Raw genomic sequence first — 56,010 nt, forward strand, 5'->3', positions numbered from 1 at the left:
TGCGGTCTATTTTCAGGCCATCGAACGGGAAGGTGCGCAGATAGCTCAGCGAAGAATAGCCCGTTCCAAAATCGTCCATGGAGATGCGCACGCCGAGGCGTTTGAGCGTATGCATTATCTCAAGCGCGCCTTCGGCATCTTCGAGCATGACGTTTTCGGTAATTTCCAACTCTACCCGGGCAGGATCGATTCCGGAGTCAAACAGTATTTTCTGAAGGCGCTCCACCAAATTGCCTCGCTTGAATTCGATGGGCGAAAGGTTAACGGAGACGAACAGGCTATCCGGCCACCGCGCGGCGTACCTGCAAGCGGTATCGATTACCCAGTTACTCAAGGAAAGAATCAGCCCGCTTTCTTCGGCAATGGGGATAAATGTGTCGGGTGATATCAAACCACGCTCAGGATGTTGCCACCGTACCAACGCCTCGGCACCGACCATCTGACCGTCAGCGATGCGATAGCGCGGCTGGAAATGCAGCCTCAGCTCTCCGTGTTTGATCGCGAAACGCAGGTCACTTTCCAGACGGCGGCGCTCAATGATCTTCTCGTTCATGTCGCCCGCGTAAAAGCGCCATGTATTGCGACCTCCGGCCTTGGCTTCGTACAACGCGATATCCGCATAGCGAAGCAGCTCGGTGGCCTCGCGAGCGTCATTGGGCGCCATTGCGATGCCGATACTGGCGCTGACGAACACTTCCTGCTCATCGATCTCTATAGGCCGCTCGATGGACTCGATCAGGCGTCGACATAGCGCCTCGACTTCTTCCTGGGAGCTCACATCGGTGAGGATCAGTACAAACTCATCACCGCCGACCCGCGCGACAAGGTCCCCGTGGCGCACACAGTCAGCCAAGCGGCTCGACACTTCGTTAAGTACCCGATCACCTGCCGCATGCCCCAACAGGTCATTCACCGGTTTGAATCGATCCAGGTCCAGACTGAGCATGACCAGAGGATGTTTTACCGTTGGCAAAGCCTTGAGTTTGCCGTCAAGAAACTCCTGAAGCCGAGTCCTGTTCGGCAACCCGGTCAGCGCGTCATGCTGTGAGAGGAATTCGATTCTTCGACGAGCCTCGACTTCCTCCGTGACGTCAGTTGCAGTTCCCCGGAACCCTCCACACGTCATTTCTCGCGCCGAAAGACGAGTGATTCGCTCCTGGCCTTTAGTGTCGACGTAGCGGCACTGAACACTGATAGCCGGGAGACGGTTCGGAATGCTGAGCCACTGAGATAACGAGCCTAGTTCGGTGCTCAGAAGATCATCCATCGCCGCACCAATCCAGGCGTCCCTGGAGAGCCCTGTGACATCCTCAAACCGCTCGGACAGATAGGTGAAACGCCAATCAGCGTCTATTTCCCATACCCAGTCCGAGCTGGCTTCAACGACATCGCGAAAGCGCGCTTCGCTGGTGGCGAGGGCAGCCCGACCGCTTTGCAGCGATGTGTAGCTGGCGTCAAGCGCCTGTGCCCCAGCGGTTGCGCGACGCAAGATGACCCAGGTCATCAGGCACACCAATAGCGCGGCGACACCGATCAATGGCAATCCCAGCGCCAATAACCGCAGACCTGGCCTGGACGGACTCCAGTGCAAACTGCCGGCAATACCATTCTCGCCCAATGGCAAGATAGAGGTTGTGCCCATATCACCCGAAGTGGCGACGCGCAGGCCATCCACCCCATAATTCCGGCCTATGGCCTCGAGTTTGGCGCTGTCCAGAATGTCGACGAACATCAACACCGACGGCGACCTGTCATCAGACACCACTGTCGGGTCGGTTCCCGGCGTAATCGCCGCTGCGGCGACCAACGCGGGTATGCCTCCAACGACAATGAAGGCGGTTGTCGGCGTTTCTGTTTCCACGCCTTCACGAGCCTTGACGAGAATCGCGTCAATGGATTGCTCGAGCCACTTCTCGGCTTCAACCGATTTCAACTCGCCCTTGAGCACAGCGTAAACGGTGCGATTAACGTCGTTGACGACAAACACGCCCCGAAAACCAAAATCCGTGTAAAGCGTTGTGCCGACGTTTTGCCGCACGTACGCCCAGTCAGGGTCCATTTCAACATGCAGATGTTTGTAAGCATCGCCCCAAAATGCGTAATCCTTCACGGTCGAGCGCATCGATTTTTCCAGCGATTGCATGGCCTTCTTCGTGTAGAAAGCACTTTGGACCTCCTCCGTTCGGTCTAAATCATGTGCAAGGTAAACAAGTGAATAGCTGGCAAGGAAAAAAACACCCGCCAACAGGCCCACAAACTTGAACAGAGAGGCACGTGCCAGCGCCACGCTTGAACGATCGATCGGGGAACGGGCGATAGAGGGTAGATTGTTTGACATAGATTCCGCTGGGCGTTGAGGCAATTCGGCTGCATATCGAGTTATCGGCCGATGTTACCGAAGGGTGAATGCCACCCAAATGCGCTAAACCTGCTAAACCGCCCCAAGGGAAGGCGCAATGGGTCCTCTCCTCCCTGCTCGCCATCAACCTGGCGCTGACAGCGGGATGTGCAGGCAAAACGTCCACGGCTCGCTATTCAGCCTCAAGCGTAGGCTCGAACTGCTATGCAAAAGCACTACCCACTGCCGGCGAGGGCGAGCTGGCTTGGGGCGATACCTTGAACATGGCTCGCAAAACATCCCTGAATAATTGCATCCGTTATGCCGGCCGATCCGGTGGCACGCCAGATACCTGCCAAGTGGTGTTGGCGCAGTGCAAAAATTAATAGAGCGGCAACGAAGCGGGCCGTACGGTTCAGGTTAACGCCCAAGAGCCTCTTCGATCGCAGCGATGTCGATCTTGCCCATTGTCATCATGGCGTCGAACGCGCGCTTGGCCGCCGCTTGATCGGGATTGGTTATCGCGGCTGTCAGAATGCGTGGCGAGATCTGCCACGACACTCCCCACTTGTCCTTGCACCAGCCACAAACGTTTTCCTGGCCACCGTTATCGACAATCGCGTTCCACAAGCGGTCTGTTTCGGCCTGGTCGTCGGTCGCCACCTGGAACGAGAAAGCCTCGGCATGTTTGAACGATGACCCCGCGTTCAGCCCCAGACAAGGGATGCCCATCACCGTGAATTCAACCGTCAAGACATCGCCCTGCTTGCCCGCCGGATAGTCGCCAGGCGCGTGATGGACTGCGTCCACCGTGCTGTTCGGGAACGTCTTGGCGTAGAACGTCGCAGCGTCCAGTGCAGTGCCGTCGAAGCAGAGACAAATCGTGTTTTTGCTGACCATTTGGGTTCTCCAGAATCTGGACTGACACGAGCAGTCTAGCAGCGCAGAGAATCGGACTGATTCGGCAAACGTGGTGGGCGGTTGATCGATCAGCACTTATCCTATCCTTTAGGCAACCAACAACTCCGGACACCCATATGCCCGCCTCCGAATCCACCCTCCTCCAAAGCTGGCACCACAACGCCCGGTCCTGGATTGAAGCCGTCCGCAGCGGTGCCATCCAGAGCCGCCTCAAGGTCACCGATCAGGCAATCCTGCTGGCGGTGCTAAGCCGCCAACCCGAGCGCGTGCTCGACCTGGGCTGCGGCGAGGGCTGGCTGTTGCGTGCGCTGGCGGAGCGGGCCATCGAGGCGGTCGGTGTGGATGGCGATGCGACGCTAGTCGCGGCGGCGCGGGCGGCGGGTTCTTCGCGGGTGCATTTGGCGAGTTATGAAGCGTTGGTGGAGGCGAAGGTGGACGTCGGCCGCGACTACGACCTGATCTGCGCCAACTTCGCCCTGCTGCATCAGGACATCATCCCGTTGCTCGTCGCCATGAACGCCCTGCTCGCCCCTGGCGGCGCGCTGGTGATTCAGACGTTGCATCCGTGGGCTGCATCGGCGGGCGACTATCAGGATGGTTGGCGGGAAGAGACCTTCGCCGGGTTCAAGGGGCAGTGGCAACCCATGCCGTGGTATTTGCGAACCTTGTCCAGTTGGTTCAATGCGCTGGACATGGCCGGTTTTCGACTGACCGGCCTGCAGGAGCCGCAGCACCCGCAAAGTCCTTTGCCGCAGTCGCTGCTGTTGGTGGCCGAGCAGCGGGGGTGAGTCCAATCGATGAGCCCGGGCAACACCATGACTTCACGGCCTGGTCTTCACGGCGACGAACCCTTCTGATCAGTGTTTACACATCAAGCGGAATCCTTGCAAATTCATCAACCAGCAAGCGGGAGCCTGCTGAGCGCCAGGCGGTTTGCGAGGATCTCGCCATGGCTTCGATGACGCTAAGATGACGGCCGATGCCCTTCCCTGCCCATGGCCGGACCCTTGTTCTGCGCCGGTTCGACGGTGTTCAACCCGCTTGTGGAATTCGACGTCAAGCCCACCGACCTCGACTGGCCGGCCATGCTCGGAACCTCGCGCGGCAAGGGCCGCCTGCATTTTGTTGGCGTAGTGCCCGGCGCTATTCCAGTGCACGTGTTCGACCTGATTCCCCAGCAAAAGAGCTTGTCCGCCTCACCGGTCGGCTCGCCCGGCACCACGGCGACCATGCTGGAATTTTGTGCATGTCATCAGATCCTGCCGCAGGTCGAGCACTTCCCCATGAGCCGGGTCAACGAAGCCGTCGATCACCTGCGCAGTGGCAAGGCGCGTTACCGCGTCGTGCTGGATGCCAGCAATTGCAGCTCTTTGTCTCGCGGACCACACAATTGCGTCACACCGGAAAAGTCCGTTGCAATGCGGGTAAACGCGCCCAACTGTTCCTCCAGCAACACTTGTTTGACAAAAAGCCCGTTTAACACAACACCCCTAAGCCGAAGCACTATTGAAACCGCCATCAAACGGTTAATCCATAATGGGTATGGCTCTTACTCTGACTTTTTACGTGTCCATGTTTGCCTGAACGTTTAACTCAAAAAACGCGTCAATCGCGCCTTCGGCCAACTGCCCCGCTCTCAACAAGGGCTTGCCGGTGCGCCGGAATAGCCAGCGTTGTGATCGTTATTGCCTGAAATGTCCGGGCAGAAAGTCGTGGACCTAGGCTGTGGTTATGGCTGGTTTTGTCGATGGGCGGCCGAACAAGACGCCCAGAGCGTGCTGGGACTGGATGTCTCGGGAAAAATGCTGGAGCGCGCTGTCGCCAGCACAAACGACTCGCGCGTCATTTATAACCGGGCCGACCTGGAGCGGCTTGAACTGGCCACGTGAACGAACGGGGCCCTACCGAGCAGGATCTGGCAGCCCGCCCTGCACTTTCAGACGAAATCGAGCGGCCAATGACGCTGATCCTGGCGGCCAGTCGCTGAGTTTTTTCCATGAGCCTTACAGCGATTGCCGCAAGGGTTCAATTGTGCGGGCGCAGCGCCGAAGCTCCAGCGGTGTGCGTCCAACGACCCGCATGAAGCTTTGATGCATGCGGCCAGCGGTGATGAATCCGTTCAGGCGCGCGATCTCCTCGAACGTCTGCCGCCCATCCTCCACCAGTGGTCGCGCCGCCTCCACGCGCAGACGTTCGACCGCACGCGCCGGTGTCACTCCGGTCGACGAGGCGAACGCCCGTCCGAACTGCCGAACGCTCAGGTTCGAGATCCGGGCCAGACGCTCGACCGAGAGATTTTCGCGCAGATGTTCGCGAGCGAAGCTTAACGCGGTTCGAATGCGATCCGATCCCGGGTCGAAATCCACCAGCGAAGAGAACTGGTATTGACCGCCCGGTCGTCGGCAGTAGACCACCAACATGCGCGCAACCGATCGTGCGATGTCCTTGCCCAGGTCCTGCTCGATCATGGCCAGGCTCATGTCGATCCCGGCCGACATGCCCGCCGAGGTCCACATCCCGTCGTCCTCGGTCCACATGTGGTCGCCATCTACGCACAACGCCGGGAACCGCTGCTGCAACTGCTGCGCGTAAAACCAATGGGTAGTTGCGGAGCGACCGTCGAGCAAGCCGCTGGCGGCCAGCAGAAAGGCCCCCGTGCACACGCTTGCGGTTCTTCGTGAGCGCTGGGAGATATCGCGAATGGTCGCTAAGAGCTCAGCCACCCACTCGCCCTCCGGCGGTTCGGGCGGGGCTATCACGATGAACGTATCGAAGGGCCGGGGCCGCAATGCCTCGGTGACGACTGTGAGCCCGCACGCACTGCAGACCAATCCGCCGTCCAGCGACGTGACAGTGAGCCGGTATTGGCAGGATGACAGTTGGCTGGCAATCAAGAAGGCCTCGAGCGGCCCGCTCAAATCCAGCAGCACAAAACCTGGGTGGACCAGAAAACCGACATGACGGGTCATGGCCGAAATCCAACGATCTATGTCCTTGGCAGCATTAGGCTCCCGCCCTAACTTGGCAGTCAACGCGTTTTACGAAGGTGTATCAGGCAGGAGACACAGTCATGAAAATTGTCGTCATCGGTGGCACAGGCTTGATCGGAACGCAGCTCTGCGACCTCTTGCGAGCGGGTGGACATGACGTCGTCGCAGCCTCACCGAACACCGGGGTCAACACCATTACCGGCGAAGGGCTGCAAGCGGCACTTCAGGGTGCCGATGCCGTCGTCGACGTCGCCAACTCACCCTCGTTCGAAGATGCCGCCGTGCTGGAATTCTTCGAGACATCCGGGCGCAACCTCTTCGCCGCCGAGAAGGCGGCCGGGGTCAAACACCACGTCGCGCTGTCGGTCGTGGGCACCGAACGGATGCTCGACAGCGGTTACTTCCGGGCCAAGATGGCCCAAGAGGAGTTGATCAAGAAATCAGGGGTTCCCTACTCCATCCTCCGGGCCACGCAGTTTTTCGAGTTCGTCGGCGCCATTGCGCAATCCGGCGCACAGGACAACACCGTTCGACTGACCTCGGCCGCCCTGCAGCCGGTCGCCTCCGCCGATGTCGCGGCGGCACTGGCAAAGATTGCCGTGGGAGCACCCACTGGCCAGACCGCTGAGGTTGCCGGCCCTGACCGGCAGCCGCTGGTCTCGTTCGCCAAGACCTATCTGCAGCACAACCAGGACCCGCGCGAAGTGATTACGGACGATAAAGCTACCTACTTTGGCGCACCGATCAACGACCAGTCGCTGACTCCGGGTGCCCATCCAATCATCGGCGCAACCCACTTCGATGCATGGCTCAAGAGCGGTTCCACCCAGCGCTGACGGCTTCGGTCACTGCATTGCGCCAGAACCATTCCACGATCAGGAGTGCCTCATGCGAACCCATTTACTTCTGGCCCTGCTTCCCCTGCTGTCTACCGGGGTCGTGATGGCGGCCCAAAATCCGACCGCTACAGCGCCGCCGCCTATCGTCAATACAGTGATGGTCCAGACGCTACCCGACTATCCCGGCAAGGAAGTGCTGATGATCACCGTCGAGTACCCACCCGGCGGTGCAGACCCGGTCCATCGACATGACGCGCATGGATTCATCTATGTGCTTGAGGGCACGATTGTCATGGGGGTGGCTGGCGGCAAGGAAGTCACATTGACCCCCGGGCAAAGCTTCCACGAAGGCCCCAAGGACTTGCACACAGTGGGGCGCAATGCCAGTCAGGACAAGAGCGCCAAGTTCCTGGTTTTCCTATTGAAGTACCAGAACAAACCTGCGGTCATTCCTGTCGATTGACCGCTTTTTTGTCGGTGCTCCATTCATGCGAAATCTGTCATCAGTGTTTGTCCAGTGGGCCGCTATTTGAGGGCGGGATAAACCCCTAGCATCGTCTCTACCCAGTGAGCAAACGGAGTCAGTAGCCAAGAGCTGGCAAGGTAAAAACCCGGACATTCGATGTGAACTTAACGGTCATCTCGAACGCTGAGTGAACCCTTAACGATACGGTGAACATCATGAACATTTTAAAAGTTGCGGTTTTTCTTGCACTTGGCGGTATAGGTGCACAGGCATTGGCAGAAGATAGCCACTCAACGGCCCCGACCAGTCAGATACCGGTTGAGCGGTACACTTACGCAACGAAACTCGACATCAAAAAAGTCATCGCAGTTTCGGAAATTGCAGACGTGTGCGGTGCGGTGCCGGCCCAAATGACCTATGAAGACTCTCACGGTCAACAACGTATCCTGCAGTATCAAGTGATGGGCACAGGATGTTCAAACGGTTGAATAACGTGCGGACGATGGAGGGTCGACACTCCATGGCTGCAGCGTTTGCGAACTCAAGCGTAGTCAATTTTTTTTGATGAGCAGACAATTTCCTCATCGGCTGCCAACACGCCTGGAATAGAGTTCTTAAGAAACTCCCGCAGACAGCGCTGCAGCAGGCGCTTGGGGTTTTCTGGAACACCGGATATTCCGGCGCTTCGCTGGACAGCATCGCCACCGCGGCCGGCATGAATCGCCCCAGCCTCTATGCGGCCTTCGGTGACAAACACGCGCTCTATATCAAAGCGCTTGAGCAGTATTGGGCGTTTGCCGATGCGGCCATGCACGAGGCGCTGAAGGACACCGAGCTGACGTTGAGTCAGGCGTTGATGCGCTTCTATGAGGGCCAGTTGTCGATCTATTTCTCGGGTGACGGCCAACCGCGTGGCTGTTTTGCGATTGGCACGGCGACGACCGAAGCCGTCGCGGATTCTGAAATACGCGAGGATCTTTCGGAGCGGCTCAGCAGGCTCGATGCCGATCTTGAAACGCGTCTGCAAGTGGCAATAAACGCCGGCGAGTTGAAAAGCGATGCCGACCCGGCGGCCCTTGCGGTGCTCGCATCGTCCCTGCTGCATAGCATTTCGATACGTGCGCGAGCGGGCAAATCCCGCGCTGAATTGACTGAACTTGCACGTAATGCAGTCAACGTCATTTGCGGATGAGGGAATTTCAGGGTGGGTGAACGACTCGAAGACATTCTTGCCGAGCGACTCGATGTGATCTTCTGTGGCATTAATCCGGGAATGAAGGCCGCCGCCCAAGGGCATCATTTTGCGGGCCGAAGCAATCGTTTCTGGCGCACACTGCATCTCGCCGGTTTTACGCTGGCAGAGGTACGGCCGGAGAACGATCGGACAATCTTGCAGTATCAGTGTGGATTAACGGCAGTGGTTGAACGGCCTACGGCGCGAGCGGATCAGTTGTCTGTGCATGAGTTCATCGCTGGCGCTGCGGATTTTGAACAGAAGATCGTGCGCTATGCGCCGCGCTTTGTGGCGTTTCTAGGCAAAGCGGCGTACGGCGCGTTATCCGGCCAACGAGAAGTGACGTGGGGGCTTCAGTCAAAAACCTTTGGTAATGCCTCGGTATGGGTTCTGCCCAACCCCAGCGGGCGAAATCGTGCGTTCACGCTTGATCAACTGGTAGACGCGTACCGCCAACTCTATTTGGCAACCGGCGAGCCGGTTCCTCTGGTCCCGACTTGGTGTTAAATAGAACGTTCAGGCGGTAAGTCCAGACCCTGTCGCGTAAAGCAGTGCAACGAGAACCGATATGAAAAGCCAATTTGAGTTAAATGATGTCCTTGAGCCCAAGATTCAGCGTGATGGAAACACTCACTACCTCCCCCATCAGCCGCCGGTGGTAACAGCATGATCGAGGTCACCGAGGTTTCCATCGCCGAACTGCGTGCTGCGCTCGAATCTGGCCAGACCACTGCGGTCGAGCTTGTCCAGGCCTATCTCGCCCGGATCGAAGCCTACGACGCACCCGACACGCCCACCGCCCTCAACGCGGTGGTGGTTCGAAACCCCGATGCGCTCAACGAGGCGCTGGCCTCCGATGCCCGTCGGGTGAAGGGCGAGACCCTTGGCCCGCTCGATGGCATCCCTTACACGGCCAAGGACAGTTACCTGGTGAAGGGGCTCACCGCTGCCTCTGGAAGTCCCGCCTTCGCCAACCTGATTGCTTATCGCGATGCCTTCACCATCGAACGGCTTCGCGCCGCCGGGGCGATCTGCCTGGGCAAGACCAACATGCCACCCATGGCGAACGGCGGCATGCAGCGCGGGGTCTATGGCCGCGCGGAGAGCCCGTACAACGGTGACTATCTCACCGCCCCCTTCGCATCTGGCTCATCGAACGGCGCAGGAACTGCCACCGCCGCCAGTTTCGCGGCATTCGGCCTGGCTGAAGAAACCTGGTCGAGCGGACGGGGTCCCGCATCGAACAATGGTCTGTGTGCCTATACGCCATCGCGCGGGGTGATCTCGGTGCGCGGGAACTGGCCGCTGACGCCGACGATGGACGTTGTCGTGCCGTATGCCAGAACCATGGCGGACCTCCTCGAAGTGCTCGACGTGGTGGTGGCGGAGGATCGCGACACACGGGGCGATCTGTGGCGCATGCAGCCCTGGGTGCCGATTCCGAGCGTCGCCTCGGTTCGTCCCGCTTCCTATGCCGATCTTGCCGCTAAAACCGATGCACTCGCTGGAAAGCGCTTCGGCGTTCCACGCATGTACATCAACGCCGATCCCGAAGCAGGCACGTCTAAAGCACCGGGCATCGGTGGTCCGACGGGGCAGCGAATCAATACCCGTGCCTCAGTGATCGAGCTCTGGGAAAAAGCGCGCCAGGCACTCGAAGCGGCTGGGGCGCAAGTGGTCGAAGTCGATTTCCCGCTGGTCTCCAATTGCGAGGGTGATCGTCCCGGTGCGCCGACGGTGTTCACTCGCGGCCTGGTGTCCAAAGAGTTTCTGCATCATGAATTGTGGGACTTGTCAGCGTGGGCGTTCGATGATTTTCTGCGGGCCAATGGCGATCCGAAATTGAACCGCCTCGCCGACGTCGACGGACCGCTGATTTTCCCGCATGACCCGGGAACACTCCCCAACCGGGAGGACGACCTTGCCGCTGGCATGGACGAATACGTGAAGATGGCCGAGCGCGGCATAACGCCGTGGGACAAAATCACCACGCTGCCCGACGGACTGCGGGGACTTGAACAGACGCGTCGAATCGATCTCGAACACTGGATGGATCGACTGGGTCTTGATGCGGTAATTTTCCCGACGGTCGCCGACGTTGGGCCGGCGAATGCCGATGTCGATATGAAGTCTGCGGATATCGCGTGGAGCAACGGCGTATGGGTCGCCAACGGCAACCTCGCCATCCGGCACCACGGTGTGCCTACAGTCACTGTGCCGATGGGAATAATGTCGGACATCGGCATGCCCGTCGGGCTGACATTTGCCGGTCGCGCCTATGACGATTCGTCGTTGCTTCGCTTGGCTTCAGCGTTTGAGTCGACGGGGACGAAACGCTTGATCCCTCCTCGAACCCCAGCATTGGCGGCTGGCAAAAAATAGTAACAGCGGGATTGGGGCTGTGCTTGCTCCAATCCCGCCCGGTAACGGCATGCAAAACCCTACTCTGCCAGGCGCAACCGTAACCGGCTTTGCCGCGACAGACCTGCCTGCAAGGCAAACGCCAAGACGACGGTCGAGGGTGCGGAAAAGCTGCTCAAGCTGTCACCGAAAAACATCAGTGCGAGTCCCAGCGCTGTGGCGCCAAACCAGGCTGTCAAGCCCACCGAATTGAATGCCGACACCCGTTCGAGCGCGGCCACCTCACAGCGCCCGTAGAGAATCTGCGCCAGCGCTACACCGACCCAGGCCACCACGAAAATACCTTGATAAGCCAACGCTTTGAGCAGGTAGGCAAACACATCCGCAAGCATCAAGCCGTAAACGATCACCCCAACCGCCAACGCCCACATCAAGTACGAACCGCGAAGGCCAAAACGACCAAAGAACGCCTGCATGTTCAGCGTCGCCAGGTAATAGTTGGCGGTGTTGATTCGGGTTTGCGTGGCCCAGACAAACAACAATCCCCACAAGCCCATCAACTGCAAAATCGCCATCACCACCGACACTTCGGTCAGTGCACCTTCATGAGGGATGCTGCTGACCAGATAGATGCCAGCCGCGCCGTTGAGCAGAAACGTCACCGCGTAGAACGGCATGCCGAAGTTCCAGCGACCGTGATAGCCAGCGTCTTCAGACTTGCCAAAACGTGCGTAATCGAAGGTAAACAGCATCAGCACCCAGACGCCCATATAGGCGACAAAGCAATCCCACCAGCCAAATGCACTGGGTGTTGCCGGGCCAAAATCCAGCCATTGCGGCTGGTAGCCATAGCGGCTGATCGACAGCCCCACCGCCACCAACAAACCACCCAGGTACACCGGCAGCAACACGCCATTGAGCTTGTCCAGCCAGTGCTGCACGCTGCCCAGAATCATCGGCACGCTGTACAGCACCACCGCCAGTGCGGCCAGCGGATAGACCAGTTCCGGGTACAGGTGATTGAGCGCGACGGCGATCACCGAACCTTCGAACACCGCGTAATAGATCGCCGTGGAAAAGAAGATCAACGTCGCCAGACAGGCACCGGTACTGCCGAACAACAACCGTGAAAACAACGCCACCGACAACCCGCTGCGGATCGCGAAGCGGCTGAGCACACTGTTGACCAGTCCGTAACTGATCACCGACAACACCATCCCGATCAGGGCGTTGCGGGCGCCGTAAGACAGGGCCAGCGAAGCGCCCACCACGATGTAAAACATCGCGCTGCACACCGCCCACCAGGCCATGGTCAGCGACAACCGGCCCATGCGTGCTTCGGGCGGAACGGGATGATTGGCCGGGTCTTGCCCGGTTTGACTCGATTGCGATAAAACAGCCATATGCGTGAACTCCAGAACCAATCAAAGGTTGAAGCGCGGGTAGCCGCCACCGCACCGAAGTGCGGCGTTGGCTGACCGTTTGGCATGACCCGCGCGATGCGGCGGGCAGAATCAGGAAGGGAACAGCTTGCTCAGGCAGCTGAGTTTTTTCTTATAGGAACGTCGCGCTTCCAGCGCCTCTTCCAGGGTGACCGCCACAAAGCGGGCCTTCTGGTTGGGTTGCATCTGGCCGATCAAGTCGAGGTCGGCGCTGATCACCGTGCCGATCATGGCGTAGCCACCACCCGACACAGCATCGCGGTGCAGCACGATAGGTTCGAGCCCCGCCGGGACCTGGATCGAGCCGATCGGGTAGCAACTGTCGACGATGTTCGACGGATCGGAGCCAGCACCGAACGGCTGTTCACGTGGCTGAAAACCCAGCGCGCTACCACCCTTGAAGCGATAACCGATGCGGTCCGCTTCGGAGCCGACCGTCCACGGTTCGGCGAAAAAACTCTTCGCCGCCGATGGGGTCAAGCGGTCGTAGTACAGCCCCGGCACCACGCGCAGGGTGATTTCGCCACCCAATGATTGGCGCAAGGCCATCGGCAAACTGGCCCCGGTGCGGCTTTTACCACTGGCAATACCGACCGGTAGTTCATCACCGGCTACCAGCCTGCGCCCCTGAAAACCACCGAGTGCGCCCAATGCATAGGTGGACCGACTGCCCAGCACCACCGGCACATCAATGCCACCCGCTACCGCCAAATAAGCGCGAGCGCCGGCCTTGGGGAAGTCGAAGCGCAGCACTTGTCCGGCCTTCACCGAGAACGCGGTGTCGTGGTGCATTTCTACGCCATCGACACGCGGCGTCATGTGCGCACCGCACACCGCCACCAGCGCATCCTGCTGAAACTCCAGCTCTGGCCCCAGCAACGTGCACTCCAGCGCCGCCGAACCTGCCGGGTTGCCGAGCAGTTGATTGGCGGCACTCAGAGCGTATTGGTCCAGCGCGCCGGAAGGTGGGATGCCCAGGTGGTAATACCCTTCGCGGCCCAAGTCCTGTACCGACGTGGCAAGACCGGGTTTGAGTACCTTGATCATGCCAGCACCTCCTGCAGCGACTTGGGATAGCCGACGGGATCGGCCAGAAACGCGTCCAGCGAAAACTCCACGGGACGAATCCGCAGATCGAAGCGCCCGGCTTCCACTTCGGCCACCGCGAGGTCGTAGGCCTCGCGGTCCAGGGGTTTGAACTGCACGATGTCGCCTGGGCGGAAGAACACCATGTGCTCTTTCAGGTACGCCAGGTTCTGCTGCGGGTCGTAGATCGGTGCCGGCGTGACGCCAAACATCTGATAACCACCGGCACCGCGAACCGAGTAGATGCAGCCAAAGCAACCGCCGTGACCCAAAGTCAATTTCGGCGTATCGGTGCGTGGCCGCAGATACTTGGGCACCTGCAACTGACGCTCGCGCTCGACCATCTGGAACATGAACGGCAGCCCTGCGACAAAGCCAACCATCGAGACAAACCACGGCGCACCACTGTGGGCAGCAATGAACGCATCGACATCCGCCAGGCCATTGATTCGCGCGGCGTATTCCAGATCCGTAGCGCTCGGGTCCTGATGACGGTCGCGAAAACGCATCAGGGTTTCGTGGGTCCAGGGATCGTTGTAGAGCACCGGGATCTCGATGATCCGCGTGTGCAGGGTGCGTTCAGCGACCGCCTCGGCCTCAGCGATTTTCACCGCTTCAAGCAGGTCGAAAGGGGCGATGCGATCCGGGTCGAAACGGATCTGGAACGAAGCATTGGCCAGGCACACATCGAGTACACCGTCGAGCGCCAGACGTTCGACGGCGCGGGTTACGGCCATGCCTTTGAAGAACGCTTCAAGGGACATGCTCTCGCTGACCTCGGCGAACAAATGCTCATCGGCGCCAAAACTGTAGCGGATTGGAGTGCTCATGCTTCACCTCCGCTGCGGCGCTCGGCCAGCCAGGTTTCCAGGGTACCGGTGTGGAAGTCGGCGCTGTGCAGCCACGGTTGTTCCAGCAGTTCGCCGTGCAACGACAGGGTGCTGGCCATGCCGGTGAGCGTGGTCTGCCCCACCGCCATGCGCGCGCGAGCCAGCGCCTCGGCACGGTCGCGACCGTGAACGATCAGCTTGGCCAACAGCGAGTCATAGTACGGCGGCACGCGGTAGCCTTGATAGAGATGAGTGTCGACACGAACACCCTCCCCTTGCGGCCAGACCAACGCTTCGACCAAACCCGGGCTCGGGAAGAAATCGCGCGCCGGATCTTCCGCGTTCAGGCGCATCTGCAACGCAGCGCCGTTGAGCTGGATGTCACTTTGCTTGAATCCCAGCGGCTCGCCGCCAGCGATGCGCAACATCGCCTGCACCAGATCGATACCGGTGATCAGCTCGCTGACCGGGTGCTCAACCTGAATCCGTGTGTTCATTTCGATAAAGAAGAACTCGCCGGTCGCATCGTCATACAGATACTCCAACGTCCCGGCGCCCTTGTAACCAAGGGATTCGGTCAGGCGCACGGCACTGGCGCAGAGCGTCTCGCGTTGTTGCTGAGTGAGTGCAGGTGACGGCGCTTCTTCAAAGATCTTCTGACGCCGACGTTGCAGCGAGCATTCGCGCTCGAACAAGTGCACGGCATGCTGACCATCGCCCAACACCTGCACTTCGATGTGCCGGGCCTTGCTGATAAAGCGCTCCAGGTACACCGCGCCATTACCAAACGCCGCTTGGGCTTCGCGCTGGGAACGGGGAAACTCTTCTGTCAGTTGTTGAGCGTTTTCCGCCAGTCGGATACCCCGCCCGCCACCACCGGCCGAGGCTTTGATCAACAATGGAAAGCCGACCGATTCAGAAGCCTTGAGCGCCGACTCCACATCAAACAGTTCACCAGGCGAACCCGGCACCACCGGGACACCGGCAGCTTGCGCGGTGCGTCGTGCTTCGGCTTTATCGCCCATGCGCCGGATCGTCTCAGGGCTTGGCCCGACGAAAATTGCGCCGGCGGCGAGTACCGCTTCGGCAAAATCGGCGTTCTCGGAAAGAAAGCCATAACCGGGATGTACCGCATCGGCGCCAGTGGCTTTCAAAGCGGCGAGCAACGCCTCGACGTTCAGGTAACTTTTATCGGCGCGGGCCGGGCCGAGTATGTGCACCTCGTCGGCCATGCGTGCCGCCTGGGAGTCGACGTCCGCTTCGCTACACGCAGCAACGGTCGGGATCCCCAGTTCTTTGGCGGCGCGGATAATCCGCACGGCAATCTCGCCACGGTTGGCGATCAGTAATTTACGAATGCCTTGAGTCATGATCGCGCCCTCACTCGTCGTCGAGTGTTGCGACGGCCTGACCCGGCTCCACCGGATCGCCGTCTTCCACCAGGAATGCGCCAAGGCGACCGGCCGTCCCGGCGGTCAGTTCGGAAAACTGCTTCATCACCTCGATCAGGCCAATCACCGTGTCGGCACTGACCTGCGCGCCCTCCTCGACGAAGTTCGCCGATTCAGGGGTGGCTTTGCGATAGAAGGTCCCGGGCAACGGGGTGATTACAGTGTGTTCGGCCATGTCTGTTCCTCTTGGAATAGTTGTAGAAAGGCAGGCAAAAAAAATCGGTGTGCAAACCCAGGCATCTATGTGCCTGGTATTTCGTCCTGGCTCAGCGCGGTGCGCGAACCTTGATCCCGGCGCTATCGAGCGCATTGCGCGTGGCTTCGACCAACGCCAGCGCACCCGGCGTATCGCTGTGCAAACAGATGGAATCGAATTCGATCGCCAGGTCCTGGCCCTCGACCGTGCGCACCACGCCTTCCTGACAGGCACGCAGCACACGCGCCGCCACTTGGGTCGGGTCGTAAGCGCGCACATTGCGGGTGAAGACGATGGAGCCGGTGAGGTCGTACTCGCGGTCGGCGTAGAACTCGCGGATGACCGGTTGACCGAGTTCTTTGGCGACGCGCCAGATCACTGAGCCGGGCATGCAATACAGCAGCAGCTCGGGCTCCAGACGCTGGAGGTTTTCCACCAGCAAACGGGCGGCCTCTTCGTCCCGGGCCAGGTGCATGTAGAGCGCGCCGTGGGGTTTGATGTGTTGCAGCGCTACGCCTTGAACACGTGCGAGTTCGCGCAGGGCACCCAACTGGTAGAGCATGTCGTCCACCAGCTCCTGAGCCGGTGCATTGATGTGCCGGCGACCGAAACCGACCAGGTCGCGAAACCCTGGATGGGCGCCGATCGCGACACCTAGTTGCCTGGCCCGCTCGACGGTGCGGCGCATGGTGCCGGGGTCACCGGCATGAAAACCGGTGGCGATATTGGCCGAACTGATGAAGCCCATCAGTTCATTGTCGACGCCATCGCCGATGGTCCATGGGCCGAAGCCTTCGCCCATGTCCGAGTTGAAATCTACTGCCTGCATGACGCTTGCTCCTGACGCTTGTGACTTCATGCAGACCACGTTAGATTCCTCCTTACCCCTTGGGAAGATCTATTAACAGATAGGCCATCTTCTGAAAAACAGATAGCCTCTGAAAAACAGATACCTCGTCGCCCGGAGTATTCATGTCACTGACCCTGCGCCAGATCCGCTATTTCGTCGCCACTGCCGAGATCGGACAAATCTCCCAAGCGGCGATTCATCTGAACATTTCGCAGTCGGCGGTGACCACGGCGATCAAGGAACTGGAAGGCATACTCGGCACGCTTTTGTTCCAGCGCTCGGCCCAGGGCATGAGCCTGACTGATGCGGGAAGGCACTTTCTCAATCGGGCTTACGTGATTTTGCGCAGCGTCGACGACGCGCTGAACAGCCCGTTGCCCGACATTCGCGCCAGTGGGCTTTTGCGCCTGGCCGCCAGCTACACAGTGATCGGCTACTTCCTGCCACACCACCTGCAACGGCTTGAACACTGGCATCCCGACGTGGCCATTGAAGTCCACGAACAAGAACGGCAAGCCATCGAGCAAGGGTTGCTGGAAGGCCGATTCGACATGGCGGTGGTGCTGACCGCGAACCTCACCCACCCGGACATCGTCTCGGAAATCCTCTTCAATTCCGAACGCCGGCTATGGCTGCCCAGCCATCATCCCCTGTGCGACCGGTCGGCCGTCAGTCTCGCCGATGTCGCCAAGGAACCTTACATCCTGTTGACCGTCGACGAAGCCGAACAAAGCGCCATGCGCTATTGGGAACACGCGCACCAGCAGCCGAACGTCAGGGTGCGCACCAGTTCAGTGGAAGCGGTGCGCAGCATGGTTGCCAATGGCAGCGGCGTGGCGATCCTCTCGGACCTGGTGCACCGCCCCTGGTCGCTGGAAGGCAAACGCATCGAAACACTGACGGTCACCGACAAGGTCACCCCCATGAGTGTCGGCCTGGCATGGCATCGCGAGCGCGATTTCAGCCCGGCGATGCAGGCGTTTCGTAACTATTTCCACGATGCGTTTCTGGCTCCGCAACAGCTCTCTGCGCGACGTTGAGAGGTTTAGCCAACGTTGGGAGCGTTCATCAATCACCCCAGACGTCTGCGACCGAATGCAGCGGATTGTGCAGGATATGGCAATCTCGCCACCCCACTATCGACTGCGGCTCTGGTGACGGCTGCGGACACTTCGGTGATCAGTCGAGCATCCATTGGCTTAGGCAGAATGTAGTCGCGTCCGTACGAAAACTGCACGGACCAAGGTCTCCAAGGCCGAATATCGCAGTGCCGTTGCTGATCACTGCCACCAAATTGCCCTCCGCGACACCCGGGCTGTACGCCAATGCTAAATCCTGGGCTGTGGCTGTCGGCTTGGTGAGCTCTACGCTGAGTTTTCCGCGGCGTGGATGGGCGTGATAATGCAATGCAGCAGTTTTCAGGTCTGTCATTTCATAGGCTCCAGTCAGTAAAGAGTGGTTCAGACCAGTCCGCGGCTGCCGGCGTAGGCCACGACCACTTGATTCAGAGCGTCGGTGAGGGCACCGTTGCTGCCAGTGCGCAGCGCCGTCTCAAGACTGTCCATGTAGCCCAGCAACTGGGCCTGCACCTTTTGTGCGAATTGCGGGCTGACTTCCTGGTCTTCATAAAACAATACGTAGGCTCGGCAGAATTCGCCGATCACAAAGCACATCGCCGCCTGCTCGGGCACCGTGCGAATGATCTGTTCGCAGTGGACGCGAACCTGTTTGAACGCATCGGTGCCGGGCAAGGCGTTACGGAACTCCTGCACCACAGTTGAAAAGCTCATGACTGACTCCTTAAAACGATGAATGAATAGAGTTAACGATCAAACAAAAGACGCTGCCCCTGGATACCAGGGATGATGTCGCGCCCGTTCCATACCCGCTGTCCATTGACAAAGGTGCTGGCAATGCTTGAGGAGAACGTGACGCCTTCGAACGGACTCCAGGCGCATTTGGACAGCACCTGCGAACGCTCAACGGTGTGGGATCGCATCGGATCGACCAACACGAGATCGGCGGCATAGCCCTCACGCAGAAACCCGCGGCGTGCCACATCGAACAGCATCGCCGGGGCATGACTGACCGCTTCAACCACTCGCTCCAGACTCAATTCGCCGGCGAAGGTACGCTCCAGAGCTGCCTGCAATGCGAACTGCACCAGCGGCAAGCCCGAAGGTGCCTTTTGGTAAAGGTGGTGTTTTTCTTCGAGCAGGTGCGGCGCATGATCAGTGGCCAGAACGTCGATTCGGCCTTGAGCCAGCGCCCGAACAATTGCCAGACGATCGGTTTCGGTTTTAACCGCCGGGTTGCATTTCAATAGCGAGCCCAGGTGCTCGTAATCACCGTCGTTGAAGTGCAGGAAATGCACGCAGGTTTCGGCCGTGATTTGCTTGTCCATCAGCGGCCCGGGCTCAAACAGCTCAAGTTCCTCGGCGGTGGAGATGTGCAGCACATGCAGGCGAGTGCCATGTTTGCGTGCGAGGTCGATGGCCAATCGCGTGGACTTGATGCAGGCCTCTCGGGAGCGAATCAGCGGGTGCATGCGCGCCGGAATGTCCTCACCGAACCTGAGCAAGGCTTGTTGCAGGTTGTCATCAATCATTGGCGAGTCTTCGCAATGCGTGATGATCATCACCGGCGTATCACGGAATATCCCGTTCAGCACCTCAGGGTCGTCCACCAACATGTTGCCGGTGGAAGCGCCCATGAACACTTTGACCCCTGGCGTACTCTTGGGATCAATGGCCCGGATCGCATCGAGATTGTCGTTGCTGGCACCCAGGTAGAAGGCATAGTTCACCACGGAAGATTGCGCGGCGATGCTGTACTTGGCTTCCAGAGACGCCTGATCCAGGGCCGGCGGACGGGTATTGGGCATCTCCATGAAGCTGGTGATGCCGCCCGCCGCACAGGCTCGCGACTCACTGGCAATATCTGCCTTGTGGGTCATGCCCGGCTCGCGAAAATGGACCTGGTCGTCGATCATGCCCGGCAGCAGCCAGAGGCCGTTGGCGTCGATCACTTCATCGTCCGGTTGCGCATGTATGGCCGGCGCGATCCGTACGATGACACCCTCCCGTACCTGCAAATCACTTTGGAATCGCCGGCCTTCGTTGACCAACGTCGCGTTTTTTATCAACCATGAATTGCGTGGGAGTGTCATACGGTCATCTCCTGGGTTGCGTGATAAAGCACCTCCGTCGCCTCAATAAAGTCGTCCAGTTCCATGGCCTCGTGAGGGTTATGGGAGCCATGCTGATTACGGATGAAGAGCATGGCGCTGGGGATTCCGGCGTTGGCGAAAACCGCAGCGTCATGCCCTGCACCACTCGGTGTCAGGACGCCTTCCCAGCCGTGCTCACGGGTCACTCGCACGAACGAATCGATCCAGGGCCCGTGCATTGCCGCGGGCTGTGTGTCGATGCGTTTGTCGAATTGGAACCGCACCTGACGGTGTTCCTCGATCTGCCGGATTTCGGCGTGAATCAAGGTGTAGAAGGCTTCCAGCGTTTGTTGGTGCAGGCTGCGGATTTCCAGGCTGAAGGTCACTTCACCGGGAATCCGCGAGACTGCATGATGGGCAGCGTTTGTGCCCAGAGTGCCAACGGTCACGACAAGGTCTTTGCCGTCGTTCAGCCAGTCACTCCAGAGTTGATCAATGCGCGCGACCAGTTCACTTACGGCGAACACCGAGTCGTGCCGGTCTTCGCGGGACACGGCACCGGAGTGGCCGTCTTCACCCAGACAGCACACTTGGTTATGCCGCAGGTTGCCGCGGATGCCGGGCACGATACCGATGGCCTGGCCCATTTTTTCCAGCGACTCGGCCTGCTCGATATGGACTTCCAGGTAACCAGCGAACTGTTCACGATCAATCAGCCATTGCTGACTGCGAATGGCATCAAGGTCGGCGCCGACCGCTTGCATGGCCTCACCCAGGGTCTTCTTGCTGAAGCGATTGACGAGCTCCAGATCACTGGACGTCAGCCCCCCCATCAACGCTCGCGAGCCCATGTAAGATTTGCCAAACCAGGCGCTCTCCTCGCCGCGCAGTCCTAATACCCGCAATGGACGCGCGGTACGAACCTGCTGCTGGTCCAGTCGGCACAGGCACAACAGCCCTGCCACTACGCCAGCCAGACCATCGTAGTTGCCGCCCTGAGGTACGGAATCCAGATGCGAACCGATCCAGATGGCGGGATGCCCGTTGTCATCTGAACGTTGAAAAATCACATTGCCTGCCCGGTCGTTTACAACCTCCAGCCCGTTGTCGCGAGCGAACCGGGAGAGGTAATCAATGGCGGCGTTTTCACCTTCGCCATAACTTTCGCGGGTGATACCGGTTTCGTAATCGCGAGACAGCTCGGCGATGTCTTGAAAGATGCGCTCGGCCTGCGGTTTCCAGAGAGTGCTCATGGCATGGCTCCAAACGGTGCGGCGGGAGACTCATCGAGGCCACCGATCAAAGAACTCAGCTGCGTGATCCCTTTGCGTCGGCAGAACATTTCCAGCTCATCAACCATCAAGTTCATGGTTTTTGGATGAATGAACGTGGCGGTCCCGACCTGCACCGCACTGGCGCCGGCGTAAATGAATTCCAGCGCGTCGTCCGCCGTGGAAATGCCGCCGCAACCGATCACGGGAATTTGCAAAGCCTTCGCGCATTGATATGTCAGGCGGACCATCAGCGGTTTGATCATGGCGCCGGATATGCCGCCCATGAAATTACCCAGACGGGCACGGCCTTTTTCGATATCGATGGACAGTCCGAGCAACGTGTTGCCAACGACCACCGCATCAGCGCCTTCATTTTGCGCTGACAGGGCTATGTCGACGATCTCGCCGGCATTCGGGGTCAGCTTGACCCACAGTGGTAACCCCGTAGAGGCGCGTATGAGCTTGACCACCTGGCGCGTGCTGTCGGCATGCATGCCGAAGGATTCACCGTGTGCTTCAAGGTTCGGGCAGGAAATGTTCGCTTCGATTCCTGCGATCCCTGGCACATCACTCAACCTTGCTGCCAGTTCGGCAAAGCCTTGGGCGGTAGGCGCCGAAATGCTGACAATGAGCGGTGAATCGAAGTGACGATAGAACGGCACGACCTTGTCGATGAACACATCGACGCCCTTACTGGGAATACCAATGGCATTCATCATTCCGTCCGCCAGTTCGCATACCCGCGGCATCGGGTTCCCAGTGCGTTTTTCACTGGTAATGGTTTTAGTGACCAGGGCGCCCAGTCCATTGAAGTCCAGCAGATGGGTCAGCTCTTCGGCGAAGGTTCCGGACGCCGGCATCACCGGATTTTTCAGGCGCAGGCCGCCAATGTTTACGCTTAAATCAATCATTCCAGCACCTCCGCCAGATCAAAGACCGGGCCTTCCAGACAGACGCGTTTGCCAATTTTCAAACCGTCGACTTCAAACACATCGACACAGCACTGGCACATTCCAAGTCCGCAAACCATTTGTTGTTCCAGCGCGACCTGCCCTGCCAACCCGCGCTCGCTCGACAGACGCTTGAGCAGGCGAGTCAGTCGCTTGGAACCACAGGTGAACAGCGCGTTGCTACCTTCGCGAGCAATAATGTCGCGCAGCAATCGCTCGATATTTTCCAGTGAACTGCTGCCGTCCTCATCAAGCACACTGACGACTTCGGCGCCCAGGGAAGCGAAGCGCTCACGGGACAAAAGGCTCTTTTCGCTACGAGCACTGAGCACGGCAGTCAGCTTGATACCCAACGCGTGAGCCGCCTCGGCCAAGGGTGCGAGCGTCGCCAGACCGACACCGCGTGCGACGATCGTCATGTGTTGCCAGTCCGGGTCCAGGTCAAAACCCTTGCCCAATGGGCCAAGGATTTCCAGCGTCTGATGGGCGCCGAGCGTCTCCAGCCCGAAAGTGCCCTTGCCTGTGACCTTGTAGAGAAACTCCACCTGACCCGTCAGCGGATCGGCCTTGTAAGTGCTCATTGGCCGGCGGAAAAACGGCTTGTGTTCCCCTTCACTGGGGCAGAGCAGGTTGAAGAACTGACCTGGCTGTGAATGGCAGGCCGCGCCATCGGCTTGAAGGACAAGACGCTTGTACTCGTCGTTAACCCATTCGTTGGACAGAACCACTGCCAGCGTGTCATTGGGTGGCGTGACGGCGATAGCTTGGCAGCAGCTGGAAATCACGGTCATTTGAAGGCCCTCGGCTTTGTCTAATTTTTGATACTGATTTTGTTGCGTCTTTTTTACCAATGCATCAACGCATCGCCGGATGCTTATTTTGAGGGTTGTGCCGCGCTTGTCTCCAAGCGGGCTTCACCACTGTCACCCTGGCTGCGTGGCAGTAAAAACAACGTTGCCGCCATGGCCAACAGGTAGATGGAGGCCAGCAACATGATCGCGGCCGAGAAGGAGTACGCCAACGCAATCGCACCCACTGCCAGCGGGCCAAAACCGCCAACACCGCGCCCGACATTGAACAGCACGTTCTGGGCGGTGGCCCGCACCTGAGACGGGTACAAGTCGGAGATCAGTGCGCCATAACCACCGATCATTCCGTTGACAAAAATGCCCATTACTACACCAGCAAACAGCATCGTTATCGGATCGGTCAGGTTGGCGTAAATGAGCACCATCCCCGCAGCGCTGGCCTGGTACAGCAGGAAGATCTTCCAGCGCCCGAAGCGATCGGCCAGTTGCCCGAACAACCAGATCCCGAACGCCATGCCCACCACCGTTGCAGCCGTCCAGGTACCCGAGGCGGTCAGCGAGAAACCAAATTGCCGGGACAAATAGCTCGGCATCCAGATCATGATTCCGTAGTAACCAAAGTTCTGTACCGAGGTCAGCACCATCACTCCGATACTGGCCTTGGCGGTCGGTGCGTCCTTGAACAGCTCGGTAAACCGCCGGGTGAAAGAGATCGGGTTGGCGGTGGCCTTCACGAACTCTTCCGGCTCACCCATGGTGTGGCGAATGACGAAAGACAGCAGCGCCGGAACCAGCCCGACCAGAAACATTCCGCGCCAGCCAATGTGCGGCAGCAGCAACGGCGTCAGCAAGGCTGCCGCTAACACCCCCGCCTGCCATCCCATACCGACATAGGAAGACGCACGGTTACGCTTGTTCGCCGGCCAGGTTTCGGCAATCAGTGCCATACCGATACCGAACTCGCCGCCCAAACCAAATCCAGCGAGAGTGCGGTACGTCAGCAAGTCCCAATAGCCTTGGGCCAATGAACACAAACCGGTAAACACTGAGAACACCAAAATGCACACGCTGAGCATCTTGACCCGACCATAGCGGTCACTCAGTTGCCCGAAAATCAGGCCGCCGGCCACTGCGCCCAGCAACGTCCAGGTCACCAGCGAACCAGCCTCGGAACTGGTCAGGCCCAACCCCAGCGTGATCGCTGGAAGCATGAAGCCCAGAATCAATAGATCAAAGCCATCCATGGCGTAGCCAGTCACGCTGGCGATCAAGGCCTTGCGTGGAGACGCATCTGCCTGTGCGGTGTTTGAGCCGTTGTGAGTCTTCACAATCGTTTCCTCTTATTTTTATCTAATTTTTTAGACGGTCGACCCAAAAAAATAGTGAGCCAACCGCCTGGCCGATCCTTGTAAAACGCCCCGTTCTCCCTTGAATCGCCGGAAGCGATATTCACGAGTTTACGGATAAATTAGACGTATTGTCTAATTTTTGATACTAGCAAATGCAAAAAAATACCCATCAGCTTTCAAAGGTGCCACTCCACGTTGATGGACAGTGCATTGGTGTCAACTCCCTTCCCTCCGTCATTGCCGAACTTATTGCGCCAGTATTCGAAGCCAGGACCTATCCACAGTACGTTTTTCTCGCCCCAGCCCAGTTGCCCGACATCCAGCATCAACGAAGTGCGCATCAATTGTTCGACGCCTGTGGGCCTGTTTTGGTAGTCATCGCCTTTCTTGCCACTCAGGGTGTAATAGCCTTGAAACTTGAGTGGCAACGCTCCTGCCGTAAAAGGAACACCCCACGTGAGGTTGAATTGATAGAACGGATCGAAGGCGAGATCGGTGTGATTGCCCGGTTTGCTGCAGACGGCCAGACCACAATGATTCCACTCACGCGCATACAGCACGCTGGCATCAAGAAAGCCCGAGGGCAGCGCAAACTTGATGGTGGGTCCGACCACCAGCAGGCGCTTATTGGGGCCGAACTCGTTGTTCTTGGTGTTGTAGTCAAATCCGGCCGTCAAGGCCACGTCCTTCACCGGGCCAAAAGCCAGCGGCTTATCGAATATTTTGCCGTACTGGAACTGGTTGCGGTACGTCACATAGGCCTCGGTCGCACCCGTGCCGCCACCTTTGGCGGGGTCACTGTGATCAGACTTGAACACATCCAGATTGATGAAATTTTGCCCCAGCTTGTACCCACTGACATGGGTCACCTGCAGGATGTTCTTTGCGACATCGTTGGGCTTGCCTGGCTCGGTGTAGTGAGCGCTGTATCGATAGCCGATCAGCGTATCGCTGAAGGTCGGGCCGGCGAAGGCACTGGGCGCAAACGTTACCAGTGAGATCGAGATGAGCGAAGGCACAGCGATTAAATAACGCATGGGATGGGCTCCGTATTTTTATAGGTTTTCGGGCACAACGGGGCACGTAATCAGATCAATCTGTTCACGGCGTCAAGGTTGGTTTTGATGAGCTGTATGTAGAGTCTGTTTAAGGTGCGTTCATTCCTCCTTATGGGTTTCACCAGGCGAACCGGGTCTTTCCATTGCAGTGAATGGGTAGACCTGATCAGGGGTTAAACGTCTGTGTGGTAGCCCGAACCCGGGCCTGCCATCCATACCGATACCGGAAGACGAAAGGGAGTTGCGTAGGGATAGTCGTAGACATGGCCGCACCATTTTTGTATTTTTTAGACGACTTGCTATACTTTGTCTAAATATTGATACAGTCAAGCCTTCTCGAGGTCAAGAAAATTTGCAGGCAAACTCCAAATGTCCGAGTGCCGCAACCTGCGAGAACGTGGAAGATGACAATCATGGACACCTGACTTTCGGAGCTGCAGTGAGCCAAATCGACTATCAAGCCATCGGTGAACGCCTCAGGGCTTACCGCATCGGTCGCCAAATGAATGCCGATCAAGTGGCCGAAAAACTCGATATTTCCCGAGCCGCCGTTTATCGATTGGAACTCGGTAAAATCGTCAAGCTTGAGACGCTGGACCGGCTGGCACAATTGCTCAAGGTATCCCTCACCAGTCTGCTGGGCTCGGACACCGAGTATTTCGACAACGCCTTGGGTTACTTCGAACGAATGCGCCAGCTTGAAGCGCGGTCTGTCAGCATCCAATCGTATTTCGATCCGTTTTCCTATCTGTTGACGTCACCGGAATACTCCGAGCTTTTCAAGACCATGCTCGACGAAGCCCGGCCCAACGATTTCGATGCAAACCAGGACGCAATGCAGACGCAAATCCTCGACATTCTGAATGAACGTAAAGCGACGTTTTCGAAACAGAAATTCGAGGTCCAGTCGATCATCAGCCTGCGCCAGATTGAACGTTACCTGCACATCGGCCTGGTCGGCCGACTTGACTTGCCACCCAGCGTGAGGATGGAAAGAGCCCTGCTAGCTCGTCGTGAAGTCGAGAATCTGATCGACAAAATCGGCAACGAAGGCTCGCGCTTCAACATCTTCCTGATTGACGAGACATTGCCCAGCGCCACCTTCCAGATATTTCAACAACCGCACACAAGCTATGTCGCGGTGAGTCCATACCGCCTGGGTGAGTTGCCCAATATCCACACGGGAATCGCAAGCGTCACCTCCTCGCCCGAAGCCGTCGAAATGTACAAGAACATGACCCAAGGGCTACTTAAACGCGCCCACTCCGGCGAGGCCGCCAAACGCGAACTTATCCGCCTGCTGGCCAAGCTCTGAGACGATCACCACACGTTTCGTGGCGATGGGAAAATATCGCTCCGTTTCGTCTACCCTCACAAAGCGCCATGCCGCAATCAGCTTGCGCCGGGCGCATCGATATTCTTGCGTTAATGCACCGGAGAACTTCCATGTTCAAGCGTCCACTGGCTTTGACCATCAGCCTGGTCCTGTCTTTTTGCGCCCTGTTAGCGCAGGCCGCCGACACCCTGAAAGTCAGCGCGATTCCCGACGAAGCCCCTACCGAACTGTTGCGCAAGTTCAAGCCGCTTGGCACCTATCTCGAACAACAGTTGGGCATGAAGGTCGAGTTCGTGCCCGTGAGCGACTATCCGGCCGTAGTCGAGGCGCTGGCCACCGACCGAATCGACCTGGCGTGGCTGGGCGGCTTCACGTTCGTGCAGGCCCGTCTGAAAACCGGCAATGCCATTCCGCTGGTGCAACGTGAACAGGACGCCCAATTCACCAGCAAATTCATCACCGCCGACCCGGCCGTCAAATCGCTGAAAGACCTCAAGGGCAAGACCTTTGCGTTTGGCTCTGTGTCCTCCACCTCAGGCAGTCTGATGCCACGCTATTTCATGCTCCAGGATGGCATCAAGCCGGAAACGTACTTTAGCCGCGTGGGCTACTCCGGCGCCCATGACGCCACTGTCGCCTGGGTTCAGGCCGGCAAGGTGGACGCCGGGGTACTGAACGCCAGCGTGTGGGAAAAACTGGTCGCCGCCGGCAAAGTCGACACCGACAAAGTCAAAGTGTTTGCCACCACCCCAGCCTACTTCGACTACAACTGGACGGTGCGCGGGACCCTCGACCCGGCACTGGCGGCCAAAATAAAGGCAGCCTTTCTTGCGCTCGATCCGGCGAACCCGAAAGACAAGGAGGTTCTGGATCTGCAGGCCGCCAGTCGATTCATCGAAACCAAGCCTGAGAACTACAAGGGTATCGAGGAAGCCGCACGCGCCGCCGATCTGCTCAAATGACGTTGCATCTGACCCAGGTCAGCCTTACCCACGTCAACGGCGTCCAGGCGCTACGTGGTGTAGACCTGCACATCGGTGCAAGCGAACAGGTCGCCATCATTGGTCCGTCCGGCGCGGGCAAGTCGAGCCTGCTCAACCTGCTGGCCACCGCCCTGCGACCGGACAACGGCGAGCTGCAGGTGCTCGGCGAACGAGCCTGGCAGCTTACTGCCCGTCAGCGCCAGCGTCTGCGCGCGCGCATCGGCCTGATACATCAATCGCCACCCCTGCCACCGCGCCAGCGCGTGGTCACCGCGGTTCTGGCTGGAAAGCTGGGTCAGTGGGGGCTGGGCAAGAGCCTGCTGAACCTGCTGCATCCGCTGGATATTCCGGGTGCACGCGCGGCATTGGCCAGGCTCGACCTGGGCGACAAGTTGTTCGCGCAATGCCAGCAGCTGTCCGGAGGGCAGCTACAGCGTGTGGGCATTGCCCGCGTGTTGTATCAAGCGCCCGAAGTGTTACTGGCCGATGAGCCGGTATCGGCCATGGACCCGGTGCTCGCCGAGCACACGCTTTCGGTACTTTGCCGCCATGCGCGGGAGCACAACGTCACCCTGGTCGCCAGCCTGCATGCGGTGGAGCTGGCCCTTGCGCACTTTTCGCGCATCATCGGCTTGCGTGACGGACAGATCCTGTTCGACCTTGCGGCCAGCGAAGTCGACCGTGAGCTGCTCGACAAGCTCTACGCCAACGAGCAATTGCAATCCCCACCGATTGCTCCGGCCCCTTTGAGTGTGCAGATTCCGCGATGCTGACGTCTGCCACCCGCGATCCGGCCGCCCGCCCCCGCCTGCTACTCAGTCTGCTGGCTCTTGCGCTGCTGTGGCCGGGCATCCACTTCAGCGAGTTGGACCTCAGCGTACTGGTGGCGAGTGACAGCCAGAGCGAGATGGGCAAATTTGTATCAGCCTTCTGGCCACCGGCCCATGGCGAGGCGTTCATTGAGCTGTTGCTGCAAGCCACCCTACAGACCCTGGCGATCGCCACGGCAGGAATGGCATTGGCGTTGCTGTTGGCAGTCCCCGCCAGCCTGCTGGCCAGTCGTGCGCTGTCGCTGTCTGCTGCTTCCCGTGCCGGCCATCCGAGCTATTGGGGTCAACTGTTGCGTTGGCCTGTACGCGGGTTACTGATCTTCCTGCGCAGCGTGCCGGAAATTGTCTGGGCGCTTTTGTTCGTGCGCGCCGTCGGACTGGGCCCGACTGCCGGGGTGCTGGCCATTGCCATTACCTACAGCGGCATGCTGGGCAAGGTCTACGCGGAGATTTTCGAGTCGGTCGACCAGCGCCCGGCCCACGCGCTACTGCAGGCTGGCAGCGGTCGGCTCGCAGCCTTTTGCTACGGGATCCTGCCCAATGTCGCTGCCGAGTTGCTGTCGTACACGGTGTACCGCTGGGAATGCGCCATCCGCGCCTCGGTGGTGATGGGCTTCGTCGGTGCAGGCGGTCTGGGCCAGCAAATGGATCTGTCATTGCGCATGTTCGCCGGCGGTGAAGTGGCCAGTTTGTTACTGACGTTTCTCGTACTGGTACTGCTCGCCGATCAACTCAGCCGCCTGCTGCGCTGGAGGCTGGCATGAATCGCCTGATCAACCTCGTGCTGCTCCTGTGCATCGGTGCAGCGGTCGTCGCCTCGTTCATCTACCTGGGCATCGACCTCGGTGAGCTCGGCGACACCGGCAACCTGCATCAGATGGGCGCTTATGCGCAGCGTTTTCTGAGCCCGGACCTGAGCGCGGGCCATCTGCAAGCCATCGGCCACGGAGCCCTGGAAACCATTGCCATGTCCGCCCTCGGCACCTTGCTCGCGGCGGTACTGGGTCTGTTATTGGCATTGCCCGCGGCCGGGCGCTTCGGCTGGCCTCTGCAGAGTGCGTCGCGTCTTGTCCTCAACGCCTTGCGTGCGGTTCCTGAACTGGTATGGGCGGCGCTGATGGTCCTGGCCGCCGGGCTCGGCCCCAATGCCGGCACCCTGGCATTAGCCCTGCACACCACCGGTGTACTGGGTAGACTGTTTGCCGAAGCGCTGGAAAATACCCCGCCAGAGCCGTCCGAAGCCATCCGCCTGCAGGGTGGTAATGCCGTATCGGCTTTCTGTTACGGATCACTGCCCAACCTGTTTCCACAGCTACTGGCCTACATCCTCTACCGCTGGGAAAACAATATCCGCATGGCCAGTGTGCTCGGTTTCGTCGGCGCCGGTGGTTTGGGGCAAATGCTCTATGTCAGCCTCAGCCTGTTCCAGGAAGCTCAAGCCAGCACGGTGATTCTGGCCATGCTGCTACTGGTATGCGCCGTCGATTCATTGAGCAGCTGGAGCCGCCAACGCTGGGTCAAGGCCTGACTGTTGACCCGCTGAAAACGGCGGTGGATTCAACCGGTCACTCAGCAGTTGATGAGCGTGTCGAGTCTGTCGTTGCCTGACTTCCATCGCCATGGCCTACGTCGAAAGCGCCTGGTCGCTCTATACCCTGCGGTTTCTGCTCGGGGTCTTTGAAGCTGGTTTCTTCCCACAACAGGCAGACCTGCCTGCCTGCTGTTTTCCTGCCAGACCATCAAGGCTGGCGGCTGACTCTCTGCTCACCTTTGTCGAACATCGCTTCGAAACGAGGCTTGTTGGCTGCGTAGTAAGCGGCCACAGCCTGGTCAGAGGAGGTTTGGCGTGCCTGCATCATCAGCGCTTCAAGGTCGGCTTGAGGAATCGAGTAATGGGCGAAGAAGTACGCCACCTCGGGGTACTGCTGGCTAAAACCCTTGCGTGCCATGGCGTGAATCTGCTCGGCGCCACCAAAGATCTGCTTGGGATCATCCAGGTAGCGCAGCGACCATTTGGAGAACATCCAGTGTGGGCTCCAGGCATTCACCAATGACCATTTATCACGCTTGAGGTTGCGATCGAGCTCGTTGAGCATGCCGGTTTCCGAGGACGCCACCAGCTTGTAACCGGTGAGTTTGTATTCCTCGATGGCCTTGACCGTGAGCTTGTATTGGCCGTTGCCGACCTCGGACGTGAGGATCTTGCCGTCGAGTTTTTCCCTGACCTGCGGTTTGTTCAGGTCCTCGACGCTCGACACTTCACTGACGGGCACCGAGGTGGGCACTGCCATGCCGATCCGTCCCTCGTAAAGCACGCCCAGATCTTCGAGCTTGTCCCGGTATTTGTCGTAAAACGCCTTGTGGGTGCTGGGTAGCCACACCATTGGAATGAGGTCGATATTACCGTTGGCCAAGGCCTGGAATTGAATGCCGATATCGGCCATCACCAATTTGACCGGCTGCTTGAGATGCTCCTGCAATGCGGTACTGGCCAGTTTGACGGTGATCTCGGTGTCGGACCAGTTGACCCAGCCAATGCGCACTGGCGGCGGTTCGCCAGCCTGCGTCGAGGCAGTGCTTGTTACCAGCGCAAAGCCGAACAGACAGGCACAGGCTATTTTTCGATAGGGCGAATGAACGTTCATCAAGCGTCTTCCTATTTAGGTGTGATAGGCAGGTTGTCTTCGTTTGAACGGCCTTACGGTCGTGAATAGTGCAGTCTTCGCTGCTTCATATCCGGGCAGCGCAGCCCTCCTCCACCGATGCCTCCTCGCAATCCTCTTCACGTCGTGCCGAGCGCGATGTGGTGGCCGGTCCTCTGCTCCCTTCAAGCCTGATCTTATCGGTGAGTTTTGCCTCAAGCAAGAAAAATGTACATGTGTGTCATGCGCCGTTGACACCTATGTACATTTATCCTAATTTCAAGTCGCCGAGCCTGATGAAGCCCACCTTGGAGCGCACCACGATGTCCAGCGATCCCTTGCTGCAACCCTACAAAATCAAGAACCTGACCCTCAGAAACCGGATCATGACCACCGCGCACGAACCGGCCTACCCGGTCGATGGCATGCCCCAGGCGTTGTATCGCGCTTATCACGTAGAACGCGCCAAGGCCGGGGTTGCGCTGACCATGACCGCAGGCTCCGCAGCGGTATCTCGGGACAGCCCGCCGGTGTTCAACAACGTGCTGGCCTACAAGGACGAAGTGGTCAAATGGATGAAGGACCTGACCGACGAATGCCATGAACACGGCGCGGCAGTGATGATCCAGCTGACCCACCTCGGTCGTCGTACCCGCTGGGACAAGGCCGACTGGTTGCCGGTGGTGTCACCCTCGCATCGTCGCGAGGCATCGCACCGTTCTTTCCCGAAAAAAATGGAAGAGTGGGACATCGAGCGGATCATCAAGGACTACGTGGACGCCGCCGAGCGCATGCAGGCTGCGGGTCTGGACGGCCTGGAACTGCAAGCCTACGGGCATTTGATGGATCAGTTCTGGTCGCCGCTGACCAATGACCTCGAAGGTCCGTACGGTGGCTCGCTGGAAAACCGCATGCGTTTTACTTTCGACATACTGCGAGGCATTCGCCAGCGCGTCGGAGAAGACTTCCTGCTAGGGGTTCGCTACACCGGCGACGAAGTGCTGCCGGGCGGCTTCACGGCCAGTGAGGGCATGCAGGTTTCCCATATGCTGAAGGACAGCGGGTTGGTCGACTTCCTGAACGTGGTGCGCGGCCACATCGACACCGACGCAGGCCTGACCGATGTCATTCCGATCCAGGGGATGCGCAATTCGCCGCACCTGGACTTCGCCGGCGAGATTCGTTCTGCCACGGGATTCCCGACCTTCCACGCGGCGAAGATTCCTGACGTCGCCACGGCGCGCTATGCGATCGCCTCGGGCAAGGTGGACATGGTGGGCATGACCCGTGCGCACATGACCGACCCGCACATCGTGCGCAAAATCATCGAAAAGCGTGAAGAAGACATTCGCCCCTGCGTGGGCGCGAACTACTGCCTTGACCGTATTTACCAGGGTGGCGCGGCCTATTGCATCCACAACGCGGCCACCGGCCGGGAAACCACCATGCCTCACGACATTGCCGAGGCTGCGCTAAAACGCAAGGTCCTGGTCATCGGCACCGGTCCTGCGGGGCTGGAGGCGGCGCGAGTCGCTGGCGAACGTGGGCATGACGTCACGGTGCTGGAGGCAGCGGATCAGCCCGGTGGACAGATCCGGCTGACGGCCCTGAACGAGCGCCGCCGCGAGATGATCGGCATCATCGATTGGCGAATGGCCCAGTGCGAGCGTCTGGGCGTCAAGTTCCACTTCAACACCTGGGCCGAAGCCGACACGGTGCTGGCGCATGAACCGGACGTGGTCATCGTTGCGACCGGCGGCCTGCCCCACACCGAGGTGCTGAGCCGGGGCAACGAGCTGGTGGTTTCAACCTGGGACATTATCTCCGGCGACATCAAGCCTGGCCGCAATGTGTTGATTTTCGATGACGCCGGTGATCATGCCGCCCTGCAAGCTGCCGAGGTCATCGCGCAAAGCGGTGCAAGCGTGGAGATCGTCACCCCTGACCGCGCGTTTGCGCCGGAAGTGATGGCCATGAATCTGGTGCCCTACATGCGCAGCCTGCAGGACCTGAACGTCACCTTCACGGTCACCTACCGGGTCGAGGCGGTCGAAAAGCGCGATGGTCGGCTTGTTGCGATCTTCGGCAGCGACTACGGCAAGGTTCACAAACAGCGGGTCGTCGACCAGGTCGTCGTCAACCACGGCACGATTCCCCTGGACGACCTGTACTTCGACCTTCGCCCACATTCGAGCAATGGCGGCGCGGTGGAACAACACGACCTCATCGCTGGCAAGGCACAGAACATCGTCACCAACCCCGAAGGGCGTTTCCAGCTGTTCAGGATTGGTGACGCGGTGGCCGCTCGCAACACCCACGCGGCCATCTACGATGCCCTGCGACTGGTGAAAGAAATCTGACCCGATGCAAAACCTGTAGGAGCGAGCTTGCTCGCTCCTACAGGGAGTTGCGTCTGATTACATGCCTCGCCGGGCTACGTCCGCACCGTTCTGCAATGCACGTCCCACAACGGCCTCGATATTCTGATCGGCCATCGATTGCAGTGCCGCCGCAGTCACACCACGGTAAGCCATCAGGGTTTCTATTATTTGCAATGGATCGTGGCGGGCAAGCAGCTGACCGCCACCCACCACTACACCGTGTGCGGCTCGTTGTGCGATGGCGGGGGGAATGCCCGCAGCCACTGCCTGGCCGACCAGCGCCTTGTACAGCATTGCCGGAAAAGCAGGCCCGGTACCGGAGAGCGCACTGAGGTAATCGATGCAGTCCTCATCGGGTACTTCGTCCGCCGCCCCCACACACTCGAACAGCCGCTGCACCAGCGCGCGGTCGCGTTCGCACAGGCTGCCGGCACTGTACCAGGGGGTGAACGATTGCCTGATTTCCACGGCGGCATTCGGCATCGCCCGTATCACCAAATCCGCGCCGGTAGCCGCACTGATAGCAGCCGCCGGGACCCCCGCCATCAGGGAAATCACCCGTTTGCCTTTGGCGTCGATCTGAAGTTCACGGAACTGCTCCGGCCGGATCGACAACATGACAATATCGCTGAGCTCCACTAACTGCTGGTTGTCTGCGAGAAGCCGCACCTGAGGCCCGAAAGTGCTGCTGCCGGAGCGGTTCGAAACCAGCAAACGATCAGCACTGATAAAGCCGCTGTCCAGCAGCGCTTCGGCGATTGCACGTCCCAACCAGCCGGTGCCGCCGATGATGCCCAGGGTTCTATTGTGCATCGGGAGTCGCCTCCTCGAAGGTGTCGAGCAGCGACACAAAAACGCCTGGCTCTTTTTCCGCGTAGCCGAACTTTCCATAAAAACGGTCGAGCTCACGCCGCTTCGGCGCTTTGCCGGTAAACACGGTGACGTACTGAGGGATTCGCCGGAAACGCACAACGATGTCTTCACTGGTTTTCATGGAAATGTAGCCGATCTGCGTGAGGTAAATCGTCCTGGCCCGTGCGTCGGCGGCCTCTGCCTCGTAGCCAAAGCGTCGGAACATGCCGGCCAGGGCATTTATCCGCGTCTCATCCGCTACCGCGATTTCGGCGGCAACCTCGTCGGATTGCAGTGCCCAGCTGCGCACTGCAAATTCGAACTGTGAGTCGAACAGATCAGGGTTTACCCAGCATTCGAAGACATTGAGGATCGCTTCGGAAATACTTTCTGCGTAACTGTCGCACTGGCGGACCAGGCCGCCGGTGTTCTTGTCCCGCCACCGGGCCAGCAGCGCTGCGAGCAACTGTTCCCGATCGGCATAGAACCAGTAGAAACTGGTACGAGACAAGTTCAGCCGCTTGGCCAGCGGCATCACCCGCACCGCGTCCACACCGGACTCCTTAAGGGCATCGTAAGCGGCTTCCAGCCAGCCATTGACAGAGCCGCGCCAGCCCGCGTCTTGCGCCTTGGTTCGCGTCTTTGCTGTCTGCGACATCCTCGGGTTCCACCTTTATCAAAAATTCCGCTCCACTGTACCCTGCGAGTTCTCTGGCGTACAGAGGATGTACACCAGCGTACAGTTTGAAGACGCGCCCACCTATCTATGCAATGTCCCGACCCGTCCAGCTGTATCGGCCCAGCCGATTCAAGCCTGCGAATTATCGATTTGTACTGTTGCCGATGGTCCGCGAGCATGGAGCCACGTACAACAACAAGAACAAAGGAACCGCAATGACGACCCGCTTTCACAATCCCGTGGATACACGTTTCGGCTGGAGCAGCCTGCTCGAACTTGCCGACATCACCGAAAACCAGACCGTTGCCCTCGTGACCTTTCCCGAAGCGCGCGGCTTGGGATTGGTGGATCGCATTCAGGAACTGTTGGGCGACCGGCTGGTGTATGTGATCGAGGATGTCCAACCCAATCCAGACGTGGCGCAATTGCGCGGTACTTACGAGCGTTTTTGGCAGGAGGCCAGCGAATGCCACCTGGTCATCGCCGTTGGCGGGGGCAGTGCAATCGACACGGCCAAGGCATTGATTGTGGGTACCGAATCCGGCAGCTTCGATGAGTTGCTTGCGTTGCTGGCAACCGGCAAGCCCTTCGTCCCCGCGCGCAGCAAGATATTGATCGCGGCCCCGACCACTGCGGGTACCGGTAGCGAAGTCACCCCTTGGGCCACCATCTGGGACGCCGCCAGCCACAAGAAATATTCTCTGCATCTGGACTGTACCTGGCCAACGATAGCCATTGTCGACCCGGAGTTAATGCTGACGGTTCCTGCCAGCGTCACCGTCTCCACCGGCCTGGATGCGCTGTCGCATGCGCTGGAGTCGATCTGGAACATTAATGCCAATCCGATTTCCGACACCTTCGCGATCTCTGCAATTGAGGACATCCTGGGATGCTTGCCACTGCTGCGTCGTGATCTGTCCAACAAAGATCTGCGTTGCAGGATGGCGCTCGCGGCACTCAAGGCCGGGATGGCATTTTCCAACACCAAGACCGCCCTCGCCCACTCCATTTCCTACGAGATGACCCTGCGCCATGGCTTGCCCCATGGCATCGCCTGTTCCTTCACCCTCCCGCTGGTGCTGGGCCTTGCATGGGGCCATGACGAGGCACGCGACCGAACCCTTCAGCGAATATTCGGCAATGACCTGCACAAGGCTCAAGCCCGGCTACGCGAGTTTCTGCACAGCCTGGAGGTAAAGACGGAATTTGCCGACTACGGCGTCACGCCAAGTGAAGCCCAAGAGATGATTCATTTCGCCATGCAGGGCGCACGAGGCAAGAACTTCATTGGTTCACAAGCCGTCTAGAGCCCGTCCAGCCAAAGCACTGCCAGCGGCGTAACGAGCCGCGACGATTTCCTGCCGCATCCACAAAAGGGTGCACCTTCCGACGCCCTCGGACGGACCGAACAATAATAAGGAAAAGATCATGAATCGTGCCCAAACCATGCCAGGTCTCGCAGTCTCCACCTCGTCGTTTCGTGTCGCCCAATGGCGCATGCTGCTGGCGGCCATGTTCTGTTATCTGTTCTTCTACACGGGGCGGCAAACGTTCGGTTTCGCCATTCCGGGTATCCAGGCCGAGTTCGGCTTTACCAAGGAACACCTGGGGTGGGCATCGGCCGCTATGCTTTGGGCCTATGCCATTGGCCAGGCCATCAACGGCAATCTCGCCGACAAATTCGGCGGCCGACGCATCATGACCGTGGGAGCGGTCCTGTCTTGTGGCGCCAACTGGGTGACCAGCTTCGCCGGTAGTTTCGCCACGCTGATCCTGCCGTGGGGCATCAATGGATACTTCCAGGCATTGGGCTGGGCGCCCGGGAGCCGACTCATCTCCAATTGGTGGAGCGCTGGCGAGCGCGGCAAGGTGTATGGCTTTTACGTATTCGCCGCCGGTTGCGCCTCGGTCCTTTCCTATGTCACTTCAATCGTGGTTCTGGAAGTGCTGCAACTGGAGTGGCGCTGGATCTTCCGTCTGCCGGTCTTGCTGATGCTGGCAGGTGGCATCATCTTTTACCTGGTGGCACGCGAACGTCCGCAAGACATGGGTTTCGAACCACTCGCCGATACGGGCGTCGCCAATGCCGATGACAAAAATCACGAAGTGGCCCACGGCGAAGTCGAAACCTCCGCGCAACGCTACAAAGCCGTTTTGAAAAACTTCCGCTTGATTATCGCCGCCGTGTCCCTGGGATTTCAGAACGCCGCTCGCTATGGCTTGATCGTCTGGGTGCCGGTGCACTTCCTGGGTGCCGACTGGAAAAGCGGTGACAGCATGATCGATCCGAAGTGGATCACGGTGGCCCTGCCCGTCGGCATGGCCATCGGCGCCCTCAGCAATGGCTGGATATCGGACAAACTGTTCGGCTCCAAACGCTACCTGGCAATCATGCTTTACATGTTCCTGGGTGCAGGCACCAGCCTGTGGATGTGGACCCTTACGCCTCACAGCGCGACCGGTCTTGTGGCGTTGTTCCTTTGCGGCTTCTTCGTCTACGGCCCTGCTTCCAGCTTCTGGGCACTGTGTCCAGACCTGGTCGGGGCAAAACGGGCCGGTACGGCAACCGGCGTGATGAACTTCTCGTCCTATCTGTTCGCCGGCCTGGCGGAACCCTTGATCGGCAGTATGCTCGACAGTACCGGCAATACATCGTTGATCTTCATCGTGGTGACCGCTGCGTGCCTAAGCAGTGCGGTGGTCGCGCTGTTCATCAGGCGTTGATTGCTCGTTATATCGGTTCGAATCAAAGGCAGCAGCTCAGGAACAGGATCTTCTATGTACCAGTACCACAAGTGGCTACGTTCCTTTCATGCGGTGGCGAAGACCGGCAGTTTCACCCTCGCCGCCGAGTACTTGAGCGTCGGTCAGCCGACTGTCAGCGAACAGGTCAACGCGCTGGAGAAGAAGTTTTCCGTCGAGCTCTTTCACCGCCGAGGCCGTTTTATCGAGATGAGTTCGGCAGGGCACAAGCTCTATGCGATCACCCAAGGCCTGTTTGGCCAAGAGGATGAAGCCGTGCAACTTCTGCAAAGTTTCAAGCAACGCAAAACCGGCATGTTGCGCCTGGGTGCGGTTTCTCCGCCCATCGCGATGAACCTGACATACGAGTTGATGCAACGGCATCCAGACATCGAACTGGAAACGTCGTTTTCGCCTGAAAAAGAAACACTGGATCGTCTCTTCAACTTCGATATTGATGTGGCAATTCTTGCGCTCTCCGAATTCGACCAGCGCTTTGATACTCAGCTTTATCGGCGTTATCCGATTATTGCCGTCGCCCGGGATGACCATCCATGGGCACGGCAGAAAGAGGTGTACGTCGAGCAGATCAGCGACGAGAAGTGGGTCCTTCGGGAGAAAAGTTCACGTACCCGTCAGCTCGTTGAAGAAAGCTGCAAGCGTCTGGGTGTTGCGCTGAACTGCGTCATGCAGTTGAACAGTCGCGAAGCCATCGTCCACGCCATCGCCAAGGGCATCGGCATCGGTTTCGTTTCCGCCGTCGAGTACGCCGAAACACCAGGCACAAAGCCGATCACGTTTGTCGATCATCCGTTTTCCATCGACTACCACCTGTGCTGCCTCGGTATTCGCAGAAACCGGCCGATGATCGCGGAGTTGTTCGACTCAAGTCCAACCCCGACAACCTGATCCAGTAACGCGTTTGAACAATCGACAGGCTTACTTCTCACTGACGAGAGGGACGGCCTACCCCTACCTAAAAGTGGAGATGTGCCATGCAATACAAACAACCTGATCAACTGCAAGCAGTGGTCCTGGACTGGGCGGGCACCGTCGTTGATTTCGGTTCCTTCGCCCCCACTCAGATTTTCGTCGAAGCGTTCGCCGAATTCGGCGTTGCCGTTTCGCTGGAAGAAGCGCGTGGCCCCATGGGCATGGGCAAGTGGGACCATATCCGCACGTTGTGCAACCAGCCGCAGATCGCTGAACGCTACCGTGCGGCCTTTGATCGCTTGCCGACCGATGAAGATGTCACGGCGCTTTATGAGCGTTTCATGCCACTTCAGATCGAGAAGATCGCACTGCACTCCGCGCTGATTCCCGGGGCTCTGGACGCCATTGATGCCTTGCGCGACAAAGGCCTGAAAATCGGCTCCTGCTCCGGCTATCCGACAGTCGTCATGGAAAAAGTAGTCGAGCTGGCGCGACAAAACGGCTACGTCGCCGACCACGTGGTTGCGACCGACGAAGTCCCCAACGGTCGCCCGTACCCGGCTCAGGCCTTGGCCAACGTGATTGCCTTGGGAATCAGCGACGTTGCGGCTTGCGTCAAGGTCGACGACACCTGGCCGGGCATCCTCGAAGGTCGTAGCGCGGGTATGTGGACCGTCGCACTGACCTGCTCTGGAAACGCACTGGGTTTGACCTACGATCAGTACAAGGCCCTACCCTCCAACCAATTGGCTGAAGAGCGCACACGCATCACCAAGATGTTCGAAGACTCACGCCCGCATTACCTGATCGACACCATCGTTGAGTTGCCAGCAGTCATCGAAGACATCAATGCACGCTTGGCGCGCGGAGAAACCCCACAGGGTTCCTGACGTTATACGACTCCTGAAACTGACAGCGGCCGCCCCACGGACGGCCGCATTCGATGCAAACACTATTCGTCCACGCTGATGCCCGATCCCCCTGATTCCTGGGGTACATCCTTCAGCTTGGGTAATCCATCCTTGATGCGCAGCACGGTCTCCTGATAGTTGACGTGAACGCCTGGCGCGTATTCGAGATCCGGAATCACCGCGGCATACACGTCGATGAGCCCCATCCCGGGGTGTTCGGTGAAGAGGTGCCCGCCGCAAGTCTTGCACCACTTGCGGTAACTCTGCGGCGTCTTGTTGTAGGTGCCGATGTTGTCGGCCCCCCGAGTCACTTGCAGCGCCTCGGGTTTCCACAGCGTGAAGGCGTTGACCGGCCCCGCTGACCAATGCCGACACGACGCGCAATGGCAATAGCCCATCGCGGCCGGCTCGCCGCTGATGGTGAACTCGACTGCGCCGCAAAAACAGCTGCCGTTGTAAGACCGTTCAATGCTCATGGAATGACTCCTTGATCAGTTGTCAGGCGATACCGCCGGACATGGCAGGGATCGCCTGAACGTTACTTGCCTTCACCCGTCGATGTAGCGCACCGCGGTCGCTGGCGTGCGCCGCACCTGCAGTTCGAAAATGTCAGGGCGCGCGTAGTGGCCGGTGACGTCGAGCGCTCGCCGCGCTGGCGCCACGAGGGAAACGTCGATGTCTGCATACAGAATGCCTGCCTCTCGGTGTAACGGACCGGCCACGATCCGGCCTTGAGGATTGACCACCACCGAGTCGCCGTCGTTGATCCATTCGTCCGGATCGGCAAACAGTTGGGTACGTGATGGAAAGTCGTCGGGAATATCACTGCCGCGCAGCACGGTGCCGCTGCCGAGCACCCAACAGCGGCCTTCGAGTGCAATGTGACGCATCGTGCTGATCCAGCCTTCGCCAGTGTCATACGTGGGGGCGACGTAGATTTCCACCCCTTGGGCATACAGTGAATAGCGTGCCAGCGGCATGTAGTTTTCCCAGCAGATGAGCGCACCCACGCGGCCGACAGGTGTATCGACCGGACGCAACCCGGTTGCATCACCGAAGCCGTGCACCATGCGTTCGGGATTGGTTGGCATCAGCTTGCGGTGTCGGTTGAGCATTGCGCCGTTCGCGCCGATAACGACTACGCTGTTATAGAGCGTGCCGCCACCATTGCGCCGGTCGCATTCATTGATGCCGCACACGATTGTCACGGCGTGAACCCTGGCGGCCTCGCACAATGAGCTCAGGTCACCGTTCGCGATATCGACGGCGTTGGCCAGCAGGCGCGTGTGCAACTGGCCCATTACAGCCCCGTCCCTTCCCGCGGCCAGCCGCCAGATCCACGACGGGTAACCTGGAATGAACGATTCGGGCAAAACGATCAGCAAGGCTCCCGCTGCCGCCGCCTCAGCGACCGATTGCACGGCGCGGGTGATCGTCGCGCTGCGATCGAGCAGCACTGGCGGGCGCTGAATGATGGCTATCTTCGTCATGACGTTCTCCTTTAGCGGTTGGCTTTCGAAGGCTTGAGCGTGCGCGTGACGAAGTGGCGGGGCTAGTTCAAAATCTGAAGTGTTTGCAGTTGCGGAGTCCAGGCGATGGATGAAAGCTACGGTCAGTTCTGCACGGTCGCGCGCGGTGCCGAAGCACTGTGCGAGCGCTGGACGCCTTTGGTCGTGCGCGAGCTGTTGTGCGGCAGTAAGCGCTTCAATGAACTGCATCGCGGCGTACCACGGATGTCCACCAACCTGCTGGCACAGCGGCTGCGTCATTTGGAAGAAATCGGCGTCGTGCACCGCACGGCCGCAGGTAAAGTCTGGGAGTACAGCCTGACCGAGGCGGGCGAGGAATTGCGCCCTATCATCATGGCGCTGGGTCATTGGGGTGCACGCTGGATCGGCAGTCGCCTTCGCGATGACGAGCTCGACGCGGGCCTGCTCATGTGGGACGTGCGCCGGTTCGTGCGCATCGAGGAATTCCCGTCCCGACCGGTGATCATCAACTTCAGGTTCCGCGACGCGCGGCCCGGCGAGCAAGCGTGGTGGCTCGTGGTCGAACAGGGTGTGGCAGACCTGTGCCGCGACGACCCCGGACGCGAACTGACCCTCGTCGTAGACTCTAGCGTGCGCGCGTTGACCGAGGTGTGGGCTGGCGACCGAACACCACGGGAAGTCCTTGAGACGCGAGAGCTGCGTGTAGACGGCGCCGTGAAAGATGCGCAAAGTCTGTGGCGCTGGCTTGGCACCAGCGCGTTCGCCGGAACCCGGAGCGCTGCACGCTAGCGCTAGCGCTGGCGCTGGCGGCGGCCATCGCGCCTCACCTCACACCCACTTTTCCCCGATTGTCTCCAGACCGGCGTTTTGCAGATTTGATGCTTTCCAGGATGCGCTCAATAACTTCGCCCACCTTCCCGGCTCGGACAAGGGAGTTGAAGGGTTCATTAGGGCACTCGATCATAAGTAACATCTTCATCATTCAATCCTCTGCTTAATGTGCAGTCCGTATCGTCAAAAATAGCGAAGCGTGAACCAACCCTCGGGCCGGATTACGGACGGTCATGAAGCATGGCGGTTGCTGGTAATCAACTGCACAGAAGACTTCATCTCGTTAACACATTGAACAATATGCCGGGCCATGGGGAGGACCTCACGCCCGGCTGCATTCAGGTGCAGCCGATTGGATTCATGGTCGAAAAGTTGCAGGCCCAATTCGGACTCCAGCGCTTTCAATTGCTTGGTGAGTGCGGGTTGACCGGCCTGCAGATAAACGGATGCCGCAGTGACAGTTCCGGCATCGACTATCGCAAGGAATGTTTCAAGTCTGCGTAGATTCATTTCTGCGAAATCTCTTTTGAATCATGTTTTTTTGGAGAGACCCTACCGGGGCGTCGGTGCTTGCGCCTCTCCTTCACAGTTCCAATCACAAATGTTGTTCACAAATCCAGGACCAGGACTCCCCCTTTGGCCTTCGAAACGCAGGCTGTCAGGTATTCAGCCTTTTCACTGTCGTCGAGAATGTAATCCTGATGATCGACGTCACCAGAGAGGTAGCGAACCTTGCAGGTGCCGCACAACCCTGACTGGCAAGAAGTCTCCAACGGCAGTCCGGCGTCTTGAAGTACTTGCGCCAGATTCTGCTCAGGACGCACAAACAGTTGTTGGCCGGTGCTTGCTATTTGCGCGACGAAGCCCTCAACGGCATCAGCGCTGACGGGGGTGCTGACCGGCGTGGGCGCCTTGAAATGCTCGAAGTGCACGGTACCGGCCGGCCAATGGGCCGCCGCTTTGCGGCACGCCTCCATGAAACCGCCGGGGCCGCAGTAATACACGTGACAGCTGTCTTGAGCCTCCTCAAGCAGAGCCGTGATGTTGAGGCCATTACGCGGATCGCCACCGTCGAAGTGCAAATGCACATTGCCTGCACTCGCCCGTGGTTCAAACTCGTCCTTGAATGCGGCGAACTCGGGTCCCTTGCAGCAGTAGTACAGCTCATATTCGATCGCGGACAGTTCCAGCTCATGGAGCATGGCTTTCATTGGTGTGACGCCAATGCCGCCGGCCAACAAAATGACTTTACGGGCGTGCGCTGCAAGTTTGAAATTGTTCCGAGGGACGCTGACTTCTACGACGTCACCCACTGTCAGTTGATGCACAGCCGCAGAGCCACCCGATCCATTAGGATCTTTCAACACGCCGATGACGTAGCGATACCGATCCGTCGGCGCATTGCTCAGCGAGTACTGTCGGATCAGCCCATTCGATAAGTGCAGATCCAGATGCGCTCCTGCGGTGAACACAGGTAATGCTTTACCGGCAGGATCGACCAATTCATAAGAATTGATGCCTTGCGCTTGCAGTGTGATTTGTCTGACTACCAGGCTTAACGTCGTCGTCGCGTTCTGTACTATCGAGTTCATGGATTGAACCTCGTCGCGTTATAGAGTGGCCCGCCAGTGCGGGCACTCATCGTCATTTTTATTATTTGAAGCTCTGTTCGAGTTGCTCGAAACGCGCTTCGACGAAGGCCTTGCGTTCGGCACCTTTGAGCGTGTCCGCTTCAGTCAGGATCGCAACCGCCTCTTTGGCCAGACGCCGTCTGTTGGCCACTTCCTGTTCCACGTTTTCAGCCTTTGGCAGGTTGAACACGTTGCCCGTGCAGTAGCTGTTAGGTTCACCATTCAAGTCGCGCAACCACTGTGCAAAACCATGGGCAGAGGCATTTGGGTTTGAACCTCGAACGCCATCGCGCAGCATCTTGCGGAACGCGTACACGCCGGCATCGAACTTGGTCGGGTTTTCCAGCGCATGAACCGCAATCGGACGCTGGCTGATGATGGCTTCGTAATCACCCGGGGCGTATTGCGCGTCTTTGTAATGCTCGCGCTCGCGATGATTGGTCGGGATGGGGGGCAGGTCTTCCAGCTTGTATTTTCCGAAGCGCTCGGGCCTGCGCATGGCGACCTGCCCTTCCAGAAAATCGATGGTTTCGTAACCGACCATGTTCTTGTCGCCCACGCCACGGGTGTCGATGCCCGGCCCCATCACACGCCAACCGATCATCTTGCTGTTTTCGTCATCCACCGGAACGGTCCAGCGGATGATGTGGAAGCGACTGAACAGCTTTTTCGCTGAACCGTCTTCCGAGGTGTACGCGTGCAAACTCAGGTTCGGCAGCACCTGGTGCTGGATACGCAGGAACATTTTTTCGTCGTTCACGCGACGCGCGCCAGCACAGGCCAGGGTGCGCCCCTGATGCACCGGGATGAATTGCATGTCAGGCGCCACTTCCATCGACGCGGCACCCACCTCATCAAATGTCGTGCCCTGGAATTGACCATTCACCACGTTCTTGGCGGAGTGCAACGCGGTCGGATGAAAATTATCCGCCGCGTTATCCTGAACCTGTAGCCAGTTGCAGTGCTGGAAGTTGCTATAGGCGACGAGTTCATCACCCTCTATTACCGTGAAGTCCTGTTCCCATTCCGGAAACGGTGGCTCTTCGTCCGGAGGCCCCATATAGGCGAAAACCAGGCCATGTCGTTCAAAGGCTTTGTACGCGCCTTGACGCACCGAGCACGCATACTTCTCGGCTTCTTTCTCTTCGCCCGCAGGGAAAGGCACATGCAGACAGGCACCATCGACATCGAAGACCATCCCGTGGTAGCAGCACTTGATGCCGCGTTCCTGAATCGCTCCATATTCGAGCGATGCGCCACGGTGTACGCAGTGCGCATGCAAAAGGCCTACTTGCCCGCTGCCGTCCTTGAAGGCAACCAACTCTTCTCCCATGATCTTGAGGAAGCGAGGTGTATCGGTCAGTTCGGCGATCATGCAGACGGGGTGCCAGAATCGGCGCAGGTATTCACCCATCGGTGTTCCCGGCCCAGTCTCGGTCAACTCCGGGTCATGCTCGGCTTGCTTGTTGGTGTGATAACCGCCGTAGGCGATCAGCTTCTTCGGCACGCTGTTGGTCGCTGCGCCGGTACTGCGTTGCTCATCATGCTTATCAAGTTTCTGTGTCATGGTCTTGGTTCCAATTTTTATTGGTTTATTGAGCACTGAACTCTGTATACAGTTTGTATGCACGCAATTTTGTGCGGGTTTGAACGTCTCGGCTAACGCTCAGTTATGGGATTTGTCGACCAGCGCCTTGGCTTTGATCCACGGCATCATCGAGCGAAGGCGTTCGCCGACGATTTCGATGTCATGGCCATTCAACAAGCTGCGGCGGGCGGTCAGTGTCGGGTGACCCGACTGGTGTTCGAGGATGAAGGCTTTGGCGTATTCGCCGGTCTGAATGTCGCGCAGCACTTGGCGCATGGCGTCTTTGGTCGCTGGCGGAACGATACGCGGGCCGCTGACATACTCACCAAACTCGGCGTTGTTGGAGATGCTGTAATTCATGTTGCCGATGCCGCCCTCGTAAATGAGATCGACAATAAGTTTGAGTTCGTGAAGGCATTCGAAATAAGCGAGCTCTTGGGAATAGCCCGCCTCCACCAGCGTCTCGAAGCCCATCTTGATCAATTCGACAGCGCCCCCGCACAACACGGCTTGTTCGCCGAACAGGTCGGTTTCTGTCTCTTCGCGCAAGCTGGTTTCAAGTATGCCCGCCTTGCCACAACCGATTGCACAGGCGTAAGCCAACGCGAGTTCACGTGCCAGCCCCGAACGATCCTGATGTACGGCGATCAACGCGGGAACACCCTGGCCGTCGCGGAAGGTAGAACGCACGGTATGCCCCGGTGCCTTGGGAGCGATCATCACAACGTCCAGATCCGTACGGGGCTGAACCTGCCCGTAGTGGATGTTGAACCCATGGGCAAAGGCCAGCACCGCCCCTTTTTGAATGGCACCTTCGACTTCGCTCCGGTAGACCTCGGCGATTGACTCATCGGGGATGAGCATCATGACCACGTTTGCCCGAGCGGCGGCTTCGCTCACGGTTGTGACTTCGAAGCCTGCGGCGCTCGCCTTGTCCCAGGAAGTCGAGCCCGTGCGCAGGCCCATGACCACCTGAACGCCGCTGTCTCGCAAGTTCAGGGCGTGGGCATGACCTTGGGAACCGTAACCGATGATGGCTACGCAGCGGTCCTTGATCAGCGCCAGATCTGCATCTTTATCGTAAAAAAGCTTCATGCATACCTCATCTCTGGTTTTTGTACTCTGTATACAGAGTTCAGAGTTTTGACCTATGCTTGTCTCAAGTCAAGGTAAAATTGGAAATGCCGGGGAGAACATGGACAATGCAACTCGAACTGAATCCAAGCCTGCTAGCTCAACACAGAGCCCGTTTATGAATGCCAAACTTCAGCGAGTTCAAACTCGCCCTGATTACGTCGATGAGGTCTACAAAGCATTGCTTGATGCGATCAGCGATGGCTCGCTCGCACCCGGCAGCCGTATCACTCAGGAGGAAATTGCGGAGCAGATGCACATCTCCCGCTCCCCCGTCTTGCAAGCGCTACGTCTGCTGAAAAAAGACGGGTTTGTGCAGGACGCTCCTGGTCGGGGGGTGCTGGTGACCCCTCTGACGGTCGAGTCGATCAGCAATCTTTATTTGATCAGGGGCGCGCTGGACAATCTGGCGGCAAAAATGGCTGCCGCTAAACGGCATCAGGTGGATCCGGCGCTCATCACCCACGGCCGCCAAGCCTCTAAAGGCAAGAACGTCAAAGCCATGATCGACGCCGATGTGGCATTCCATAACGCGATCTACGAAGCCTCGGGCAATCCCCTCATCGCTCAAAGCGCCGGGGTGTACTGGGTGCACCTGCGCCGAGCCATGGGCGCGGTGCTGCAATCGAGCGAACAGCGCCAGACGATCTGGGACGAACACGAAGCCATCGCCCTCGCAATCACTCAAGGCGATGTGGCGCTGGCCGGCGAACTCACCGACAAACACACCACCAGGGCTCGGGAAAGTCTCGCGGAACGTTTGGGTCACTATTTGGAAAGTTGAGAAAAACCCCGCCAAGGTTCTCGGGCGGGGTTGGGTTTCACTCACGTCTGCGAGAGGCCGGCGTCATCGATTGACGATGGCCTTCGGCATGGTCAGGCAGATGAAGGCGGCAAAGACCAACGAGCCCGCTACGCAATACAAGCCGATGTCCGTACTCTGCGTTACGTCCTTGACCCAGCCAATGAGATAAGGACTGATAAACCCGGCCAGGTTGCCCACCGAGTTGATCATGGCGATGCCAGCCGCTGCCGCGATACCGCCAAGAAAGGCCGGTGGCAGACACCAGAACTGGCACAACCCGGTCATGATTCCCATGGTAGCTATCGAAAGAAACACGATGGCAATCATGGGGTTGTGGGTTGTGAACGTGCTTAACACCAGGCCTGCTGCACCCAACAAGGCCGGTATCGCCGCATGCCAGCGCCGCTCTTTGTGACGGTCCGCGCTGCGGCCGGTGATGATCATGGCTAATGTCGCGGCGGCGTAAGGAATGGTGGTCAGCAGCGCGACATGCACAGAGTTGTCGATACCTGAGTTTCTGATCAGCGAGGGCAGCCAGAAGCTGATTCCATACAAGCCCATCATGAAGCCGAAGTATCCCGCGCACATTACCCAGACACGCCGATTACGGAACGCGCCAAACGCTGAATGCACCTCGGTATGTCCTTTCTCTCGCTCCAGATTACGAACCAGCATCTCCTTCTGTTCTTTGTTCAGCCACTTCGCATCTTTGATCCCGTCGCTCAGGTAAAACAGCACCACCACGCCGGCAATGATCGACGGAATGGCTTCGAGAAAAAACAGCCACTGCCAGGCCGAGTAGCCGTGAATACCGTGTGTGGAAGCCATGATCCATCCAGACAACGGTCCGCCGATGACGCCGGCCATGGGAATGCCGGTCATGAACATGGCGGTGATTTTTCCGCGACGGGATGGCGGAAACCAATAGGTCAGGTACAGGATGATCCCGGGGAAGAACCCGGCTTCGGCAACGCCCAGCAAGAAACGCAGGATGTAGAAGGAAGCAGGTGTGTGCACGAAGATCATGCAGGCGGACAACACACCCCAGCTGATCATGATGCGGGCAATCCAGCGCCTTGCACCGACCCGATGCAGCATGATGTTGCTGGGCACTTCGAATAGAAAGTAACCCAGGAAGAAGATGCCAGCGCCCAAGCCATAGACCGTTTCGCTGAAGCCTAACTCGTCAAGCATTTGCAGTTTGGCGAAGCCGACGTTGACGCGATCCAGATAGGCAAACACGTAGCAGATGAACAGGAACGGAATCAGTCGCAAGGTAACCCGTGCGTACAGTTGAGTTTCGATGGTAGTGGTTTTTTGTTCCGGGTACGGTGCCTCAAGCACGTTAGACATAGTCGATCTCCACGAATTTGTTGTTATTGTCAGGCTATCGATTCGGCCCTCAGGCCAACCCGCAGGCACCCCTCACGCGAAGGTGCCGGCGGGTAAATCTTTACGAGAACATATCAGGCTGTTCGGCAGCCAACTTGTCATAGAGGGCCTGGAAGTGAAGCCAGCCGATATAGGGGCTGCCGACGTTTTCGCGGCTGTAGCGCGCACGCTCAGGTGTGACCAGCTTCGGTGTGATACCGCTGGCCTGGATCAGCAACTGCTGCTGGCAGCAACGCTCCAGCGCGATGAACCAGAATGCGGCTTCATCGATGCTGTGGCGGCTTGCGGTCAGCAACCCATGATTCTGGTGGATCGCAGCGCGCACATTGCGGAAATACTCCGCGACCGACTTGCCCGCTTTGGTTTCTACCGCCACCGCACCGGCTTCGCTGGTGATCACCGCGTGGTCCTCGAAGAACACCGCAGCGTCCTGGGAAATCGGCGGCAACGGTAGCCCTGTGGAAGCCCAGGCCCCGCCGTAAATGGTGTGCGCATGGCACATCGCGACGATATCGGGATGCGCTTCGTGAACAGCGGCATGCAGCACGAAACCTGCACGATTGATCGCATAATCGCCCTCGACGACCACACCGTTGTGGTCGGCCAGGATCAAATTGGACACCTTGACCCTGGAGAAATGGACCGCCATGGGGTTGGTCCAATACAGCTCGGGGAATTCCGGATCACGCACCGTAAGGTGGCCTGCAAACCCGTAATCGAGGCTGTGCTCGGCAAAGGCCCGGCACGCGGCAACAAGGTGCTTTTTACGGTATTGCCGTTCTTCTTCATGGGAGGTGAAGTCCGGGATCTCCGGAAAAATCAGGCCCTCCTGTTCTGGCTGATAAATCGAGACACGCGGGCGGCCATTTACGGTAGGCGTAAGTTGCAACAAGGGATCCATGCCCATTACCTCTTCATTGTTATTGAACGGGTGCTCATGGTCGCGAGAGGCCCCCAGCATTGACAAACGATCGCTTTTCACCAACTGTTGAATCAAATTCACCCATGAGCGTTTGCCATGAGAAATTTGCCTAACTTCGCTTCCTTGCGCGCGTTCGAATCGGCAGCTCGCCTGGAGAGCTTTGCAGCGGCTGCAGATGAGCTGCATCTGACGCCTTCAGCGATAAGCCATCAGATCCGGAATCTGGAAACCGGACTTGGGGTGACCTTGTTTGTGCGTCATACCCGGCGCGTTGAACTCACCGCCAATGGCCAGCAACTGGCGAGAAAACTCAGCGTTGCCCTGGATGCGCTTGAAGAGGCGTGTTCTGAATGGATGCACGTACCCGAAACAATGAATTTGTCTGTGCATTGCTCACCCAGTTTCGCTTCGAAATGGCTGGCGCCCCGGCTGAGCCTGTTCATGAGCCTGCCAAACCCGATCAACATTCGGCTCACCTCCAGCGCCACACCACCGGATCTGATTCGTCACGAGGAAGTGGACGTCGCCCTGACTTACGGCGCACCGATAGAACGCCCGGGCATTCTTTATGAAGCGTTGGGGCAAGAAATCATCGCGCCGTTGGCATCGCCCTCATTGATAGCAAGCAATGTGCCCCACACAGAAAAAGAGATCGCCCGCTATCCACTGATCGACTCTCAATTAAGCCCGGTGAGTTGGGGCGACTGGTTCACGCACCGAGGGATACAACGAGAGTTGCAATACTCCGGCCCTTCCTTTGATCGCGCCGCGATGGCATTGGGCGCTGCCGCTGATGGGCTGGGCATTGCATTGGAATCCACACGGCTTGCGCAAGAAGAGCTCAACAGCGGAAAGCTTTTCGTCATAGAGGGATTCGAGCCTTACTTGCGCCGAGAAATGCATTTTCTCTGTTATCGCGCCGCTCAGAAAAGAAGTCAGAAGGTTGAAAGATTCAAGGCCTGGCTGATCAGCCAGCTGGCGCAAACTTGATTGAAAAGCCTGCCCGTCACTAAAAAACGGCAGGCTGACGCATTGCACGTCAGCCTGCCGCTTCGGTTAACCACACAACGTTATGGCTTAGCGATCGTACGGTCAAAATCATCCAGCGAGTAACCGACGATGCCAGAGGTTTTGTCCGGCGTGATGTTGCTGCTGTACAGCGTGCCTATCGGCGAGTCAATCGGCAGGCCACCGGCAAATGGTTCGCCACCTCTGGCGGTGTGACAGGCCGTGCAATCACCCGCGTCGGCCAGGTAGCGTCCCTTCTCGATCAGCACGGCTTGTTCCGCCTCAGGCGCTGGCTGCAACGCACGGGAGTGCGTCGGCCAAAAGGCGAACACCAACAACACAACCACCACCACTCCCAATCCAACCAGACTCAAGAGAAACTTTTTCATGGGTTGCTCTCCTTATGCCTGAATCAGCGGGCCGGGTTTTTTCAGGTACTGTCCTGGTACTGGGCCATGGCGCGGAATGAATAATCCGAATGATCGCCCCGCCTTCCGGTTTGGAGCTGTCGCCATAGCCGCGCAAGTCGGTGCAGACCACGGTGAAATCCTTGGCCAGGCGCGGTGCGATCTTGTGCCAGGACAAGTGATTAACCGGATTGCCGTGCATCAGCAGCAAGGGCGGACCCTCGCCACCCACGACGGTGACGATCTCGGCTCCGCTGGCCTTGGTGATGGTTTTGGTGAAATTCTCGAACATAGTGTCAGCCAGGGGTTTCATCAGTTTTTCTCCTGTCCAATCAAGGCGTGTCTTTGTTGTTATCGGCAGCGCCAGTCGAGTTAGCCTGAAGTGCATGGGCCGACTCTTTAGCTCAACCGCTGTGGACATCCTAGGCCGACGGGATGGGCTTCAAGGTGTAAACCGTGGGATGGGCATTCACATAATGTGGTTTGAGCGCGGTGGTTGTAGCCGCGGGTGGAGAGTTTGAATGGCCCGATCGAACCGAAATCAGACGCTGCTGGTACAGCGCATCACGCATTGATACTGTCACCGCCACGAGTCATTGCATGATCCGGTTTGAACGCCAGCGTCTTTGGAGGCATTGGATGCGCCATGTTTGCCTGATTCAACCTGCGTCTTTCTCGACACTATCTGTGGTTCGACTGCACAACTTGCTCGCGCGGCCCTGGCTGCGGTGGCTGCTGTGCCTGAGCATCGTCGGGCCTTGCACCGCCAGCGCCGAGCCCATACCTGAGAACATGGTGTATTTGCGCACGATTGATCCGGGCATCGAGCAAGACATGCGCTATGCCAGTGCCCATAACTTCACTGGGCATCCACTCGACGGTTACGCCGCTGCCGAGTGCCTGATGTCAGTGGACGCCGCCAAGGCCCTCGCCCGGGTACAAAAGGCATTGAGTGCGCAGGGTTACGGTTTGAAGGTGTTCGACTGCTATCGGCCCAGCCGTGCTGTCGCCGATATGGGACGCTTCGCGACGGAGCCGGGTGACCCGCGCAAAGCCGAATTCTATCCGCGCGTGGACAAACAGGACTTCTGGCGCCTGGGTTACGTGGCACGGGTGTCGAATCACTCAAAGGGCACAACCGTGGACCTGACAATGACAGGTCCGGATGCCCTGCCAGCCGATCTCTGGACACCTTCAGCCAGGCAAGTCGATTGCACCGCCCCCTATGGCCAGCGTTGGCGCGACGGCGCACTCGATATGGGCACAGGTTTCGATTGCTTCGATGAGCGAGCGCATACCGACAACCCGACGATCACCGCAGCCGCCAAGGAAAATCGCCAGAGACTCAGCAGGGCCATGGAAAAAGAAGGGTTTACCGGATATTCCAAGGAGTGGTGGCACTTCACCTATAGCGGCGAGGGTTCGCCGAAGAACGTCATGGATTTCCCCATAACGCCGCTGGGCACAAGCGACGTTCTCGATGCCAGCAACCAACTGATTGTGGTCACAACAAAAAACTGGACTGACATTCAGGGCACCGCCCAGCGCTACGAACGGCATGGGAAAACCTTTCGAAAATACCAGGACTCGTTTCCTGTGGTGCTAGGCAAGAGCGGGCTGGCGTGGGGCAAGGGACTAATCAGCGCTGAACAAAGTGAAGGCCCAGTCAAACATGAAGGAGACGGGAAAGCGCCTGCGGGAGTATTCAAACTTGGAACGGCTTTTGGCTACGATGCTACGGCCGAAACCAGACTGCCTTACCTCGTGCTGACCTCGACCACCGAATGCGTGGATGACAGCAACTCCGAGCGCTATAACGAGCTCGTCGACGGGGCAACTGTATCGAAGGACTGGACCAGCTCCGAACAGATGCGCAGCAAAGATGAGTTGTATCGAAATGGCATTTTCATCGAGCACAATACGCCGGCGACCCGGGCGTCGGGCTCGTGCATTTTCTTCCACATCTGGCGCGGCCCCACCTCGCCGACGCTTGGCTGCACAGCCATGGATCAAGCGGACATTGCTCGTTTGTTCAGTTGGCTGGATCCTCGCCAGTCCCCTCTGCTGGTTCAAATGCCCGAGGCGCAATACGAGCACTTTCGCGCAAGCTGGAACCTCCCCGAACGTTGATACCAGACCAGACCAAGGGTTGAGCAGTTGCCGTGGCTGGATCGCCACCGGAATTTCCGGGCGAATTCGTATACCATATCCGCAACTCATTCCGAACGATCGACGCCGTGAACCTACCCAAATTCAATGCTCCGGACCTTGGCAATGCGCCTTCGACTTCGGAAATCATCACCCGTCACCTGCGTGACGCCATCGTCGCCGGGCATTTCGCCGAGGACGAGCCGATTCGCCAGGATGACATCGCCCGTCAGTTCAACGTCAGCAAGATTCCGGTGCGCGAAGCCCTCAAGCGTCTGGAAGCCGAAGGCCTGGTGATGTTCCAGCGCAATCGCGGGGCGATGGTCACGCGGGTGTCCGATGCGGAACTGGCGCAGATGTTCGAAGTGCGCATGTTGCTCGAAGACAAGGTGCTGCGCCTGGCCATTCCCAACATGACTGAAGAAACCTTCGCGCGCGCCGAGCGCATTTGCCAGGAATTCATCGGCGAAGATGACGTGGGACGCTGGGCCGAGCTCAACTGGGAACTGCATGCCTGCCTTTACGAACCGGCGCAGCGACCGTTTCTGGTCAGCCTGATCCGCTCGGTCAACGATAAGCTGGAGCGCTACTTGCGCATGCAGATGAGTCTCTCGGCCGGCAAGGATCGCGCTGATCACGAACACAGGGAAATCCTTGCAGCCTGCCGCGCCGGTGACGTGGATCTGGCGGTGAAGCTGCTCGACGAGCACATTGCCGGGGTCTGCAAGACGCTGTTCGAGCACCTGCCTCACAGCCATTGACCACCCGCCGCACTGTGCCGATTTCGTCATCGGCACTGGATAAATCCATCAAGCCGGCACGCCTCCCTACAGGCCACTCTTTCGTTCACGCATCTGAACGGACGTGGCCATCCCATGAAACGCATCACTGTGATCGACTCCCATACCGGCGGCGAGCCGACCCGCCTGGTGACTGCCGGTTTTCCTGACCTGGGCACCGGCAGCATGGCCGAACGTCGACAGCGGCTGGCGGAACATCATGACCAATGGCGCGCCGCCTGCGTGCTGGAACCACGCGGTAGCGACGTGCTGGTCGGCGCGCTGCTGTGTGAGCCGGTGGACCCGACCGCTTGCGCCGGGGTGATTTTCTTCAACAACAGCGGTTACCTCGGGATGTGCGGTCACGGCACCATCGGCCTGATCGCATCGCTGGCGCATCTGGGCAAGATCGGCCCCGGCGTACACAACATTGAAACCCCGGTGGGAACGGTGCAGGCAACCTTGCACGAAGACCGTTCGGTCAGTGTGCGCAACGTGCCGGCCTACCGTTATCGTAAAGCGCTGTCGTTGCAGGTACCGGGTGTCGGCCAAGTGATCGGTGATGTGGCTTGGGGCGGAAACTGGTTTTTCCTGATCGCCGAGCATGGTTTGCGTGTTGCCGGCGATAACCTCGAAGCGCTGACCGCCTATACCTTCGCCGTGCAGCAGGCACTGGAGGTTCAGGGCATCCGCGGCGAAGACGGCGGGTTGATCGACCATGTCGAGCTGTTCGCCGATGACGATCTTGCCGACAGCCGCAACTTCGTCCTCTGCCCCGGTAAAGCCTACGACCGCTCGCCCTGCGGCACCGGCACCAGCGCCAAACTGGCGTGCCTGGCGGCCGACGACAAGTTGCAACCGGGGCAGATCTGGCGCCAGGCCAGTGTCATTGGCAGCGAGTTCGAAGGTTCCTACGAAATCCACGGCGAGCGCATCGTGCCGACCATTCGCGGCCGCGCCTACATCAGCGCCGAAGCCAGCCTGATCATCGAACAGGACGACCCGTTCGCCTGGGGCATTCGCCCGTGAACGAGGGCCTAGTGGCTGATGTGATCGTGATCGGCGCCGGCATCATCGGCGCCGCTTGTGCCCAGGCGCTGGCCCGGCGTGGTTTGCATGTGCTGGTGCTGGACGCCGGTCTGCACGGTGCGACGGCGGCGGGCATGGGTCACCTGCTGGTCCTCGACGATAACCCGGCAGAACTGGCGCTCAGTCAATATTCCCTGCAACGCTGGCGCGAACTGGCTCCGGCCCTGCCCGACGGCTGCGCCTACCGCAGCAACGGCACACTTTGGCTGGCGGCCAATGCCGAAGAAATGGCTGTCGCCCAAAGCAAATGCCACACCTTGCTGGAACACGGCGTGGATTGCGAGTTGATCACCGATCGTGGCTTGCGCCAGCGCGAACCGGAACTGCGCGAAGGCCTGGAAGGCGGGCTGCTGATCAATGGCGACGGCATACTTTATGCCCCGGCGACCGCATGCTGGATGCTCGAATCACCCAACATCAGCCAGCGGCGGGCGCGGGTCAGCGAAGTCGACGGCAACCGCGTGCGACTCGACGACGGTCACTGGCTGGGCGCCGATGCGGTGATTCTGGCCAACGGCATCCAAGCCAACGAGCTGTGCCCCGAGTTGCCGATCGAGCCGAAAAAAGGCCACCTGCTGATCACCGACCGTTACCCCGGCAAAGTCACCCATACCCTGGTGGAACTCGGTTACGTCACCAGTGCCCACAACGCCACCGGCCCCTCAACGGCCTGCAACATCCAGCCCCGGCCGACCGGGCAATTGTTCATCGGCGCCTCGCGACAATTCGGCACCACCGACCCGCAGGTCGAGGGCTGGATGCTGGCGAAAATGCTCAGGCGTGCGACCGACTACATGCCGGGCCTGGCACAGCTCAACGGCATCCGCGCCTGGACCGGTTTTCGCGCCGCGAGCCCCGACGGCCTGCCGTTGGTGGGCCAGCAC

At 58.8% G+C, this 56,010-nt stretch carries 55 protein-coding genes and 4 pseudogenes (2 of these 59 cut by a window edge); 29 read left to right on the top strand and 30 right to left on the bottom strand.

Annotation, left to right across the window (positions count from 1 at the left end):
- Positions 1-2,338 carry the 5' portion of an EAL domain-containing protein gene (locus FQ185_RS01930; RefSeq protein WP_149415978.1) on the bottom strand. The gene continues 248 nt to the left of window position 1, outside the view, so only the first 2,338 of its 2,586 coding nucleotides appear in the window; its start codon is at positions 2,336-2,338; the stop codon falls past the left edge of the window.
- Positions 2,339-2,406: 68 nt separating this feature from the next.
- Here FQ185_RS01930 and FQ185_RS30430 point away from each other — a divergent pair, with 68 nt between their 5' ends.
- Entirely contained in the window at positions 2,407-2,724 is a 318-nt protein-coding gene (locus FQ185_RS30430) for a hypothetical protein (protein WP_149415979.1), read from the top strand.
- 34 nt (positions 2,725-2,758) lie between these two features.
- Here FQ185_RS30430 and FQ185_RS01940 read toward each other — a convergent pair whose 3' ends face one another.
- The gene (locus tag FQ185_RS01940; RefSeq protein WP_149415980.1) at positions 2,759-3,238 is read right to left on the bottom strand and encodes a VOC family protein; all 480 of its coding nucleotides are present in this window, start codon (positions 3,236-3,238) and stop codon (positions 2,759-2,761) included.
- Between the two features lie 137 nt (positions 3,239-3,375).
- Here FQ185_RS01940 and FQ185_RS01945 point away from each other — a divergent pair, with 137 nt between their 5' ends.
- The 3 genes and pseudogenes from FQ185_RS01945 to FQ185_RS01955 all read left to right on the top strand — a co-directional run.
- On the top strand, positions 3,376-4,047 hold the full coding sequence (locus tag FQ185_RS01945) for a bifunctional 2-polyprenyl-6-hydroxyphenol methylase/3-demethylubiquinol 3-O-methyltransferase UbiG (RefSeq protein WP_149415981.1): 672 nt from the start codon (positions 3,376-3,378) through the stop codon (positions 4,045-4,047).
- A 207-nt stretch (positions 4,048-4,254) separates the two neighbouring features.
- Positions 4,255-4,617, top strand: a pseudogene (locus tag FQ185_RS01950) (hypothetical protein); the annotation flags it as partial.
- Between the two features lie 267 nt (positions 4,618-4,884).
- A pseudogene (locus FQ185_RS01955) lies at positions 4,885-5,139 on the top strand (class I SAM-dependent methyltransferase); the annotation flags it as partial.
- A gap of 123 nt (positions 5,140-5,262) precedes the next feature.
- Here FQ185_RS01955 and FQ185_RS01960 read toward each other — a convergent pair.
- Complete coding sequence (locus FQ185_RS01960; protein WP_149415982.1) at positions 5,263-6,228, bottom strand: GlxA family transcriptional regulator; 966 nt, start codon at positions 6,226-6,228, stop codon at positions 5,263-5,265.
- Between the two features lie 101 nt (positions 6,229-6,329).
- Here FQ185_RS01960 and FQ185_RS01965 point away from each other — a divergent pair, with 101 nt between their 5' ends.
- From FQ185_RS01965 to FQ185_RS01990, 6 genes are all read left to right on the top strand, one after another.
- Positions 6,330-7,085, top strand: coding sequence for an SDR family oxidoreductase (locus FQ185_RS01965; RefSeq protein ID WP_149415983.1), 756 nt, complete (start codon positions 6,330-6,332; stop codon positions 7,083-7,085).
- A gap of 52 nt (positions 7,086-7,137) precedes the next feature.
- Positions 7,138-7,551, top strand: a complete 414-nt coding sequence (locus FQ185_RS01970; RefSeq protein ID WP_149415984.1) for a cupin domain-containing protein — start codon at positions 7,138-7,140, stop codon at positions 7,549-7,551.
- Positions 7,552-7,769: 218 nt separating this feature from the next.
- A complete protein-coding gene (locus FQ185_RS01975) occupies positions 7,770-8,042 on the top strand; it encodes a DUF2790 domain-containing protein (RefSeq protein ID WP_149415985.1) in 273 nt (90 codons plus the stop codon).
- Between the two features lie 95 nt (positions 8,043-8,137).
- Positions 8,138-8,746 (top strand): TetR/AcrR family transcriptional regulator, encoded by a 609-nt coding sequence (locus FQ185_RS01980; protein ID WP_149415986.1) that lies wholly within the window; start codon positions 8,138-8,140, stop codon positions 8,744-8,746.
- Between the two features lie 12 nt (positions 8,747-8,758).
- Entirely contained in the window at positions 8,759-9,295 is a 537-nt protein-coding gene (gene mug, locus FQ185_RS01985) for a G/U mismatch-specific DNA glycosylase (RefSeq protein ID WP_149415987.1), read from the top strand.
- Positions 9,296-9,454: 159 nt separating this feature from the next.
- Positions 9,455-11,170, top strand: coding sequence for an amidase (locus FQ185_RS01990; RefSeq protein ID WP_149415988.1), 1,716 nt, complete (start codon positions 9,455-9,457; stop codon positions 11,168-11,170).
- 59 nt (positions 11,171-11,229) lie between these two features.
- Here the strand turns inward: FQ185_RS01990 and FQ185_RS01995 are convergent, their stop codons facing one another.
- The 6 genes from FQ185_RS01995 to FQ185_RS02020 form a co-directional block, all read right to left on the bottom strand.
- Entirely contained in the window at positions 11,230-12,552 is a 1,323-nt protein-coding gene (locus tag FQ185_RS01995) for a cytosine permease (RefSeq protein WP_149415989.1), read from the bottom strand.
- Positions 12,553-12,663: 111 nt separating this feature from the next.
- Entirely contained in the window at positions 12,664-13,638 is a 975-nt protein-coding gene (locus tag FQ185_RS02000) for a biotin-dependent carboxyltransferase family protein (protein ID WP_149415990.1), read from the bottom strand.
- Positions 13,635-14,507: an allophanate hydrolase subunit 1 gene (locus tag FQ185_RS02005; protein WP_149415991.1), complete on the bottom strand. Its 873-nt coding sequence runs from the start codon at positions 14,505-14,507 to the stop codon at positions 13,635-13,637. The genes FQ185_RS02000 and FQ185_RS02005 overlap by 4 nt, the downstream gene beginning before the upstream one ends.
- Positions 14,504-15,877 (bottom strand): acetyl-CoA carboxylase biotin carboxylase subunit, encoded by a 1,374-nt coding sequence (locus FQ185_RS02010; protein WP_149415992.1) that lies wholly within the window; start codon positions 15,875-15,877, stop codon positions 14,504-14,506. Before FQ185_RS02010 ends, FQ185_RS02005 begins: the two co-directional genes overlap by 4 nt.
- 10 nt (positions 15,878-15,887) lie before the next feature.
- Complete coding sequence (locus FQ185_RS02015; RefSeq protein WP_149415993.1) at positions 15,888-16,133, bottom strand: acetyl-CoA carboxylase; 246 nt, start codon at positions 16,131-16,133, stop codon at positions 15,888-15,890.
- A gap of 91 nt (positions 16,134-16,224) precedes the next feature.
- Positions 16,225-16,983 carry a 5-oxoprolinase subunit PxpA gene (locus FQ185_RS02020; RefSeq protein ID WP_149415994.1) on the bottom strand — a complete coding sequence of 253 codons (759 nt, stop codon included), beginning with the start codon at positions 16,981-16,983 and terminating at the stop codon, positions 16,225-16,227.
- Between the two features lie 143 nt (positions 16,984-17,126).
- Between FQ185_RS02020 and FQ185_RS02025 the strand changes: the two genes are divergently transcribed.
- A complete protein-coding gene (locus FQ185_RS02025; RefSeq protein ID WP_149415995.1) occupies positions 17,127-18,044 on the top strand; it encodes a LysR family transcriptional regulator in 918 nt (305 codons plus the stop codon).
- Between the two features lie 196 nt (positions 18,045-18,240).
- Here the strand turns inward: FQ185_RS02025 and FQ185_RS02030 are convergent.
- The 8 genes and pseudogenes from FQ185_RS02030 to FQ185_RS02065 form a co-directional block, all read right to left on the bottom strand.
- Positions 18,241-18,435, bottom strand: a pseudogene (locus FQ185_RS02030) (malate dehydrogenase); the annotation flags it as partial.
- A gap of 29 nt (positions 18,436-18,464) precedes the next feature.
- Positions 18,465-18,794: a hypothetical protein gene (locus tag FQ185_RS02035; RefSeq protein ID WP_149415996.1), complete on the bottom strand. Its 330-nt coding sequence runs from the start codon at positions 18,792-18,794 to the stop codon at positions 18,465-18,467.
- A gap of 32 nt (positions 18,795-18,826) precedes the next feature.
- Complete coding sequence (locus FQ185_RS02040; RefSeq protein WP_149415997.1) at positions 18,827-20,173, bottom strand: dihydroorotase; 1,347 nt, start codon at positions 20,171-20,173, stop codon at positions 18,827-18,829.
- Positions 20,170-21,426, bottom strand: coding sequence for an allantoate amidohydrolase (locus FQ185_RS02045; protein WP_149415998.1), 1,257 nt, complete (start codon positions 21,424-21,426; stop codon positions 20,170-20,172). The genes FQ185_RS02040 and FQ185_RS02045 overlap by 4 nt, the downstream gene beginning before the upstream one ends.
- Positions 21,423-22,358: a dihydroorotate dehydrogenase gene (locus tag FQ185_RS02050; protein ID WP_149415999.1), complete on the bottom strand. Its 936-nt coding sequence runs from the start codon at positions 22,356-22,358 to the stop codon at positions 21,423-21,425. The genes FQ185_RS02045 and FQ185_RS02050 overlap by 4 nt, the downstream gene beginning before the upstream one ends.
- A complete protein-coding gene (locus FQ185_RS02055; protein WP_149416000.1) occupies positions 22,355-23,188 on the bottom strand; it encodes a dihydroorotate dehydrogenase electron transfer subunit in 834 nt (277 codons plus the stop codon). Before FQ185_RS02055 ends, FQ185_RS02050 begins: the two co-directional genes overlap by 4 nt.
- Positions 23,189-23,271: 83 nt before the next feature.
- Entirely contained in the window at positions 23,272-24,534 is a 1,263-nt protein-coding gene (locus FQ185_RS02060; protein ID WP_256730345.1) for an MFS transporter, read from the bottom strand.
- A 197-nt stretch (positions 24,535-24,731) separates the two neighbouring features.
- Positions 24,732-25,592: a hypothetical protein gene (locus FQ185_RS02065; protein ID WP_149416001.1), complete on the bottom strand. Its 861-nt coding sequence runs from the start codon at positions 25,590-25,592 to the stop codon at positions 24,732-24,734.
- A 460-nt stretch (positions 25,593-26,052) separates the two neighbouring features.
- On the opposite strand from FQ185_RS02065, the gene FQ185_RS02070 reads away from it, so the two are divergent.
- From FQ185_RS02070 to phnE, 5 genes are all read left to right on the top strand, one after another.
- Positions 26,053-26,928, top strand: coding sequence for a helix-turn-helix domain-containing protein (locus FQ185_RS02070; RefSeq protein WP_149416002.1), 876 nt, complete (start codon positions 26,053-26,055; stop codon positions 26,926-26,928).
- A 131-nt stretch (positions 26,929-27,059) separates the two neighbouring features.
- Entirely contained in the window at positions 27,060-27,911 is an 852-nt protein-coding gene (locus FQ185_RS02075; RefSeq protein ID WP_149416003.1) for a putative selenate ABC transporter substrate-binding protein, read from the top strand.
- Positions 27,908-28,705: a phosphonate ABC transporter ATP-binding protein gene (locus FQ185_RS02080; RefSeq protein WP_149416004.1), complete on the top strand. Its 798-nt coding sequence runs from the start codon at positions 27,908-27,910 to the stop codon at positions 28,703-28,705. The genes FQ185_RS02075 and FQ185_RS02080 overlap by 4 nt, the downstream gene beginning before the upstream one ends.
- Positions 28,699-29,526: an ABC transporter permease gene (locus tag FQ185_RS02085; RefSeq protein WP_149416005.1), complete on the top strand. Its 828-nt coding sequence runs from the start codon at positions 28,699-28,701 to the stop codon at positions 29,524-29,526. The genes FQ185_RS02080 and FQ185_RS02085 overlap by 7 nt, the downstream gene beginning before the upstream one ends.
- Positions 29,523-30,290 carry a phosphonate ABC transporter, permease protein PhnE gene (phnE, locus tag FQ185_RS02090; RefSeq protein ID WP_149416006.1) on the top strand — a complete coding sequence of 256 codons (768 nt, stop codon included), beginning with the start codon at positions 29,523-29,525 and terminating at the stop codon, positions 30,288-30,290. Before FQ185_RS02085 ends, phnE begins: the two co-directional genes overlap by 4 nt.
- Positions 30,291-30,501: 211 nt before the next feature.
- Here the strand turns inward: phnE and FQ185_RS02095 are convergent, their stop codons facing one another.
- The gene (locus tag FQ185_RS02095) at positions 30,502-31,407 is read right to left on the bottom strand and encodes a glycine betaine ABC transporter substrate-binding protein (protein WP_149416007.1); all 906 of its coding nucleotides are present in this window, start codon (positions 31,405-31,407) and stop codon (positions 30,502-30,504) included.
- Between the two features lie 320 nt (positions 31,408-31,727).
- On the opposite strand from FQ185_RS02095, the gene FQ185_RS02100 reads away from it, so the two are divergent.
- On the top strand, positions 31,728-33,764 hold the full coding sequence (locus FQ185_RS02100; protein WP_149416008.1) for an NADH:flavin oxidoreductase: 2,037 nt from the start codon (positions 31,728-31,730) through the stop codon (positions 33,762-33,764).
- A 57-nt stretch (positions 33,765-33,821) separates the two neighbouring features.
- Here FQ185_RS02100 and FQ185_RS02105 read toward each other — a convergent pair whose 3' ends face one another.
- Positions 33,822-34,598 (bottom strand): pyrroline-5-carboxylate reductase, encoded by a 777-nt coding sequence (locus FQ185_RS02105; protein WP_149416009.1) that lies wholly within the window; start codon positions 34,596-34,598, stop codon positions 33,822-33,824.
- Positions 34,588-35,295 carry a TetR/AcrR family transcriptional regulator gene (locus FQ185_RS02110; protein ID WP_149416010.1) on the bottom strand — a complete coding sequence of 236 codons (708 nt, stop codon included), beginning with the start codon at positions 35,293-35,295 and terminating at the stop codon, positions 34,588-34,590. The genes FQ185_RS02105 and FQ185_RS02110 overlap by 11 nt, the downstream gene beginning before the upstream one ends.
- A 236-nt stretch (positions 35,296-35,531) precedes the next feature.
- Here FQ185_RS02110 and psrA point away from each other — a divergent pair, with 236 nt between their 5' ends.
- The 4 genes from psrA to phnX all read left to right on the top strand — a co-directional run bounded on the left by psrA (position 35,532) and on the right by phnX (position 39,881).
- Complete coding sequence (gene psrA, locus FQ185_RS02115; protein ID WP_149416011.1) at positions 35,532-36,623, top strand: iron-containing alcohol dehydrogenase PsrA; 1,092 nt, start codon at positions 35,532-35,534, stop codon at positions 36,621-36,623.
- A 121-nt stretch (positions 36,624-36,744) separates the two neighbouring features.
- A complete protein-coding gene (locus FQ185_RS02120; RefSeq protein ID WP_149416012.1) occupies positions 36,745-38,040 on the top strand; it encodes an MFS transporter in 1,296 nt (431 codons plus the stop codon).
- 54 nt (positions 38,041-38,094) lie between these two features.
- Positions 38,095-38,967, top strand: a complete 873-nt coding sequence (locus tag FQ185_RS02125; RefSeq protein ID WP_149416013.1) for a LysR substrate-binding domain-containing protein — start codon at positions 38,095-38,097, stop codon at positions 38,965-38,967.
- Between the two features lie 86 nt (positions 38,968-39,053).
- Complete coding sequence (gene phnX / locus FQ185_RS02130; protein WP_149416014.1) at positions 39,054-39,881, top strand: phosphonoacetaldehyde hydrolase; 828 nt, start codon at positions 39,054-39,056, stop codon at positions 39,879-39,881.
- Between the two features lie 62 nt (positions 39,882-39,943).
- On the opposite strand, the gene FQ185_RS02135 is transcribed toward phnX, so the two are convergent.
- Positions 39,944-40,378 carry a GFA family protein gene (locus FQ185_RS02135; RefSeq protein ID WP_149416015.1) on the bottom strand — a complete coding sequence of 145 codons (435 nt, stop codon included), beginning with the start codon at positions 40,376-40,378 and terminating at the stop codon, positions 39,944-39,946.
- Between the two features lie 72 nt (positions 40,379-40,450).
- Positions 40,451-41,392, bottom strand: a complete 942-nt coding sequence (locus FQ185_RS02140) for a carbon-nitrogen hydrolase family protein (protein WP_149416016.1) — start codon at positions 41,390-41,392, stop codon at positions 40,451-40,453.
- A gap of 105 nt (positions 41,393-41,497) precedes the next feature.
- Here FQ185_RS02140 and FQ185_RS02145 point away from each other — a divergent pair, with 105 nt between their 5' ends.
- Positions 41,498-42,181 (top strand): helix-turn-helix domain-containing protein, encoded by a 684-nt coding sequence (locus FQ185_RS02145; RefSeq protein WP_149416017.1) that lies wholly within the window; start codon positions 41,498-41,500, stop codon positions 42,179-42,181.
- A gap of 273 nt (positions 42,182-42,454) precedes the next feature.
- On the opposite strand, the gene FQ185_RS02155 is transcribed toward FQ185_RS02145, so the two are convergent.
- From FQ185_RS02155 to ilvC, 4 genes are all read right to left on the bottom strand, one after another.
- Positions 42,455-42,733, bottom strand: coding sequence for a LysR family transcriptional regulator (locus FQ185_RS02155; RefSeq protein ID WP_149416018.1), 279 nt, complete (start codon positions 42,731-42,733; stop codon positions 42,455-42,457).
- Positions 42,734-42,831: 98 nt separating this feature from the next.
- Complete coding sequence (locus FQ185_RS02160; protein ID WP_149416019.1) at positions 42,832-43,815, bottom strand: PDR/VanB family oxidoreductase; 984 nt, start codon at positions 43,813-43,815, stop codon at positions 42,832-42,834.
- Between the two features lie 61 nt (positions 43,816-43,876).
- The gene (locus FQ185_RS02165; RefSeq protein ID WP_149416020.1) at positions 43,877-45,421 is read right to left on the bottom strand and encodes a Rieske 2Fe-2S domain-containing protein; all 1,545 of its coding nucleotides are present in this window, start codon (positions 45,419-45,421) and stop codon (positions 43,877-43,879) included.
- Between the two features lie 99 nt (positions 45,422-45,520).
- Positions 45,521-46,537, bottom strand: a complete 1,017-nt coding sequence (gene ilvC / locus FQ185_RS02170; protein WP_149416021.1) for a ketol-acid reductoisomerase — start codon at positions 46,535-46,537, stop codon at positions 45,521-45,523.
- Between the two features lie 55 nt (positions 46,538-46,592).
- Here ilvC and FQ185_RS02175 point away from each other — a divergent pair, with 55 nt between their 5' ends.
- On the top strand, positions 46,593-47,360 hold the full coding sequence (locus tag FQ185_RS02175) for a GntR family transcriptional regulator (RefSeq protein ID WP_256730346.1): 768 nt from the start codon (positions 46,593-46,595) through the stop codon (positions 47,358-47,360).
- A 63-nt stretch (positions 47,361-47,423) separates the two neighbouring features.
- Here FQ185_RS02175 and FQ185_RS02180 read toward each other — a convergent pair whose 3' ends face one another.
- Both FQ185_RS02180 and FQ185_RS02185 read right to left on the bottom strand, forming a co-directional pair.
- Positions 47,424-48,734: an MFS transporter gene (locus FQ185_RS02180; protein WP_149416022.1), complete on the bottom strand. Its 1,311-nt coding sequence runs from the start codon at positions 48,732-48,734 to the stop codon at positions 47,424-47,426.
- 100 nt (positions 48,735-48,834) lie between these two features.
- Positions 48,835-49,770 (bottom strand): class II aldolase/adducin family protein, encoded by a 936-nt coding sequence (locus tag FQ185_RS02185; RefSeq protein WP_256730347.1) that lies wholly within the window; start codon positions 49,768-49,770, stop codon positions 48,835-48,837.
- A 21-nt stretch (positions 49,771-49,791) separates the two neighbouring features.
- On the opposite strand from FQ185_RS02185, the gene FQ185_RS02190 reads away from it, so the two are divergent.
- Positions 49,792-50,685: a LysR substrate-binding domain-containing protein gene (locus FQ185_RS02190; protein WP_149416023.1), complete on the top strand. Its 894-nt coding sequence runs from the start codon at positions 49,792-49,794 to the stop codon at positions 50,683-50,685.
- A 92-nt stretch (positions 50,686-50,777) separates the two neighbouring features.
- On the opposite strand, the pseudogene FQ185_RS02195 reads toward FQ185_RS02190, so the two are convergent.
- Both FQ185_RS02195 and FQ185_RS30435 read right to left on the bottom strand, forming a co-directional pair.
- Positions 50,778-51,092, bottom strand: a pseudogene (locus tag FQ185_RS02195) (alcohol dehydrogenase); the annotation flags it as partial.
- Positions 50,986-51,288, bottom strand: a complete 303-nt coding sequence (locus tag FQ185_RS30435; RefSeq protein WP_256730354.1) for an alpha/beta fold hydrolase — start codon at positions 51,286-51,288, stop codon at positions 50,986-50,988. The pseudogene FQ185_RS02195 and the gene FQ185_RS30435, both read right to left, overlap by 107 nt.
- On the opposite strand from FQ185_RS30435, the gene FQ185_RS30440 reads away from it, so the two are divergent.
- The 5 genes from FQ185_RS30440 to FQ185_RS02220 form a co-directional block, all read left to right on the top strand.
- The gene (locus tag FQ185_RS30440; RefSeq protein ID WP_256730357.1) at positions 51,169-51,486 is read left to right on the top strand and encodes a hypothetical protein; all 318 of its coding nucleotides are present in this window, start codon (positions 51,169-51,171) and stop codon (positions 51,484-51,486) included. The two genes, FQ185_RS30435 and FQ185_RS30440, sit on opposite strands and share 120 nt — an antisense overlap.
- A gap of 224 nt (positions 51,487-51,710) precedes the next feature.
- Entirely contained in the window at positions 51,711-53,240 is a 1,530-nt protein-coding gene (locus FQ185_RS02205; protein ID WP_256730348.1) for a M15 family metallopeptidase, read from the top strand.
- A 107-nt stretch (positions 53,241-53,347) separates the two neighbouring features.
- Positions 53,348-54,019 (top strand): GntR family transcriptional regulator, encoded by a 672-nt coding sequence (locus FQ185_RS02210; protein WP_149416024.1) that lies wholly within the window; start codon positions 53,348-53,350, stop codon positions 54,017-54,019.
- 114 nt (positions 54,020-54,133) lie between these two features.
- On the top strand, positions 54,134-55,066 hold the full coding sequence (locus FQ185_RS02215) for a 4-hydroxyproline epimerase (protein WP_149416025.1): 933 nt from the start codon (positions 54,134-54,136) through the stop codon (positions 55,064-55,066).
- Positions 55,063-56,010, top strand: the 5' portion of a protein-coding gene (locus FQ185_RS02220) for an FAD-binding oxidoreductase (protein ID WP_149416026.1). 168 nt of this gene lie beyond the right edge of the window; 948 of the gene's 1,116 nt are visible here — the first part of the coding sequence; its start codon is at positions 55,063-55,065; the stop codon falls past the right edge of the window. The genes FQ185_RS02215 and FQ185_RS02220 overlap by 4 nt, the downstream gene beginning before the upstream one ends.

Source organism: Pseudomonas sp. ANT_H12B (genome assembly GCF_008369325.1).
GTDB lineage: Bacteria > Pseudomonadota > Gammaproteobacteria > Pseudomonadales > Pseudomonadaceae > Aquipseudomonas.

Excerpts from the sequence above, each read along its gene's own strand:
- FQ185_RS01995 (WP_149415989.1), bottom strand. The coding sequence starts at position 12,552 with ATGGCTGTTTTATCGCAATCGAGTCAAACCGGGCAAGACCCGGCCAAT.
- FQ185_RS02135 (WP_149416015.1), bottom strand. The coding sequence starts at position 40,378 with ATGAGCATTGAACGGTCTTACAACGGCAGCTGTTTTTGCGGCGCAGTC.
- psrA (WP_149416011.1), top strand. The coding sequence starts at position 35,532 with ATGACGACCCGCTTTCACAATCCCGTGGATACACGTTTCGGCTGGAGC.
- FQ185_RS02035 (WP_149415996.1), bottom strand. The coding sequence starts at position 18,794 with ATGAGCTTTTCAACTGTGGTGCAGGAGTTCCGTAACGCCTTGCCCGGC.
- FQ185_RS02055 (WP_149416000.1), bottom strand. The coding sequence starts at position 23,188 with ATGACCGTGATTTCCAGCTGCTGCCAAGCTATCGCCGTCACGCCACCC.
- FQ185_RS02010 (WP_149415992.1), bottom strand. The coding sequence starts at position 15,877 with ATGACTCAAGGCATTCGTAAATTACTGATCGCCAACCGTGGCGAGATT.
- FQ185_RS02145 (WP_149416017.1), top strand. The coding sequence starts at position 41,498 with ATGGATGAAAGCTACGGTCAGTTCTGCACGGTCGCGCGCGGTGCCGAA.
- FQ185_RS01970 (WP_149415984.1), top strand. The coding sequence starts at position 7,138 with ATGCGAACCCATTTACTTCTGGCCCTGCTTCCCCTGCTGTCTACCGGG.
- FQ185_RS01940 (WP_149415980.1), bottom strand. The coding sequence starts at position 3,238 with ATGGTCAGCAAAAACACGATTTGTCTCTGCTTCGACGGCACTGCACTG.
- FQ185_RS02085 (WP_149416005.1), top strand. The coding sequence starts at position 28,699 with ATGCTGACGTCTGCCACCCGCGATCCGGCCGCCCGCCCCCGCCTGCTA.
- FQ185_RS02015 (WP_149415993.1), bottom strand. The coding sequence starts at position 16,133 with ATGGCCGAACACACTGTAATCACCCCGTTGCCCGGGACCTTCTATCGC.
- FQ185_RS02190 (WP_149416023.1), top strand. The coding sequence starts at position 49,792 with ATGAGAAATTTGCCTAACTTCGCTTCCTTGCGCGCGTTCGAATCGGCA.
- phnX (WP_149416014.1), top strand. The coding sequence starts at position 39,054 with ATGCAATACAAACAACCTGATCAACTGCAAGCAGTGGTCCTGGACTGG.
- FQ185_RS02105 (WP_149416009.1), bottom strand. The coding sequence starts at position 34,598 with ATGCACAATAGAACCCTGGGCATCATCGGCGGCACCGGCTGGTTGGGA.
- FQ185_RS02160 (WP_149416019.1), bottom strand. The coding sequence starts at position 43,815 with ATGAACTCGATAGTACAGAACGCGACGACGACGTTAAGCCTGGTAGTC.
- FQ185_RS02120 (WP_149416012.1), top strand. The coding sequence starts at position 36,745 with ATGAATCGTGCCCAAACCATGCCAGGTCTCGCAGTCTCCACCTCGTCG.
- FQ185_RS01945 (WP_149415981.1), top strand. The coding sequence starts at position 3,376 with ATGCCCGCCTCCGAATCCACCCTCCTCCAAAGCTGGCACCACAACGCC.
- FQ185_RS02045 (WP_149415998.1), bottom strand. The coding sequence starts at position 21,426 with ATGAGCACTCTCTGGAAACCGCAGGCCGAGCGCATCTTTCAAGACATC.
- FQ185_RS02075 (WP_149416003.1), top strand. The coding sequence starts at position 27,060 with ATGTTCAAGCGTCCACTGGCTTTGACCATCAGCCTGGTCCTGTCTTTT.
- FQ185_RS02175 (WP_256730346.1), top strand. The coding sequence starts at position 46,593 with ATGCTTGTCTCAAGTCAAGGTAAAATTGGAAATGCCGGGGAGAACATG.
- FQ185_RS02025 (WP_149415995.1), top strand. The coding sequence starts at position 17,127 with ATGTCACTGACCCTGCGCCAGATCCGCTATTTCGTCGCCACTGCCGAG.
- FQ185_RS30430 (WP_149415979.1), top strand. The coding sequence starts at position 2,407 with ATGCCACCCAAATGCGCTAAACCTGCTAAACCGCCCCAAGGGAAGGCG.
- FQ185_RS02020 (WP_149415994.1), bottom strand. The coding sequence starts at position 16,983 with ATGCAGGCAGTAGATTTCAACTCGGACATGGGCGAAGGCTTCGGCCCA.
- FQ185_RS01960 (WP_149415982.1), bottom strand. The coding sequence starts at position 6,228 with ATGACCCGTCATGTCGGTTTTCTGGTCCACCCAGGTTTTGTGCTGCTG.
- FQ185_RS02165 (WP_149416020.1), bottom strand. The coding sequence starts at position 45,421 with ATGACACAGAAACTTGATAAGCATGATGAGCAACGCAGTACCGGCGCA.
- FQ185_RS02100 (WP_149416008.1), top strand. The coding sequence starts at position 31,728 with ATGTCCAGCGATCCCTTGCTGCAACCCTACAAAATCAAGAACCTGACC.
- FQ185_RS01975 (WP_149415985.1), top strand. The coding sequence starts at position 7,770 with ATGAACATTTTAAAAGTTGCGGTTTTTCTTGCACTTGGCGGTATAGGT.
- FQ185_RS02180 (WP_149416022.1), bottom strand. The coding sequence starts at position 48,734 with ATGTCTAACGTGCTTGAGGCACCGTACCCGGAACAAAAAACCACTACC.
- FQ185_RS01990 (WP_149415988.1), top strand. The coding sequence starts at position 9,455 with ATGATCGAGGTCACCGAGGTTTCCATCGCCGAACTGCGTGCTGCGCTC.
- phnE (WP_149416006.1), top strand. The coding sequence starts at position 29,523 with ATGAATCGCCTGATCAACCTCGTGCTGCTCCTGTGCATCGGTGCAGCG.
- FQ185_RS02140 (WP_149416016.1), bottom strand. The coding sequence starts at position 41,392 with ATGACGAAGATAGCCATCATTCAGCGCCCGCCAGTGCTGCTCGATCGC.
- FQ185_RS02125 (WP_149416013.1), top strand. The coding sequence starts at position 38,095 with ATGTACCAGTACCACAAGTGGCTACGTTCCTTTCATGCGGTGGCGAAG.
- FQ185_RS02110 (WP_149416010.1), bottom strand. The coding sequence starts at position 35,295 with ATGTCGCAGACAGCAAAGACGCGAACCAAGGCGCAAGACGCGGGCTGG.
- FQ185_RS02005 (WP_149415991.1), bottom strand. The coding sequence starts at position 14,507 with ATGAGCACTCCAATCCGCTACAGTTTTGGCGCCGATGAGCATTTGTTC.
- FQ185_RS02215 (WP_149416025.1), top strand. The coding sequence starts at position 54,134 with ATGAAACGCATCACTGTGATCGACTCCCATACCGGCGGCGAGCCGACC.
- FQ185_RS30440 (WP_256730357.1), top strand. The coding sequence starts at position 51,169 with ATGAATAATCCGAATGATCGCCCCGCCTTCCGGTTTGGAGCTGTCGCC.
- FQ185_RS02050 (WP_149415999.1), bottom strand. The coding sequence starts at position 22,358 with ATGATTGATTTAAGCGTAAACATTGGCGGCCTGCGCCTGAAAAATCCG.
- FQ185_RS02000 (WP_149415990.1), bottom strand. The coding sequence starts at position 13,638 with ATGATCAAGGTACTCAAACCCGGTCTTGCCACGTCGGTACAGGACTTG.
- FQ185_RS02155 (WP_149416018.1), bottom strand. The coding sequence starts at position 42,733 with ATGAATCTACGCAGACTTGAAACATTCCTTGCGATAGTCGATGCCGGA.
- FQ185_RS02065 (WP_149416001.1), bottom strand. The coding sequence starts at position 25,592 with ATGCGTTATTTAATCGCTGTGCCTTCGCTCATCTCGATCTCACTGGTA.
- FQ185_RS01965 (WP_149415983.1), top strand. The coding sequence starts at position 6,330 with ATGAAAATTGTCGTCATCGGTGGCACAGGCTTGATCGGAACGCAGCTC.
- FQ185_RS02040 (WP_149415997.1), bottom strand. The coding sequence starts at position 20,173 with ATGACACTCCCACGCAATTCATGGTTGATAAAAAACGCGACGTTGGTC.
- FQ185_RS02095 (WP_149416007.1), bottom strand. The coding sequence starts at position 31,407 with ATGAACGTTCATTCGCCCTATCGAAAAATAGCCTGTGCCTGTCTGTTC.
- FQ185_RS02205 (WP_256730348.1), top strand. The coding sequence starts at position 51,711 with ATGATCCGGTTTGAACGCCAGCGTCTTTGGAGGCATTGGATGCGCCAT.
- ilvC (WP_149416021.1), bottom strand. The coding sequence starts at position 46,537 with ATGAAGCTTTTTTACGATAAAGATGCAGATCTGGCGCTGATCAAGGAC.
- FQ185_RS02080 (WP_149416004.1), top strand. The coding sequence starts at position 27,908 with ATGACGTTGCATCTGACCCAGGTCAGCCTTACCCACGTCAACGGCGTC.